The sequence below is a fragment of the Hydrogenophaga sp. BPS33 genome, from assembly GCF_009859475.1.
Classification (GTDB): Bacteria; Pseudomonadota; Gammaproteobacteria; order Burkholderiales; family Burkholderiaceae_C; genus Hydrogenophaga.
Genome location: NZ_CP044549.1, coordinates 5,556,324 through 5,613,230 on the forward strand (window position 1 = coordinate 5,556,324; position 56,907 = coordinate 5,613,230).

The window sequence follows — 56,907 nt, forward strand, 5'->3', positions numbered from 1 at the left end:
CTTTTCGGGCTGGCGTGCCACCGAAGACCAGTTGCGCGCGCTACAGCAGACGCTCGAACAAAGCGGCTGGCGCGCGCGTTTCAACGGCAACGAGTTGGCCCTGCGGCCCTCGGAACTCTGAACCGGGACGAAGAACACCGTGGCCACCACCTCATCCACCTCCCCCATCGCGCGGCTCACGCTGGCGCTGTCCACCGCGTTGTCGCGCCTGTCCGCACGCGAGCGCACCGCGGTCACCGTCGCCGCCTGGGTCATCGGCCTGGGCCTGCTGTGGTGGCTGGCCGTCGCGCCCGCCATCAGCGCGCTGCAACAAGCGCCGACACGCCATGCCAAGGCGGACGCGCAGCTCGCGCAAATGCAGCGCCTGGCTGCCACCGCCGAAGCCGTGCGCGGCCAGAGCAGCACGCAGCCACCCGGTCGCGACGAAGTCCTGCGCGCGCTCGAAACCGCCACCCATGCCCTGGGCGACACGGCGCAGCTGTCCGTGCTGGGCGACCGTGCCACGGTCACCCTGCGCAACACGCCGCCCGCGGCGCTGGCCCAGTGGTTGTCGCAAGTGCGCATCAATGCCCGCCTGCTGCCACTGGAGAGCCAGATCACCCGCGAACCGGGCAGCCCCGGATGGAGCGGCACGCTGTTGCTGACCGGCCCAGGTCTGGGCGGCACGCCATGAACGGCAACTGGCCTGTGCGCCTGGCATGGATCGGCGGCCTGATCGGCCTGTGCGTGGCCTTGATCGCCTTCGCACCCGCGCGCTGGCTGGCCAGCGGCGTGACCTCGGCCACCAACGGCCAGTTGCAGTTGCTCAACGCGCGCGGCACGGTGTGGAACGGTCAGGCCGACGTGGTGTTCACCGGCGGCGAAGGCAGCCGCACCCAGACCGCGCTGCCACAGGGCATGTTGTGGCAACTGGCGCCCACACTGGTGTCGGGGCGGCCGGCGGCGGCGCTGCGGCTCGAAGCGCCCTGCTGCACGCCCGCACCCATGGACCTCACCTTCGTTCCCCGTCTGGGCGGGGCCGAACTGCGCATCGCCAAATCCACCAGCCTGTGGCCGGCCGAATTGCTCGCCGGGCTGGGCACGCCCTGGAACACCCTGCGCGTGGAAGGCCAGCTCGCGCTGCAGACCGAGGGCATGACGCTGCGCTGGGACCAAGGCCGCACCAGCCTGCAGGGCGAGGCCACCGTCGAAGCCCTCGAAGTGGCGTCCCGCCTGTCGACCCTGCGCCCGCTGGGCAGCTACCGCATGACCATGCGCGCCGAGGCCGACGGCAACACCACCACACTGGACCTGCACACCCTCGGCGGTGCGCTCAAGCTCGAAGGCGCCGGCAGCTGGGTCGGCGGGCGGCTGCGCTTCCAGGGCACCGCCGAGGCCGAAGCCGGGGCCGAGACCGCACTGGGCAACCTGCTCAACATCATGGGCCGACGGCAAGGCTCGCGCTCGCTGCTCAGTTTCGGCTGACGCGGCATGCCCATTCACCACACTTCGGGATACGATCCGATCATGAAACCGACCCCCCTCCGAGCCGCCCCCGGCCGCATCGCCCACGGTGGTGCGCTCACGGCCCTGGCGCTCGCGCTGTGCCTGGCATCGGGAAACGGCATTTCTCAAACCAGCGCGCGCGCGGCCAGTGAGCCGGTCGTGCTCAACTTCGTGGGCGCCGAGATCGAATCGGTGGCCCGCACCATGGCCACCATCACCGGGCGCAACGTCGTGGTCGATCCACGCGTCAAGGGCACGGTCAATCTGTCCACCGAACGGCCGGTCTCGCCCACGGCCGCGCTCAACCAGTTCGCGGCCGTGCTGCGCCTGCAGGGCTTTTCGATCGTCGACACCGGCGGCCTCTACAAGATCGTCCCTGAGGCCGACGCGAAGCTGCAAGGCAATGTGGTGAGCGCCGGCCCGGTGTCGAGCCTGCCGGCTTCCAACACCGTCGTCACACAGATCTTCCGGCTCAACCACGAATCGGCCAACAACCTCATTCCGGTGCTGCGCCCTCTGATCGGGCCGAACAACACCATCAACGTCAACCCCGGCAACAACTCGCTGGTCATCACCGACTACGCGGACAACCTGCAGCGCATCGGCCGCATCATTGCCGCGCTCGACGTGGCGGGCGCGACCGACGTGGAAGTCATTCCGCTGCAGCATGCGGTGGCCGCCGATCTGGCGGCGCTGGTCACGCGCCTGGTCGACCCGTCCACCGCGGGCGGCGGTGGGGCGGCGCAGGCCGACCCCTCGTACAAGACCACGATCGTGGCCGAACCGCGCAGCAACAGCCTGGTGCTGCGCGCGGCCAACCCGGCACGCGTGGCACTGGTGCGCGCATTGGTGATCAAGCTGGACCAGCCCTCGTCGCAGAACGTGAGCGGCAACATCCACGTGGTGTATCTGAAGAACGCCGATGCGGTTTCGCTCGCCACCACGCTGCGCGCGGCGATCGCCAGCGAATCCTCGGGCAGCGGTGGGCTCTCGGGCATCACCGGGGCGAGCGGGGGCGGCAGTGCCAGCATCGGCCGCTCAACGCTTTCCGTCACGCCCACCAGCGGCCTCAATGGCGGCGCCAGCAACGCGTCCACGGCCGCGGTGTCGCCCAGCGCGGCACCCTCGACCGGCGGCCAGATCCAGGCCGACCCCGCGACCAACTCGCTCATCATCACCGCGTCCGAGCCGCAATACCGCCAGTTGCGCGCCGTGATCGACCAGCTCGATTCGCGCCGCGCGCAGGTGTACGTGGAAAGCCTGATCGCCGAAGTCAATGCCGAGAAGGCGGCCGAGTTCGGGATCCAGTGGCAGGGCGCGCTGGGCAGCAACGGCGACCGCGTCATCGGCCTGCTCGGGACCAACTTCGGCACCGCCGGGCGCAACATCATCGAACTCGCGCAAGGCAACGCCACGCCCGCCACCGGCGCCAACTTCGGCCTCGCGCGCCGCACCAACGGCGTGTATGTGCTGGGCTTCCTGGCGCGCTTCCTGCAGGAAAACGGCGACGGCAACATCCTCTCCACACCGAACCTGCTCACGCTGGACAACGAGGAAGCCAAGATCGTGATCGGCCAGAACGTGCCGTTCGTGACCGGCCAGTTCACCAACACCGGCGCCAACGAAGGCTCTGTCAACCCGTTCCAGACCATCGAGCGCAAGGACGTGGGCCTCACGCTGCGCGTGAAGCCGCAGATCAGCGAGAACGGCACCATCAAGATGACCATCTACCAGGAGGTCAGCAACGTCGTGCCGTCGTCCATCAACTCCTCCACCGGCTTGATCACCAACAAGCGCACCATCGAATCGACCGTGCTGGTCGACGACGGCGCGGTCGTGGTTCTGGGCGGCCTGCTGCAGGACGAGTACGCCGGCAACCAGGAGAAGGTGCCCGGCCTGGGCGACGTGCCTTTCTTCGGCGGCCTTTTCCGCAGCGAAACGCGTTCGCGCCGCAAGACCAACCTGATGGTCTTTCTGCGCCCCGTGGTGATGCGTGACGCGCGCGAAACCAGCACCCTCGCGCTGGACCGCTACGAACTCATGCGCTCGGTGCAGAAAGACTCGCAGCCACGCCAAAGCAGCGTGCTGGGCGTGAACGAAGCACCGGTGATGCCGCCCCAGGCGCCGCCGGGCACTTTCCCACCGAACCGCGAAGGCCTGCCGCCCGTGCGTTCGCTGGCCGACCCGCTCACCACCCCGCCGGTGAACCCGCCACCCCAGCAGCCACCGCAAGCACTGCCGCCGTTGCAACCGACCCCGCAACAGTGAGGCCACGGCCGTGAAGTACCCGTTGCCCTACGCCTTTGCCCGCGAGCACCAGTGGCTCGTCGAGGACGATGGCGCCACGCTGACCCTCCTGGGCAGCAGCACGCCCGCGCCCGACTCGGGCACGCAGACGCGACGCCTCTCGGCGCTCTCGGAAATCCTGCGCCAGCACCCAGTGAACGACATTCACTGGGAAAACGGCGACGTGCTCAAACAGCGCATCAGCGCGGCCTACGCGCAAGGCGAATCCAGTGCGGCTGCCGTGGTGAGCGAGGTGCAGAGCGATGCCGACCTGAGCCGCATGATGCAGGAGCTGCCGGCGATCGAAGACTTGCTGGAAACGGCCGACGATGCGCCCATCATCCGCATGCTCAACGCCTTGCTCACGCAGGCCGCGCGCGATGGTGCGAGCGACATCCACATCGAACCCTACGAGCGCCATTCGAGCGTGCGCTTCCGCGTCGACGGCACCTTGCGCGAGGTGGTGCAACCCAACCGCGCGCTGCACGCCGCGCTGATCTCGCGCCTGAAGATCATGGCCGAGCTCGACATCTCCGAAAAACGCCTGCCGCAGGATGGCCGCATCTCGCTGCGCATCGGCACCCGCGCGGTGGACGTGCGCGTCTCCACGCTGCCCAGCGCACATGGCGAGCGCGCGGTGCTGCGCCTGCTCGACAAGAGCGAGAGCAAGCTGAACCTGGAAGCCGTGGGCATGCAGGGCGATGTGCTGGGGCGTTTCCGCAAGCTCATCGGCCAGCCGCACGGCATCATCCTCGTGACCGGCCCGACCGGCTCGGGCAAGACCACCACGCTGTACGCCGCGTTGCAGCGCCTGGACGCCAGCGCGCTCAACATCATGACGGTGGAAGACCCGATCGAATACGAGCTGCCGGGCGTGGGCCAAACCCAGGTGAACGCACGCATCGAACTCACCTTCGCCAAGGCCTTGCGCGCCATCCTGCGCCAGGACCCGGACGTGATCATGATCGGCGAAATCCGCGATTTCGAAACCGCGCAGATCGCCATCCAGGCCTCGCTCACCGGCCACCTGGTGCTGGCCACGCTGCACACCAACGACGCGCCCAGCGCCGTGACCCGCCTCACCGACATGGGCGTCGAGCCCTTCCTGTTGAGCTCCTCGCTGCTGGGCGTGCTCGCGCAGCGGCTGGTGCGCAAGCTCTGCCTGCACTGCCGCCGCCAGGACGACAAGGGCCTGTGGCACCCGGTGGGCTGCGAGTATTGCAACCAGAGCGGCTACAAGGGCCGCACCGGCATCTACGAGCTGATGGTCGCCGACGAGCAGATCCGCGCCCTGATCCACAACCGGGCCGCCGAAAGCAAGATCTTCGTGGCCGCCGAGGCCGCCGGCCTGCGCTCCATGCGCGCCGATGGACAGCGCCTGATCGAAGAAGGTGTGACGTCGCCCGAAGAGGTCATGTCCGTGACCCGCGACTGAACCGCCTGGCGTCGACGTCCACACGACCCCCATGCCTGCATATACCTTCGAAGCCCTGGACGCGCAGGGCGCCACCCAGAAAGGCCTGATCGACGCCGACACCGCGCGCGCGGCGCGCAGCATGTTGCGCGCGCGCCAGCTGGTGCCGCTGTTGGTCGAGCCCGCCATGGGTTCGGCCAGTGGCGCCATGTCCAAGGGGCTGAACATCACACTCTGGGGCGGGCGCGTGTTCAACGCCACGGCGCTCGCGGTCTGGACGCGCCAACTCGCCGGCCTGGTCGCCGCCGGCTTGCCGCTGGAGCGCGCGTTGTCGGCGCTCACCGAAGAAGCCGAGGACGAGAAACAGCGCAACCTCATGGCCTCGCTGCGCTCCGAAGTGAATGCCGGCGCACCTTTTGCCCGCGCGCTGTCGCAGCATCCGCGCGAGTTCTCGCCGATCTACACCGGCGTGATCGCGGCCGGCGAACAAAGCGGCCTGCTCGGCACGGTGCTCGAACGCCTGGCCGACGATCTCGAAGCGCGCGAAGCGCTCAAGAACAAGATCATCGCGGCCTCGCTGTACCCCGCCATCGTCACGCTGGTGGCCATCGTCATCGTGGTGTTCCTGGTGTCGTACGTGGTGCCGCAGGTGGCCAACGTGTTCGCGGGCAGCAAGCGCGCCCTGCCCTTCCTCACGGTGGTGATGCTCGGCCTGAGCGATTTCGTGCGCACCTACGGTTGGCTCATGCTGGGTGCTCTGGCGCTGGGCGTGGGTGGCGTGGTGTTCGCGCGCCGCAGCGAAACCATCCGCCTGAGCATGGACGCGACCTGGCTGCGCCTGCCGCTGGTGGGCCGCCTGGCGCGCGGCTACAACGCGGCGCGCTTCGCGGCCACGCTGGCCATGCTGGCGGCCGCGGGCGTGCCGATCCTGCGCGCACTGCAGACCGCGGCCGACACCTTGTCCAACCAGGCCATGCGCGTCGACGCGCTCGACGCGCTGGTGCTGGTGCGCGAGGGCGCGCCGCTGGCCTCCGCGCTCGGCAGCAAGAAGCGCTTTCCGCCGCTGGTCTCGATGTTCGCGCGCCTGGGCGAGCAGACCGGGCAACTGCCCGCCATGCTGGAGCGCGCCGCCAAGCAGCTCGGCGACGAGGTTCAGCGCCGCGCCATGCACATGGCCACCATTCTGGAACCCTTGCTGATCGTGGGCATGGGCCTGGTGGTGATGCTGATCGTGCTGGCCGTTCTGATGCCGATCATCCAACTGAACCAACTCGTGACCTGACCAACATGGGTGTTTCCCTCGACGGCAAACTCGTCGTCGCCATTTCTTCCCGCGCGCTGTTCGACTTCGAAGAAGAGAACCGCCTGTTCGAAACCGGCGACGACCGCGCCTACATGCAACTGCAGCTGGACCGGCTGGAGCAGCCTGCCGCGCCCGGGGTGGCGTTTTCGCTGGTGCACAAGCTGCTCGCGTTCAACGATGCCGAGGCGCAGCGCGTGGAAGTGGTGATCCTCTCGCGCAACGACCCGGTCTCGGGCATGCGCGTGTTCCGCTCCGCCAAGCACTACGGCCTGCCGATCCAGCGCGGCAGCTTCACGCGCGGCCAGCCGCCGTGGCGCTACCTGCGCCCCTTGCGCGCCAATCTGTTTCTCTCCACCCACCTGGCCGACGTGCGCGCCGCGCTCGAAGCGGGCGTGCCCGCCGCGCAGGTGTACCCGCAGTCGGTACACGCCAGCAGCGAGCACCCCAACGAGGTGCGCATCGCCTTCGACGGCGACGCCGTGCTGTTCTCCGACGAGGCCGAGCGCGTGTTCCAGACGCAAGGCCTTTCGGCCTTCCAGGCACACGAGGCCGACAAAGCCACCATGCCCTTGGAAGGCGGGCCGTTCAAACCGCTGCTCGAAGCCCTGCACCGCCTGCAAAGCGAAGGCACACCGCTCATGCGCGTGCGCACCGCCCTCGTCACCGCGCGCAGCGCACCGGCGCACGAGCGCGCCATCCGCACGCTGATGAACTGGAACATCGAGGTGGACGAGGCCATGTTCCTCGGTGGCTTGCCCAAGGGCGAATTCCTGCGCGAGTTCGAACCCGACTTCTTCTTCGACGACCAGACCGGTCACATCGAGTCGGCCGCGCGGCATGTGCCTGCGGGCCATGTGGCCAGCGGCGTGAGCAACGCCGGCTGACGAATCCGCATAGCAGCGTTGCCAGCCGCGCCATGGCTCCGACTGGCGGTGCCTCCTACACTCGGTCCGAAGCGCGGTCGATAAGGTGATCCATCGCGCGTGCCCTTGTGCCGTGCCAACTGGAGAAGACGTGAACGATCCGACCCAACTGAACTACCACCTTTCTGGCCGCTGACCGATGCACCAGTTCAGCTGCATCGACGGCGCGGCGCTGGACACCGCTACCGCCTACCGCCTGCTGGTGGGCTGCGTGGTGCCGCGACCGGTCGCCTGGATCACCACCGTGGACAAGAAAGGCCGCGTCAATGCGGCGCCCTTCAGCTCGTTCAACTATGTGGCGACCAGCCCGCCGATGCTGGCGGTGAACATCGCGCGCCGCGCCGGCGATGGCGCCACCAAAGACACGGCACGCAACATTGCAGCCACGCGTGAGTTCGTCGTCAATGTCGCGACCGAGCACGACATGGAGGTGATGCACCACACGGGCCAGGAATTTCCTGCCGACGTCAGCGAGACAGATGCGCTTTCGATCGGCCTGCTGCCCAGCCGGCACATGCGCGCGCCGCGCATCGCCAGTTCGCCGGTGCAGATGGAATGCCGGCTCGACCAGGCCGTCGTGCTGGGTCGCGGCATCAACACGCTCTACATCGGCGAGGTGGTCGCGTTCCACCTTTCGGATGCGGTCTACGACGGCAACCGGGTCGACTCGGTGGCCATGCGGCCGATCGCACGCCTCGGCGGCCCCTTCTACGCAGGGCTCGGCGAGATCTTCCACCGGCCCATGCTGCAGCGTCCGCCTGGCGGTGAAGGCTGGCAGGGCTGAGTCCCATGCAACAGGCGTTGTCCGTCACGCAGTGCTGCGTCCTCCACATTCCCTCTGCAGCCATTTCGCCCACGATGCGCACCAGGTGCGTGGTCGCTGCCGTGACGGCGCGGTGATGCAGATGGCGCACCGCCTGGGCATGCGGCCCGGCGTGGGCTGCGCCATCGGGCCATGCAGGTATGCGGCCCGGATGCCAGCGCCAGCTGCATATCTGCTTTGTGGTGCTGAGGCTGGCATCACCCAGGGGGGCTGCCGAGAATCCATGGCGAGACAACCATGGAAACAAATCTCCCCACGCCCCATCTCCCCTGGCCTGGCCGGCACGTGGCCGTTCCCGGTGCGAGCCTGTGGACCGTGGACAGTGGCGGCACCGGCACCCCCCTGGTGCTGTTGCACGCCAACACCGGCACGGCACAGTCGTGGCAGGAACAGTTCGGGCCATTTTGTGCCGCAGGATACCGGGTCATCGCGTTCGACCGCCGCGGCTGGGGACGCAGCGAGACCGTGCCCGGCACTGGGGAGCAGCCGGGCAGTGTGGCGGAAGACCTCGACGCGCTGGCCGGCCAGCTCGGGCTGGCACGGTTTCACCTGCTCGGCATCGCCGGGGGTGGCTTCGTCGCGCTCGACTATGCGGCCTGGCGGCCCGAGCGGGTGCTCAGGCTCGCGATCTGTGCCAGCAACGGACGTTTCACCGAACCCGGGATGCAGGCCTTCTACGAGCGCATCGCCGTCCCAGGTCTGACTGGGCGACACGAGGTGCGTCCCTGGCTCGAAGTGGGCGCCGCCTATCGCGCGGAAAACCCCGAAGGCTTCGCACGGTTCTGCGCGATGGAACACAACGCGCAGCAAGCGGGCGCGCCTGCACAGCCCCTGCGCACACCCAACACCTTCTCCAAGATCGCCGCCATCCCTCACGACACGCTGGTGCTGATGGGCGGTGCGGACCTGCTGGCGCCGCCCGCGCTGATGCGCGCCTGGGCCCGCCACCTGCCGCGCACGACGATCGCCACCATTCCCGACGGCGGCCATTCACTGAACTGGGAGAGGCCGCGTGAATTCAATGACGCGGTGCTTCGGTTCCTGGCCTCCCCCCTTCCCACCACTTGAACGGAGACATCCATGACCAGGCCCTTCATCCCCCACGGCACGGACCCACTGCTGACCCGCCGCACCCTGCTGCAGCTCGGCGCCTGCCTGACGCTGCCCGGCGGCGCTGCCATGGCCCAGACGCGCGTGACCCGGCTGGTCGTGCCCTACACGCCGGGCGCATCGAACGACATCGTGGCGCGCCTGTTCGCCGATGCCATGGCCAGGCGCACCGGCAACACATGGATCGTGGAAAACAAGCCGGGTGCGGGTTCGATGCTGGGTACCGAATTCGTCGCCAAGGCAACGCCCGACGGCAGCACCCTGCTGCTGTGTTCGGCGGCCAACATGGGCGTGTTGCCCGCCACGCGCAAGACGATCCGCTACAACGTGCCGCAGGACTTCACCTTCCTGGCGCGTGTCGCGAGCTCGCCCTACGCGCTTACCGTGCGCTCCTCGGTGCCAGCGGCCAACTTCGCCGAGTTCGTCAAGCTCGCCAAGGCCCGTCCGGGTGGCATCCGCGTGGGCGCATCGGGCATAGGCGCCCTCGACTACATGGGCGCATCGATGCTGAATGCGGAGTTGGGCATCGATCTGCAGATCGTGCCCTACAAGGGCATGGCCGGCGTGCTGAACGACCTGAGGGCTGGGCAGATCGAGGCCGCGATCGTCAGTCCCGGCACGATCGAACCGCTGGCAAAGGAAGGCCACGTGCGGGTGCTGACCGTGCTGGACGACCGGCGCAGCGCCGTGTTGCCCGAGGTCCCGTCGTCTGTGGACATCGGGCAGCCCAGGCTGAAGGTGGTCAACTGGTGGGGCATCGCGGGGCCGGCGCGCATGCCGGCGGCCACCGCCGACGCCTTGCGGCAGGACATGGCGGCGGTGCTGGCCAACCCGGCATTCACCAGGTCGATCGACGACAAGGGCTACGACCCGGCCGCGCTGGTAGGCGAGCCGTTCACCCGCCACGTGGCGAGCGACCTCGCGGTCTGGAAGGGCGTTGCCTCGCAAGCCCGGATTTCGATCGACGAGTGATTCACGAAGGCCCTGCCGGCGGCTGATACCGGCGCTCGATCCCTCCGCTACGATGCGCCATACCCATCGGGCGCGGATGTTGCGTGCCCGGTCACCTCCGAGGGCCACCCATGACGACGACCACCACCACCGACGCCGAACCCGCCGCTCCCCGCCCTGCCCGCTTCTGGCCCATGCTCAAGAACGTCGGCGCCTTCGCCATGCCCTACTTCCAGTCCGAGGAGAAGTGGCGTGCGCGCGGCTTGCTGCTGGCCGTGGTGCTGCTCAACCTGGGCACGGTCTACATGCTGGTGCAGATCAACGAGTGGTACCGCGTGTTCTACGACGCGCTGCAGAACAAGGACCAGGCGGTGTTCTGGCAGCAGATCGGGCGCTTCGGCTGGCTCGCGCTGATCTACATCGTGCTCGCGGTCTACAAGTTCTACCTCACGCAGATCCTGCAACTGCGCTGGCGTGTCTGGCTCACCGACCACTACATGGGCCGCTGGCTCGCCCACAAGGCCTTCTACCGCATGGAGCTGGCGCGCTACACCTCCGATGAGCACGGCAACCCCGACAACCCGGACCAGCGCATCCAGGAAGACCTCAACCTCTTCACGAGCTACACCGTCACGCTCTCCATGGGCATGTTCAACGCCCTCATCACGCTGGTGAGCTTCGTCGGCATTCTCTGGACGCTCAGTGGATCGCTGACCTTCACCGTGCCCGGCTTCCTGGGCGGCGGGCAATGGGAGATCGTGGGCTACATGGTGTGGGCCGCGGTGCTGTACTGCCTGGTGGGCAGCGCCATCGCGCACTGGATCGGCCGCCCGCAGGTGCGCCTGAACTTCCAGCAGCAGATGTTCGAGGCCAACTTTCGCCACCACATGGTGCGGGTGCGCGAGTACAGCGAATCGATCGCGCTGGACGGCGGCGAAGGTGTGGAGCGCCGCCATCTCGACCTGCGGTTTCGCGACGTGATGGGCAACTACTTCAGCCTCATCCGCAACCAGAAGCAGCTCACCTGGTTCAGCAGCTTCTTCGCGCAGGCCGCCATCATCTTCCCCATGATCGTGGCCGCACCGCGCTACTTCAGCGGCGCGATCCAGCTCGGCCAGCTGATGCAGATCAACTCGGCCTTCGGCCGTGTGCAGGACTCGCTGTCCTGGCTGGTGGACAACTACATGGCGCTCGCGGTGTGGAAGGCCACCACCGACCGGCTCACCGGCTTCGAGAAGAGCCTGCAGTACCAGTCGGCCACGCGCGAGAAGCTGAGCACCACCGCGTCGGACGACCACATCCGCGCGCAACACCTCGACGTGGCCTTGCCCGATGGCAGCACGCTGCTGGCCGATGTGAACGTGGACGTGAAGCCCGGCGACACCGTGCTGCTGCACGGCCCCTCGGGCAGCGGCAAGTCCAGCCTGTTCCGCGCGTTCTCGGGCATCTGGCCGCACGCGCGCGGCCATGTGGCGCTGCCCAAGGACACCATGTTCATACCGCAGCGCCCGTATTTCCCCGACGGCCGTCTGCGCGACGCGCTGGCCTACCCCGATCCGGCCGACCGGTACACGGACGCCGAATTGCGCGAGGCGCTCGAAGCCGCCTTGCTGCCCGGCTTGAGCGACCAGCTCGACCGCGAAGATGCCTGGAGCCAGAAGCTCTCGGGCGGCGAACGCCAACGCCTGGCGATCGCGCGCGTGATGTTGAAGAATCCCGCCTGGGTACTGGCCGACGAGGCCACCAGCGCGCTCGACGAAGAAGCCGAGGCCACGATCTACCAGCGCCTGGTCGATCGCGTGAAGCAAGCGCACGGCGCGATCGTCTCGATCGCGCACCGCTCCACCTTGGCGGCACACCACCGCCAGCGCTGGGCCTTGCGCGCCAACACAGCGGAGCAAGGCGCACGCTACCGCCTGGATATCTCGACCGACTGATCGCAGCCCACACGGTTTTGCATTCCAGCGTAGAACAAGGCGGATTGCCGAAGACCGTGCAGTCGCACGGCAAGGTGGATGAGTGGCATCCTCTCGCGCGTGCCCCTCACCCCAACCCTCTCCCCAGAGGGGCGAGGGAGTGAAGGCACGGCCTCCGGAGGGAAGGGTCTGCATCCAGAGGCATTGAGGGACGGCCCCGCCGACCCAAGATGCCGCACTCTCTCCGGCGCGCGTGCCTACATCCAGAGGCATCAAGGGACGGCTTGTATGGTTGAGGTGTTGGGGTGGAGGGCCTGGAAGTACGGCTATCGGCTTGGACCGACTGGCGGAGATTGCCCCCACCCCGCCTTTCAGCGTCGATAAGGAACTGAGCGGCACCCAGTAGCGCCGATCTTGAAGCAAGCTAACGCGGCTGGCGGGAATTTCCACCCCAACACTTGCCATTCTTTCTCGCAGGAGGTTGCCATGCAAGAAGTCCATGTGTTCATCGGGGTAGATGTGGCCAAGGCCGAACTCGTCGTCGCCACGGCCTCCCAACCAGGATGCCGCAGCATCGCCAACGAGGTCGGCGCCATCAGCGCCTGGCTGCGTGAGCTACCAGACAACACCCTTGTGGCCATGGAGTCCACCGGGCGCTACCACCAACTGCTCGCCACCCTGGCACACGCAGCGGGTCTGCAGGTGTTCGTGCTCAACGCCCGCGATGTGTTCTTCTACGCCCGCGCCCTGGGCGCTCGGGCCAAGACCGATCGGCTCGATGCCCATGTGATCGCCCGTTACCTTCTTGAACATCATGAGCACCTGCACCCCTGGCAGGCTTGCTGCCCCGCGCTCGCTCAGGTCAACACCCTGCTCGCGCAGCGTTGGACGGTAGTGACCAAACGCACCGCGCTGCACCAGTCGCTACAGGGCTGTGATGCAGCCATCGCTGCCGAGCTAGGGGCCCTGGATGCGGCCTTCGCCACGCTGCTCAAGGCCATGGATGCGCGCATCGCAGCACTGTTCGCAAAGGATGCCCGCTTGGCAGAGCAACGGGCTTTACTGCAAAGCATCGTGGGCGTGGGCGCGCAAAGCAGTGCATTGCTGGCCAGCGTGCTGGCCCAGCTGGACTTTGCCAGCGCCGATGCCTTGGTGGCCTACAGTGGGCTGGACCCGCGTGCCTGTGATTCGGGCCGCAGTCGAGGCCACCGAAGGCTCTCAAAACGCGGACAACCGGCTCTACGACGCCAGATGTACCTCGCCGCCATGTCGGCCTGCCACACCAAGACATTTGAAGCCACGTACAAGGCTTTGCGCCAGCGCGGCCTGAAGACCACCGAAGCCCTCGTTGTACTGGCTCGCAAGCTCCTGCGTATCGCCTTTGCCGTCTGGCGCTCTGGCAAACCATTCGAGCCTCAGCGATATGCACCCAGCGCTTGACTTCTATCCATAGAACCTCCGCCGGCCCGAGATGCCGTCCTCCCTCGAAGCGCCGAAGGCGCGCTACAGAGGGGGGAAGCCGCGTCAGCGGCGCAGGGGGGAGCTCTCTACTTCACGGCGAAAGCGCGCGACGAGTTCGTCTTCCAGCGCCGAACTGGGAAAGTTCGGGTTGCGCAGGCGGTAGATCTTGTGCACCGGCGCGCGGCGGATCGGCCGAAAGCTCAGCTTGCCGCTGGGCCAGGCCCGCGCGGTGAGGTTGTCCACCACGGCAATGCCGCAACCCGCGGCCACCAGCGCGCAGGCCACCTGCCCCGAGCGCACCTCGATCTGCGAGCGCGCGGTCTGCAGTTGCTCGGCCAGCGCCGAGTCCACGAACGAGCCCTGCGGCGTGTCGGGCGCGAACGCGATCAAGGTCTCTCCCAGCACCTCGGCCAGGGACACATGGGCCGCCTGCTCGAACCGGTGTCCCTTGGGCATGACGCAGCTCAGCGTCCACCGCCCCACCACCTCGGACACCAGCGGCGGGTGATCGACCATCAGGTTGCTGAAACCGACATCGGCCTCGCCGCGCGCAAGCAGGCGCGTCATGTCGCGCTTCAAGTGCGATTCGATGTGGATCCTGGCCGCGGGGAAGGCCGCCACCATGCTGGCGATGGCCTCGGGCAGCAGCTCCAGCACAAGGCTCGGACTGGCCAGCACCCGCAAGGTCTGCCCACCGCCGGCGCGCAAGGCGCTGGCGCGCTCCTTGATGCGGTTCACGCCCAGGTACACCTGCTCCACTTCGGCAAATAGCGCGTGCGCTTCCGGCGTGGGCTGCAAACGCCCTCGGTTGCGCTCGAACAGGCGCACCCCCAATTGCAATTCGATGTGGCCCAGCATGCGGCTGATGCCCGGTTGCGACACGTGCAGCAGCCTGGCCGCATCGGTCACCGAACCGGCCAGCATGGTGGCGCGAAAGACCTCGATCTGTCGCAGGTTCATGTGCGTTCGCTCCTTTCAACAACATAACTCCATGTTATGCATCCAGGAAGCAATGGTATTGGATGGTTACGTCCAGACGTCTTAGCATGACCACAACCTCAACGGCCCTGGTTCCTGACCAGGCCTTTCAAGCACCCGGAGACAACGCATGAACCGATCCACCACATCCCCCTCCCACGTCCTGCGCCGCCGCGAACTGCTGATCGGCGCCGGCGCGCTCGCGGGCGGCTTTGCCGCATCGCCGCTGAGCGCGCTGGCCAATACCGCGTGGCCCACACGCCCGGTGCGCATCGTGGTGCCCTTCGCCCCCGGTGGCGGTGCCGACAGCTCGGCGCGCGTGCTGGCCGAGCTCTTCGGCACCACCCTGGGCCAACCCTTCATCGTCGACAACAAGCCCGGCGCGGGCAGCGCCATCGGCGTGAACCACGTGGCCCAGAGCAAGGACGGCCACACGCTGCTGATGGGCAGCAACAGCATGGTGATCAACTCGCTGCTCGTACCCAACATCGGCTACGACGTGAACAAGGATTTCGACGTGGTCGGCATGGTCTCCGACCAGCCCTTGGTGTTGGTGGTGCCGAGCAATTCGTCCCTCCAGACCTTGAACGACATCGTGCAGCAAGCCAAGGCCGACCCTGGCAAGCTCACCGCCGGCAACAGCGGCAACGGCACCTTGGCCCACCTCACCGCCGAGATGTTCTCGGGCGAGGCCGGCATTGAGTTCACCCATGTGCCGTACAAGGGCGAGAGCGCCATGATGCCGGACGTGCTCGCCGGCCTGGTGTCGCTGGGCTTCCTGAACCTGCCCAGCGTGTTGCCGCACATCCGCGCCGGCAAGCTGCGCGCGATCGCCGTGTCCTCGCCCAAGCCGGTAGCCGACCTGCCGGGCGTGCCCACGCTGCGCTCGCTCAACTACCCGAACCTCGAGATGCAAGGCTGGGCGGCGCTGTTCGCCCCCAAGGGCAGCATTCCCGCGGCCGGCCTGGCGCAACTGGAAACGATGCTCTCCAAGGCGCTGCAGTCCGATACGGTCAAGACCAAATTCGCGTCCATCGGCGTGGCACCCGTGCTCAAGACCCGCGCCCAGGCGGGCCAGTTCATGCGCGCCGAACTGGATCGCTACGCAGGCGTGATCAAGTCGCGCGGCATCAAGGCGAGCTAAGAGACGAAACCCCATGCAACACGCGATGACGCCGACACCCGATGTGCTGGTCTGTGGCGGTGGCCTGGCCGGCACCATGGCGGCCATTGCCGCCGCGCGCCAAGGCGCCAAGACCTTGCTGGTGGAGCGCTACGGCTTCCTCGGCGGCAACGCCACGGGCGGCGCGGTTGCGCAGTTCAACTGCTGGCAGACCGCGGCAGGCCGCCGCGTCATCGCCGGCCTGGCGCAGGAAGTGGTGGACCGCCTCGAAACCTATGGCGCCGCACGGCCGCACGACGTGTTCGTCATGTCCACCGGCCACCCCATGGACCGCGTGGAATACGCCACCGAAGTGCTCAAGCTCGTGCTCGACGACATGGTGACGGACGCCGGCGTCACCGCGCTGCTGCACACGCAGCTGCTGGATGTGAACGCACGCAACGATCGCATCGAAACGGTGCGGCTGCTGACCAAAGGCGGCATCGTCACCGTGGAGCCGCGCGTGGTGATCGACACCTCGGGCGACATGGACGTTCTGCACAAGGCCGGCGCGCGCTTCCTGGCGCTGGACGAAGGCGACAGCCTGCAGCCCGCGACCATGATGTTCCGCTTCGGCCCGATCGACTTCGCGCGTCTCGATGCGCTGTCGCCAGACGAGGTACAGGCCCTGGCGCGCGAGGGTTTCGAAGCAGGTGAGCTCGCGCGCGCGGCGCTGCACCTGGCGCGCGACCCGTTTTCGCAGGACGCATGGTTCAACATCAGCCGACTGGGCATCGACGCCACCGACACCTACGCGCTGAGCCGCGCGGAAATCGAAGGCCGTCGCCAAGCCTGGCGTGCCGCTCAATTCCTGCAGCGTGCCGTGCCCGGCTGCGAAGGTGGCCGGCTGCAGGCCTTCGCCACGCAGGTCGGCATTCGCGAGACGCGCCGCATCCATGGCGACCACGTGCTCACCGCCGAAGAGCTGGTGCAACCGCCACCGTTCGACGACACCATTGCGCTGGGCGCGTACCCGATCGACATCCACCCCGCCGTGGGGGGCGAACTGATCTACACGCCCATGGGCGACGACCATGCGTACCAGATCCCCTACCGCAGCCTGATCCCGCAGGGCTTGGCCAACGCGCTGGTGGCCGGGCGCGGCATCTCGGCCACGCACGCCGCGCTGGCCGCGATCCGTGTCATGACGATCTCCATGGCGGTCGGCCAAGCCGCTGGCACAGCGGCCGCCCAGGCTTGCGCGTCGGGCGGTGGTGATGTACGGCGGGTGGACGTGCCGGCATTGCAACGCCAGTTGCAGGCACAGGGCGCGTTGCTGGCGTAGGTGCCGCGGCCTGGGTGTTCACCAGCTCGCCGCGATCACGGGTGGCTGGATGCTGCCTCGCTGCTCATGCGGCGGCGTGTGCGAAATGTCACCGGGTGCGGGTGCCGAAAACTCGGCCATGGCGCGGCGCATCTGCTCGACCTGGCCATCGATCAGGGTTTGCATCTCCGACTTCGGTCCAGTCGCTGCGGCCAGCGGCGCATGCGAGAGCCACTGCTCGGCATCGCGCTCGCGTTGGGCTTGCATGCGCCGCGCGCCATCCGAACTCAAGCCCACGGTATCGCTGATGTGGCGCCACAGCGCCGACTTCGGCGACCAGGGTTCCGAGAGGTCCCAGGTCGGGTCACTCGAAGCGGCGGTGAGGGTCGCCGCGGGCGTGGCGGCTGCGGCCGGCGCGTCGAACCTTGCGGCAGGCGGTGCGGCCTCGTGCACTGGCGTGGGCAAGGGCTGGACATTCAGCTTGAAGAGACGCTCGCTGGCAGCGCCGCTGATGTCCTGCACCACCAGCCGCAGCGCCACCGTCCCCGCATCTCCTGGGCCGGGCTGTCCCTTCAACCGGCCCGTGACCGGGTCGAAGCGCAACCAGTCGGGCAAGTCGGGTGCGTCGGCGGCCTGCACCGAGTAGCTGTAGCGGTCCTGCGGGTCGTCGTCGTGCACGTGGTGCGGTGCCAGCGTCCAGTCCAGCGTCTCGCCTTCCTGCACCGTCACGTCGCCCACGGCGCTCGAGATGACCGGCGCGTCGTTGGTGTTGAGCACCCGCAAGGTCACGGTCTGGCTGGCGCTTTGCGTCGACGTCAGGCTGGCGGTGATGCGCAGTTCCAACGGACCCACATCCCCGTTGGCGGGCGTGCCGGACAGCACGCCCGTGGCCGGATCGAACCGCAACCAGGCGGGCAGGTCGCCGGACCCGTTGGCGCGGTTCACTGCGTAGCGCGGCTGGCGATCACCGCCGAACTCGAACGCCAACTCGGGCATCTGGAAAGACCAGGCCTCGTCTTCGCGCAGTTCGACCACGCCCATGGGCTCCCCGGCCACGACAGCGGAAGAGAAAGACGGCCGGGGCGGCGCGAGTTCGAGCACCAGCGAGAGGGGCCACACAGTGCCGTCTGCGAACTCGAAACGCTCGATGCCCACGCCGGGCGCCAGCGGGTCGTTGGCATCGGGCAGCACCACGTGCACGCCACCCAGGCCGCCCCAGCTGAAGGACAGCGCCTGCTTTTTCCCCGCATCGGTATCGACGACGCTCCAGTCGAAATGCAAGGCGCCCGCATCGATGCCTGCACCGAAACGCACGGTGTCCACCACGGGGGAGACGAGTTGTGCGCCGTGCATCTGCACGCCCGCCAAGGCGGCGGGATCCAGACCACCGGCTTCGAGCCACGTCGATGACGCGCCGGTGGCTTTGGCGATCAAGGCGCTCAGCTCTTCGGAGACGATGTTCAGGCTGTGGTTGCCGTCTCCGCCCAGCACGCGATGGGCCGGGATCTTCTGCGCCAGCGCCATCAGGGCGTTGACGTTGGGGGCCGTGAGCGGCATGGAACCGGTGAGCCAGCCAAAGTCCAGGAGGGGATCGAACGCGGGCATTTCCCAATTCCTGCGGCCAATGGCAGCGGCGTAGTCCATCTTCCAGGCCGGGCTGCCAGGGCCCAGCTGCAGCGCAGGAAGGTCGGCCGGCTTCTGTACCCAGGACGGGTTGGTGAAATCCGGCGACGGGCTGACAGACCCGGGCGCCATCAGCGCCAGGAACTCCGCCTCCAGCGCGGGGATGCGCACGTTCGGATGCGTCCAATGCAGGCGCACCTCGACCGTGGTCATGCCGCTGTCGACCAACACGTCCCAGCCGTCGTCCTGGGCGTCTACCCCATACACATCGGAACCCGCGCCCGCGTCCAGATAGTCGTGGCCCATGCCACCGTGCAGTTCGTCGTCGCCGTCGCCCGAGATGATGCGGTCGTTCCCCGCGCCGGCGTCGATCCAGTCGTGGCGGCCCAGCGAGCCGTCGGGCCATCCCGGTTGGCCCGACGCATTGAGCAGGTTCAGGTCATCGCGTTGGGCACCGTACGGGTCGCCGATCAACACATCGTCGCCTGCGCCCAGGCTCGCGGTAACAGAGCCGCTGCCGTAACCCAGGTTCAGCGTGTCGGCCCCGTCGCTGCCCGTGAAATCGTAGTGAAGCCGTGTCACCGTGGTGGTGTTGCGGTAGTAGTGATCGGCGTAGTTTTCTGTGACGGTGCGACGGGTGTAGACCTCTGTCCAATATATGTTGGACCGGACGGGCTCTTCCACGAAGATGCGGTCGTCCTGCGTGAACACCCTGGCACCTTCCTCCAGCTGGACGACGCCGCCGTAGTTGGACAGCAGCTCCGTGACGTCGTAAATGCGACCACCGAACTTCTCCAGGGCGGCGTGGTACGTCACCTCCGTCTTCTCGTACGTGCGCGTTCCCCGGACGATGTACAGATAGGTGCGATCCGCCTTCGTCTCCGTCGGATCTGGATGTACCGTCACCGGCTCGCCACCACCACTCTCGATGCGCCGCGTGGCCTTGTTGAACACGAACACCTTTTCCTCGAGCGTGCCCACGTCCTTGCTGGCCGAGCCGGTGTCGGAGAACACGAATGCATCAATCTTCTGCGGGCCGGCCTTCACGTCGAGCGCCTGCACGAACGCGGCCTTGCGCTGCTCCAGCGTCTGCGTGGCCACCGCCGCCTGAGCCACCACCCCCAGGTTGTGCTCGCTACCTTGCGCGTCCACCAGCGTCCACTGAGCGTCGGTCGCAAACACGCCTCGAATGTAGGCCGCCGCGCCCGAGGTCTCGTGCTGCACCATCAGGTCGATGCCCACACGCGCGTAGCGAAGGTCTTGCAGCGCCACGCCATTGCCGAGCACCAGCCGCGACGGTTGATCGCCATCGTCCTGGATGCGCTCCAGCCCCTGGCCGGCTTCGAACCGGTAGCTGTCCACGCCCGCTCCGCCCAGCAGCAGGTCCGCGCCCGCATCGCCGACCAGGGTGTCGTCTCCCGCACCGCCGGACAGCGTGTCCGCACCGGCACCCCCACGCATCACATCGGCCCCGGCATAGCCAAACAGCTTGTCGTGCCCCGCCGTGCCCTCAATCGGCGCGGTGTGGCCGCGCACGATGTCGGCGAACCAGCTGGCCGCGTGGCGGCGCTCGCCGCCGGCGAACTCGAACACCAGTTGCGCGACCGGGGCATCGGCGGGGATCAGCACCGCGTCGTCGCGGCTGTAGGACAGCTGCACATACGCCACCCCATCCACCTGCACCCGCGTGCCCACCACCGCCGAAGGCCGGATGCCCGCGCCAAAGCGCACGCGGTCCGCACCCTCCAGCCCCGCGATGCGGTCCACGCCATCGCCAAGCTGGAATTCGAAGACATCGTCGCCAGGGCCGCCATCAAGCCGGTCGTTGCCGCGGCCCCCCACCAGCGTGTCGTGGCCATTGCCACCAAGGATCTCGTCGTCCCCCGCCTGGCCGCGCAACACATCGTCACCGGCATAGCCGCTGATGAAGTCGCCACCCGACGTGCCGCTGAACGCGTTGTCCGTGTCGTCGCCACCGAGGATGCTGCCATCCGGCGAGACCATCTGGTCGATGAAGTCCTGCGGCATCCACACCGTGCCGTCGGCGAAGGCGTAGCTCGCCACCGCGCCTTCGAGCGCGCGGCGCACAGTGACCGAGCGGTCGGGCCCCACCACGAACCGCACGTCGGCCGAGGTGCCGATACGCTCCAGCGACACGTCCTGCGGCCGTATGTGCGCAGCAAAGCGCACCGTGTTACGACCCTGGGGGTCGATGATCTCGTCGTGGCCGAGGCTGAAGTCGACGAGGTACACGTCATCCCCCGCGCCGCCCAGCAACAGGTCGCTGCCGGCATGGCCACCGAGCGTGTCGTTGCCATCCCCCCCGCTCAGCAGGTCGTTCTGCGCGCCGCCGAGCAACACGTCGTCACCCTGGCCGCCCAAGGCCGAGGAGGCCTGGTCGCTGGTCACGATGTGGTCGCCCTGGTGGGTGCCGGTGATCTGCAGGCCCGGCATCTCGGCCACGAAGGACGCCAGGCTTCTTGTGGAGCCCGGTGCGTCCGGGCCGCCGATGGACACGTCGAAGCGATCGGCCAGCACCAGCGCGTCGGTGACCCGGATGGACAGCGACCCCACCGACACGATCAGGTCGTTGGGTGATGCCGCGCCGCCGCGGGTGACGGAGACGGAAGCCCAATCGGTCACGCCGTTCAGCTGGAGGCGGTTGCGCCCCTGCGAATCGCGGATCGTACTGGTGGTGGGCGTTTCAACGCTCCCGGTAGCGTAGACGTACACGTCGTCGCCCTCGCCCCCTTGCAGCGTGGCGCCATCTTGCATGTGCGCGAACCGATCGGCATAGCGCGTGCCCTGCACGCCGAGCGCCAACGCAGCAGCCTTCACGTCCACACCCTGCTGGCGCAGCAGGGTCTCCAGATTCGCGTCCACCCCGTTGGCAAAACGCAAAGTGGTGATGCAACTGCTGGCGCTGTCCGAAGACATGTCCAGCGCAATCGCATCGTCGGGCTGGCCCGCCTCCCCCCGCACCACCAGAACCAGTCGACCCATGGCGTTCAATTCGGCGCGCACATCGGCCAGGGTGATGCCCGCGCCGAGTTCCAGCACGCCGCCAGAGCCATAGCCGCGGACCACGTCGTGCCCGTCGCCCCTGTCAAAGCGCAGCGTGCTGCCTGTGCCGTTGAGCACAATCTCGTCGTCCCCCTTGCCCGCCGTCACGGTGTTGCGCGAGCCGTACACGAACAGCCTGTCGTTGTGGGCCGCGCCTGCCAGCGCGGCGTCGTCGCGGTACGCGCTTTGCACGGTGGCAACCTGTAGCCGGTCGCCCAGCAGGCGCGCCAGAGACAGCGCCTGGCCATCGGCGGTCTCGATGGTGAAGGTGGCCGCCGTGGCCGGCGTCTCGAACTCCACGCTGGCCCAGGTGCCGGGCAGCGCCCCGCGCCAGCGCAGCACCACGCTTTGGCCCTGCAGCGCCACGTCCAAGGCGCTGCGCGCGGCGTCCACCCGCAAGGTGTTGCGACCTTCGAGGTCGGCAATGAAGGTTCGGTTGCTCTGGGTTGCACCCTCCGCGTTCGTCACGTCCGACGTGCGCACGATGTAGGTGTCATCACCCTCATCGCCAAAGACCTGGTTGTGGCCATCGCCGGCATCCAGAAGGTCGTTGCCGCCATTGCCGAAGAGAACATCGTCGCCCTGGCCGCCAAAGAGCCGATCGTCCCCGTGGTACTGCGCGCCCAGGGTTTCGCTGTCGCCAACCAAACGGTCGTTGCCTTGGCCACCCACCAAGGTGTCGTCGCCGCCGTCGCCTTGCAAGCGGTCGTTGCCTTCTTCGCCGAAGAGCTGGTCGTCGCCATGCGCCTTGCCGTCGAGCGCATCGCCATCGCCCTGCAGCTCGTCGTCGCCCTTGCCACCGTGCAAGGTGTCGCCCTTGCCGCCACCCCACAGTCCATCGTTCCCGTCGCCGCCTTGCAAGTGATCCACGCCGTGAAAGGCGGTGTCGATCGCGTAGGCGCCTTGCTGGCTGCTGATGTCGTCCCCAAAAAGCAGATCGTCGCCGACGCCACCGGAGAGGCTGTCGTCTGCACCGCCACCCACCAGAAGGTCGTCGCCTTGGCCGCCGGAGAGCACATCTTGGCCGTGGTGGCTGCCGTGGAGCGGGCGTTTGGCGTCGCTGTCACCATAGAGTTCGTCGTCGCCATCACCACCGAGCAGATGGTCTGCGCCACCGCCGCCGATGACGGTGTCGTCCCCCGCTTCACCTTCGAGGATGTCGTTGCCGTGACGCGATGGGTCGGTGTGCTGCAACAGCCGACCAGCGCCGTCTTCCAGGCCATCGCCGAGGAGGTAGTCGTCTTCGGTGCCCCCCAGCAAGTGGTCGTCGCCACCCGCGCCCCAGAGCACGTCCTTGCCCTGGCCGCCCAACAGGGTATCGGCGCCATCGCTCCCAACCACCTGGTCGTTGCCGTCGCCCGCGTCGACGAAGTCCCCCCGGGCTTCACCCGCGCCGCTGTTGGTGGTGCTGTTGTTTCTTCCGCTGTCCAGGGTGTACCCGCCCACCGTATTCACCGCCGCCCAGGTGGGGCCACGGACGATGAGGCTTTCAGCGGGGTACCGATCGTATTGGTCGTCGTCTTTCACCCGCTGGCGCACGTGGATCGTCTGGCCGCTGTAGATGAAGTCACTGCCTGCCCCACCCAGGATGTGGTCCGCACCCGCACCGCCGCTGATGAGATCGTCCCCGTCCCCACCTTCGATGCGGTCCTCACCCTTGCCGCCGGTGAGCGCATCGTTGCCCCCCAGGCCCAGCATGCGCACGTTGTCCGACCGGCCAGCCGCGCTGATGACATCGGCAAACCCGCCCTCGGCCTTGCCACCTTGCAGCGTGCCGTCGGCCAGCCAGGTGGTGCTGCTCCAGTCGTAGTGGCCGTAGGAGGCATCGTCGGGAAGCACGTCGTCCTGGCGCGCTTCGACGCCCAGCTTGAGCCCGCGCTGGTCGCCTTTGTACAGCGCGCTGAACTCGGGCGATTTGCCATCGTCCACGTCGTCGCCCAGCGTCAGGCCCAGATCGCCATCGCGCCAGCCTTTGACGGTGATGCTGTCCTGGCTGTTGTTCTTGGCACTGATGTGCAGCGTGGTCTCGTCCAGGCGCACGATGCGGAATTTCGCGCTGCTGTCTTCCCAGGCGTTGCTGTTCTGCGCCAGTTGTTTGCCCACGCTCAAGGTCTGGCCATCGATCTCGATGCGGCCCAGGCCATCGGCGTCGAGCACCACGTCCTGGCCGTGGCCGCTCTGGAAGACGTAGGTGTCGTTGCCTTGTCCGCCGAGCAGCGTATCGTCGCCGAGGCCTCCGATCAGGGTGTCGATGCCGATGTTGCCTTCTAGGTGGTCGGCACCGCCTTCGCCGCTCAGAGCGTCGTCGCCTTGTCCGCCGAAGAGGCGGTCGTCTTTGTCGCCGCCCAACAAATCGGCATCCGAGGTGTTGCCACCGAACACCACCTTGCTTGCAGGCAACAGGGGCGTATTGCCCAACACCTGGAGCTGCTGTTGGTGAGCACGATCCTCGAACCGCGTGTTGCTCGCCGCGCCGAGTGCGCGCACCGATGCCACACCACCCAACAAGGCGATCTCTTCGGTGTGCGTCGATGCCAGTGCGCGGACGTACTCGCTGCGGGCTTGCAGATAGTCGTCACTGAAATGCAAGGTGGACGCGTCCGCGCCGGAAGCGATGGCGTTGTGGTCGGTCAGCCACCGTTCGTAGTCGGTGCGGTGCAAGGCATACAGCTCCATCGCAGCGGCAGATGTTGTGCTGGAGGCACCGGGGAGGCGGATAGCAAACGGCAGACCAAGTTGCAGCGACAGCATGGCGCCAAAGTCGTTGCGGGCTTCGCTCGCGCTCGGCGTGGTGGCGGAGATTTGAATGCCGCCTGGAACGCGATCGGTGACAGCAGCAATGCGCCCGGCGAAGGCGACGATGGCCTTGTCGTCTGCGTTGTTGGCCAGCGGCGTGGCCGAGGGGTTGAACACCTGGGCCAAGGCGTTGAGCAGCGCCACGGTTTCTCGGCCTTCGCGTGCGGAGCCGGCCACGTCGAACAGGCGACCGAGGTCGGGGAGCGCGATGCTGTTGTCGATGCGGTGCAGCAGCATGGAGGTGTAGACCGAACCGGTCGGGTCCAGGCGGGCTGCGCCTTCGCCGAAGGTGACGGATTCGAGGCGGTGCCAGAAGCCGTCGGGAAGGTACTCACCCATCCAATCAAAAACTGGGCGGGTGGTGTACGGGTTCAAGTACTTGGCACCGACTGCTCCCGCCACTGCGCCTGTACCGCCAGCAAACGCTACCCAGGCTGCGCCAGCTCCGAAGGCGCCGGCGACTGATGAGAGCACAGCGCCAAAGGCTGCCCCTAACCCCATCGATAAAACCGCTTCACCTGCCTTGTTGCCATCACCGTCTTTGATCGCACCGGCAATGCCCACGATGTCGAACGCTGGTCCTGCAAAACGACCGATAGATCGCAAGCCATTGTTGACCCTCGCCTGAAAGGATGTAAGTCGGTCTGCCGCAGAAACGGCGTCATCGGCCAAGGCAAACGCAGCATTTGACATTTCGTCGGCAGCTGTGCGCCAAACCGCTTCAGCAAAGACGTCAGCTGCCGCCATAGCCATCTCTCGTTTTGCGATCGCAGATGCAATGGCGATCTGGTACTGCGATCTCACAGCAGTCAGATTTTTCTCTGCGCTTGCGCCTCCGCTTTCGAAAGCATCGACGATGCCACTGGCGAAGTTGGCCGCCCAACCCGCCAAGTCATCCCACATCCCCGCGAACTGTTCGTATGTCTGCTGTTGCATGGTCGTACTGGTGTTCATTTACATCCTCCTGATTGTTAAAAGTTGACTCGATTGACTTTTCTGGTGGTGGTGCATGCATGCCCTGCCCACAAGGTTAGAAAGAAGCTCAGCGGAATGCCCACAACCAACTGATTCATCGCGGTGAGAACGCCAAAAGTCCCTGATGTAGCTGCTTTGAGCAAGAAATAGGATCGGCTCATGCTGAGAGGGTCGAGGTAAGGCCACTTCCACAAAACCAATAACAAGAAGCAGACCACGCTCCACGCATAGAGCAACGCCAACCAGCGCTTGGCTCGACTCTCAAAGGTCTTCAAGTGGTACCCCCGAACTGCCACGGTGAAGTACAACAAGATCAGAAATGCGATCAGCAACGACATGCCGATGAACGTCTGTGCAAACACCGGATCGGGCGTGCGTGCTGTCGCCCGCATCGCATTCGGGATCAACTCAACGATCGGGAGCATGAGACGGTGCAATGGACCTAAATGCTCACCAGACGGGAGGAGCAGCCCGAGAAACGCCGTACCTATCGCGTGTCCAAGGTAAGCCTTCATGAGCGGTGGATGTCTGTACATGCGCGCGTTTGTCTTCGCTTGGACTTGCTCGCGAGCAGACTTCGTTGACCCAAAAAACATGCTGCGTTCCTCGTGCATGAACAACGCCTCACGGTACGTCTGTAGTTGTTCCGTGATTGCATAGACTTGCGAGGGCTGTGGCGACCATTGCGACAGCGCACATAGTCACCACCATCGATGGCAGTGTTCGAAGTGGCATGGAAGCCGCCCATCAAGCGTTCGCCTTTGGCCTCTTCTGCCGGGTGTTCAGGCCTGCCGGGCTGCTGCTCTTTGAAGCAGCCACGCACGGCGATGGCGCGCGCGAGACCGCCTATGTTCGCCATCTGAAGGCGCGCACGCATTCGGCGGCAAAAATTCAAGACATCCTTGATCGCTTGGATCACGTTTCCCTCCTTCCCATTTGCTTTTTCTTGTGGATGCCTCTCGGCAAACTTGAATGGCGCGTTGGACCCAGTGGTCATTCAGATCGAGGTTGCGCTTGAGAACAAGCCACCTCAAAACGCCAGCGCGTGACGATACGCGCAACTGAACTTGAACAACACCGGCCAAGATGCCTATGCGGGCACGCTGCGGACCAAATCGGCCCCGATGCCCAGTTCAAGCATGAATATCCTCCTCGTGCTCGCGAAACACGTTGATGGCTTGTGTGACGACCACCGTTCCCATGCCCGCGCCATTGAAGGTGTAGGTGGCCGCGACCGCGTCTGGGTACAGAAGGTTGAAGTTCGTGGCCAAGTGATCACCGAGGTTGTCCGCCAATTCGGTGGAGCGGAAGCTCAAGACTTGTTCGCCGGTCTTGCTGTTGTGGAACAGCGTGCCGCTGAAGCTTGTGGTTGTGCTGTTGGTGTGCTCCACCACCTGCCAACGATCTGCGATGAAAGCTTGGGCTTGGGTGTCTGCCGCGATCTGCAGATTGGAAAACCTCAAGTAGTCCGACATTCGAGAGCTCATCTCCACCTCCCTTCTCTGGTTTCAAAACCCGCAGCGAACAAGCCCGCCACGATAAGCGCGAATTCGGCGGCGAAATACCGCCCATGGGTATCGAAACAGCCACTATTTTTTGTGATCCATTCACCTTCATTCGCGGTGGTCTTGCGCCATCCGCGCGATGAACGCGGCAACTCACCGCTCACGCAAACTCTCGCTCGTGTGCTGCATCAACGGCGCCAAGAAATACTCGATCACGCGCCGCCGTCCGGTCTTCACTTCCACGGTCACGGCCATACCCGGGCTCAGGCCGACGTCGGTACCCTCGACCCGCAGGTGCGCCTTGGCCATGCGCACGCGGCTGACGTAGATGAGGCCGCGCCTCTCGTCGTTGATCGCGTCGTGCGACACGGTCGATACCGCCGCATCGATCGTTCCGTATTTGGTGAACGGGAAGGTCTCCACCTTCACTTCGGCGCGCTGCCCGGCGCGCACGAAGCCGATGTCCTTGTTCTCGAAGAAGGCTTCCACTTCGAGCGGATCGTCGCTGGGCACGATCAACATCAAGGGCTGGGCAGCGGTCACCACGCCGCCTTGCGTGTGCACCGCGAGTTGCTGCACGGTGCCGTCCACCGGCGCGGTGATGCGCATGAGGCGCCCGCGCACATCGGCTTTCTTCCATTCCTGCGCGAGCGCATCGAGCTGTTGCTGGCCTTCGGTGATGCTGTCAAGCGTGCCGCGCCGGGTTTCGGCGATCAAGGCCTGGCGCTGCCCGCGCACTTCGCCCAGCGACGCCTCGATTTCGCGCAGGCGGCTGCGTTGCGCCGCCAGATCGGCCTCTTGTTCGATGCGGTGTTGCTCGTGTTCCATGAAGCCGTGGCGCGACACGAAGTTCTGCGCCATCAGGTTCTGGTAATCCCGTGCGCGTTGCTGCGCCATGGGCACGGTCTGCTCCAGCTTGCGCACGATTTCCTGGGTGGAGCGCAGCTCGGCTTCGCGCCGCGCGGTGTCGGCCACGATGCGGCTCAGGCGTGCGGCGAACTCGGCGTACTGACCGGACAGCAGACGCTGCGCTTCGAGGTGGCGTGCACCGTCCACGCCCGCCGGGCGTTGCATCACAGGCTCGCGTCCGCCGGTACCCAGCGCAGCCAACAGGGCCTGTCCACGCGCCACTTGCAGTTCGGCCGCGCCGCGTTCGCCTTGGAGCCTGTCGGTGTCGGCTTGCGCGGTGGTGGCGTCGAGTTCGATCAGCAGGTCACCGGCCTTGACGTGTTGGCCATCGGTGACGTGAATGGCCTGGATGGACGCGGTCTCGAAGGACTGGACGGTCTTGGTGCGGTCGCTGGGCACGATCTTGCCTTGCGCCGTGGCCACCACGTCGATGCGACCGAAGACGGCCCACAACAGGGTCAGCAACAGGAAGCCGATGAGCAGCCACATGGCCACGCGCGGTGCGGGCGAGACGGGCGCGTCCTGCAGCGACAGGGCCGCGGGCATGAAGGCCACTTCATACCCCTGGCGCGGTGGGGTGCGGTGGTCGGCGCGCGCGCGCCAAGCCTGGCGCCAGGCGTGGCGGTAGCGCCGCAGCAGATCAGACAGGGCTTGCAGGCGGATGCGCAGTGCAATGGTGTTCATGCGGACCTCATGCCTGCTGCAAACGGTGCAACGCGGCATACGCGCCCGAAGGCTTGCGCAGCAGCTCGGCGTGCGTGCCCATCTCCACGATCTGGCCTCGGTCCATGACCACGATGCGGTTCGCCTCGCGCACGGCGCTCAGGCGGTGCGCAACGATGATCACGGTGCGCCCCTGCACGATCTCTTTCATGTTGTTCTGAACGATCCGTTCGCTCTCGTAGTCGAGCGCGCTGGTGGCTTCGTCGAAGATGAGGATGCGCGGGTCGCCGAGCAGCGCGCGCGCAATGGCGATGCGCTGGCGCTGCCCACCCGACAGCGTGGAGCCGTGCTCACCCACCAGCGTGTCGTAGCCCTCGGGCAGCTCGGTGATGAAGTCGTGCGCGCCGGCCATGCGCGCGGCGTCCATCACCTGCGCCAGCGGCGCGCCGGGTTCGGCCAGGGCAATGTTGTCGCGGATGCTGCGGGCGAACAGCACGTTGTCCTGCAGCACGACGCCGAGTTGGCGGCGCAGCGAGCTGGCGTTGACGAGCGAGAGGTCCATGCCGTCGACCAGCACGCGTCCGCGCTCGGGCAGGTGCATGCGTTGCACCAGGCGTGTGAGCGTGCTCTTGCCCGAGCCGGAGCGGCCCACCACGCCCACCACTTCGCCAGGGGCGATGTCGAGCGAAAGATTTTTCAGCACTTCGGGGCCGTCGGCGCGGTAGCGGAAGACCACGCTGTCGAGCGTGATACGGCCTTGGATCGGCGGCAAGGTGCATTTGGCGTCGGCCGCTTCGGCTGGGCTGTTGAGAATGTCGCCCAGGCGTTGCACCGACAGGCCGGTTTGCTGAAAGTCGGTCCACAACTGCGCCAGACGCATCACGGGTTGGGCCACCTGCCCGGCCAGCATGTTGAAGGCGATCAACTGGCCCCCGCTGAGCTGGCCTTCGATGACCAGCTTGGCACCGAAATACAGCGTGGCCACGGTCACCAGCTTGGAGATGAGGGTGACGCCGCCGTTGGCCAGGGTGCCGATGGTGGCGGTGCGAAAGCTCGCCGACACATAGCCTGCCAGTTGGTTGTCCCAGCGCGTCGTCCACTTTGGCTCCACGGCCATGCTCTTGACGGTGTCGATGTGGCTGATGGTTTCGACCAGGAAGGCCTGGTTCTCCGCGCCACGGCTGAACTTCTCGTTCAGGCGCGCGCGCAGCACCGGCGTGGTGACCGCCGTGAGGATGGCGTAACACGGCAGCGACAGCACCACGATCAAGGCAAGCCAGACGCTGTAATACGCCATGACCGCGAGGAACACCACGGAGAACAGCAAGTCGAGCACCACGGTGAGTGCGCTGCCCGTGAGGAAGGAACGCACGTTCTCCAGTTCGCGCACCCGCGCCACCGAATCGCCCACGCGCCGCGCATGGAAGTAGCCCAGTGGCAGCGCGAGCAGGTGCTGGAACAGGCGGGCGCCGAGCTCCACGTCGATGCGGCTGGTGGTGTGGGCGAAGACATAGCTGCGCAGCGCCGTGAGGGTGACCTCGAACAGGACGACCACCGCGAAGGCGACCGCGATCACGTCCAGGGTGGTGGTGCCCCGGTGCACCAGCACCTTGTCCATCACCACCTGGAAGAACAGCGGCGTGATGAGCGCGAAGACCTGCAGCACGAGGCTGACCGCCAGCACCTCCAGCAGCAGCTTGCGGTACTTCACGACCGCCGGAATGAACCAGGTGAAGTCGAACCGCGCCATCTCACCGGCCAGGGTGGACCGGGAGGTGAAGAGGATCGCTTCGCGGTCGGGCCATCGCGCGGCCAGTTCGTCCAGCGAAAGGAAGTCGGGCTTTTGCAGGGACGGGGCGTACACGATCGCACCGTTGTCGGTCACGTCCAGCAGCACATGGAAGTCGGGCTGGCCTTGCGCGTCGTGACCCACCAGGATGGCGGGCCTGGGGACTTGGCCCAGGCGCCCGGGATCGACGCTGACGCGACGGGCGTGCAACGACAGTTTGCGGGCCGCGAGCAGGATGCCCTGCACTTGCAAACCGCCCTCATGGGCGAATTCATGGGCGATCTGAGGACCATCGGCGGCCACGCCGTGGAACTGCGCGATCGTCAGCAGGCAGCACAGGCCAGCGTCCGGGGAGGGGGTTGCTTTTGGCGAAGGGCTCAGCGGCGCCTCCACCCCTAGGCGCAAGGCGTGCGGCCCTGCCAGGGTCATGTCGGTCATGGTTTCTCAGCGGTTGGTGAACGCCGTGGATGGCGTCGGCCGGCTCAGCGCGGGGTGCCTAGGGCAAGGTCTGGCCGGGATTCGAAGGCGCTGTTTTTAATACAAAAGAAACCAATATGTCCATCCAAATTTTTAGGATGTTTTCTTTTGAATTGATTTTTAAACCAACTCGGGTGATCCCCACCCCACAGCGGTTTACTCCAGCTCGCAGGAAAAACTGCTGGACTTGGAGAGAACGCCGCCATCCTTGTAGGCGTTCAAGGCGGCGCGGAGATCGCGTTTGATCTGCCACTGCAGCGCAACCATCTCGGCGGGCATTTCGATTTCGACGAGACGCGAACGGGACCAGCCATGCTGCCCGGCATCGCCGCCGGCTTCCAGCGCCTGGAGCTTGACCTGGGTGAGCGCTCCGCGCCAATAGAAGTCCCAGACGGACACCTCCGTGGTCGCGCCGGTGGAGGCTTTGAGCTTCGCATTGGCGCAGAACTGCCGCAGCCAGGAGTTGGCGTCGCGGTCGATGGTCCAGGCCGTGGCAGGCGATGGCGCGGCGCCGCCGGATCGGGGGCGCGCGGTGTTCAAGGAGGCGAGGTTGTAGCGCTCGAAGTCTTCACCGGAGATGTATTCGTTCAAGAAGGCCATTTGCGTCTCCTGCCCGGAGTCGAAAAACGCGCAACTCTACTACATTCTTGTGATGAAAAAATTCATTTGTTGAGCTTTTTTCTTATATATAGACTCAATTCGACGGTGACGCGTAAGCCGCCCAGCCTTTGGCGCGCAGCTCGCAGGCCGGGCAACCGCCACAGCCGTAGCCCCAGGGTTGGCGGTGGCGGCGGTCACCGAGGTAACAGGTGTGGGTGTGTTCGACGATCAGGTCCACCAGCGCGTTGCCGCCGCCCACGAGCAGCGCGTTTTCGCCCAGTTCGTGGGCCAGGCGCCAAGTGGCGGCCTTGTCGATCCACATCAAGGGGGTGTCGATGAGGAAGCGGTGGTCCATGCCGAGCGAGAGCGCGACCTGCAGCGCTTTCATGGTGTCGTCGCGGCAATCGGGGTAGCCGGAGTAGTCGGTTTCGCACACGCCGGTCACGATGACCTGGATGCCGCGCCGGTAGGCCAGGGCCGCGGCCAACGTGAGGAAGAGCAGGTTGCGCCCGGGCACGAAGGTGTTGGGCAGGCCGCTCTCCTCCATGCGAAAAGCCATGTCGCGCGTGAGCGAGGTTTCGCTGACCTTGCCCAGCACGCCGAGGTCGAGCACATGGTCTTCGCCCAGGCGTGGCGACCAGGCGGGGAAACGCTGGCGCAGTTCGCGCAGCACGTTGAGCCGGGCGTCCATTTCCACGTGGTGGCGCTGGCCGTAGTCGAAGCCGATGGTTTCCACGCGCGGGTAGCGCGAGAGGGCGTGGGCCAGGCAGGTGGTGGAGTCTTGTCCACCCGAGAACAGCACGAGGGCGCTGGTGTGGTGGGGGCTGGAGAGCGGCGCGTGGGTCATGGTGCTGCCTATCGTAGCGCCGCGATCCACGCGACACGTGCTATGTCAAACGTTCGGAGCGTCGGCCCGCGTGGTGCCGGCTCGTGGCCAGCATGCGGATGAGCGCGCGGTTGGCGTCTTCCAGGCTGATGTCGTGCCGATGGCAAACGGCCGGCAGGCGGTGCAGTTGCCCCGGCTCGCCCTGCGCGCGCGCCACGTCGAGCAAGGGAAAGTAAGGCCCGTCCTGGCGCAGCACGGCATCGAACACGCGGCCGGAGAGGGGCAGGCGCATCAACAGGTCGTTGAGCGGCTGGTGCAGCAAGCGGTCGAGCTGCGACAGCACGGACGTGGTGTAGACCTCGCCGCGCAGGTTGTCTTCCGCACCGGTGGCCAGCAGGTGTTGCGCCAGGCGCGAGCGCATCACCATGGCGTAGCGCACGGGGTGCAGGTCGCGGTCGGGCTCGCTGTGCGGCAACTGCTCGGCGAGCCAGCGGCCGAGTTCGCGAAAGCCCAGCATCATCAGCGCGTGCCGCAGCGAACCGATTTCGTGGCGGCCACCAAAGGCAGCGGAGTTGACGAGCAGCAGGATGCGGTAGACCAGCACCGGGTCTTGCCGCACCAGGCGCTCGAGGTGTTCGATGGAGCAGTCTTCGTCGCCGATCGCCATCAGGATCTGCTGGATCACGGCGGCGTCGTAGTTCATCGGCTGGTGGCGGTGGCTGTGCAGCACGTCGCCATCGGGCCAGCCCAGCACGCCCCAGGCGCCGGCGTCGTCCAGGCATTGGCGCGCCAGGATTTGCGTGGCCACGCCTTCGACGAGCTGGCCCACCAGACCGGGTGGCGCGGACTCGGCGCCCAGGCGCAACAGGTTGCGCATGTCGGTCAAGGCGAAGTTCTCGCCGCGCACGGCGGCCAGCTCGGTGCGGCGCAAGAGCTTGTGCCCGCGCCGCGCGGCGGCCTTCAGCCGACCCGCGGTCTCGGGGGTTTCGAACAAGCCGCCCGGCACTTCCAGCCAGGTGTTGTGCACCGGCGCGCAATCGAGCGCTTGCTGCAACAGGCGCGGGCTGTCTATGGACAGGATGAGCACGGGCGCGCTCTCGGGCCAGTCGTCGCCCAGCGCCTGCATGAGGTGGGCGGCGTCGATGGATTCGGGGTGCACGGCGCGCGCGCCCAGGCGCACCGCGGCGAGTTCGCGCGCGCGGTTCCACACCGGCTCGTAGCCGAGCGCGATGCTGTCGAGAACGGTGTTTCGGTTGGTCATCCGATGGCAGAGAACAGGGACAGGCGTTGCACCTGGGCATAGGACTTGATCGCGGCTTCAAAGCCAATGCGCTGGCTTTCGAGGTCGCTCAGGCCCTGGATCATGTCGAGCTCTTCGAGCCCGGCTTTCTCGGCCTTGAGGGCCACCGAACGGTCTTCCATCTGGGTGTTGAGCGAGTCGGCGCGGTTGAGCCACTCGCCTGCGCGGCCGCGCGCGGCGAGCACGCGGTCGTGTCCGGCGTCGACCTCGGTGATCGCGCGCGCCATGGCCTGGGCCTGGTGCGCGCTCTGGTTGGCACCGGTGTAGCGCAGCGCGTCGATCGCGCCTTGCACCACCGAGAAGATGTCGGTCGTGGTGGTCACCGGACGCAGTTCGACCACGTCGCCGGCGGTGGGCATGCCCCGCATTTCCAGCGACATGCCGTCGAACTCGATGCTCTTGTTGGCCACGTAGGGCTGGCCGGTGTGGCCGGGCACGGGCGTGCCGGTGGTGGTGTTGGTCACGGTGTACTGCATCACGCCACCGACCTCGGCGAAGGTGATGTCGTAGTTGTCGCCGGTGACCAGCGCGCCATCGGTGACCTTGCCCATGTCGGTGCTGACGCCACCGGTGTTGCTGTTGGGCAGGCCCACGGTGAAGCTGCCGTTGCCCTGGGGCACGCGCATCCAGATGGCGTCGCCATCGAGCGCGGAGGGCAAGGCGTTGTTGCCGGCCGCGGCCTGTCCGCGCTGGCCGTCGAACTGCACGCCATTGCCGCTGGGGCCGTACAGGTCGGCGAAGGGCACGGAAGAACCGCCCAGCCCGCCGTACAGCGTGCGACCCGAATTGTCGGTGCGGTTGGCCACGGCAATGAGTTGCTCGCGCAAGCCTTCCAGTTGTTTGGCCACGTCTTCGCGCTCGGCGTCGGTGAAGGTGGCATTGCCGGCGGTGACGAGCAGGTCGCGCACCTTTTGGATGAGTTCGCCCGACTCGGCCAGACCGCTTTCGGCCTGCTGCAGGCTGGCGCGCGAAGCCTCCAGCGCCCGCAAGTCGGACTGGGTGCGCGCAAGGCGGTTGGCGGCAGTCTCCGCGAGCGTGGCCGCCACCGGGTCGTCGCTCGCCTTGCGCACGCGCATGCCGGTGGTCACACGCTCTTGCTGCGCGGCCAGTTCGGCCTGGCGCCGGGTGAGCAGGGCGATGGTGTTGTCGTAGCTGTTGGCGGTAGAGACTCGCATGGGAATTCCTCGGGTTCAGGCGTGCTCAGCGGCCGACGATTTGAAGAAGGTTGTCGAACGTGCTCTGGGCGATCTGCAGAAACTTGGCCGATGCCTGGTAGGCCTGCTGGAACTGCAGCAGGCGCGCGGCTTCTTCGTCGAGGTTGACGCCGGCCACGTTCGCGCGCGCCGTCTCGGCGGTGGTGGCGACGTTGGCCGAGAAGCTGGCCGCGAATTCCGCGCCCTGCACGCGCGTGCCGATGTCGGCGAACAACGTGACGTAGCCGTCGGACAAGGACACACCGTCGAAAGTGGGCATGTCGCGCAAGGCGAGCATGCCGGTGGCGTTGCCGGCGTTCTGCGCCACCGAGCCGGGTGGCGCCGCGCCGATGCTGAAGGTATCGCCCGTGCCCGGGTTGCCGCGCAGCGTGAGGCTCCAGCCGTTGAGGGTGATGGATTCGCCGGGTTTGAAGTTGTAGCTCGGTGGCGGGCCCGGGTTGTCGGGCGCGGGATTGCCCGGGCCGAGGCCGGTGGCGGTGAAGCTGCCGTCGGCCAGGAAGGTGATGGTGACCGGGTCGGTGAGGTTGGCGGATGCCGATGAGGCGTACAGGCTTTCCACGCTCAGGCCGCCCGAGTTGCCGGCGCCGGGCGTGACCATCACCGGGCTTGCGGCGGCGAGTTTGTCGGGAGAACCGATGGCCACCTGCAGGTTGCGCGCGGCGGCCTCGTAGGGACGGATCAGGATGCGGTCGCCCGGCTGGCCCACGCCGCTGTCCAGGTTGAAGGTGAGCCCATCGACCTGCGCCGGCAAGGACGTGACCGGTGTGCTGGTGCCGTCGGACAGGCGCACCACGCTCATGCCGCCGGTCTCGAAGCGCAGTTCGTAGTCGGACGCCACGAGCGCCGTGGGGTCGGCCACCGTGGCGCTCACCTCGGCGCTGCCGTTGTTGCCTACCATCGGCAAACCCTTGGCGGCCGCGGGCGGCACGAAGAAATTGCCCCCGGGGTTGCCCTGCAGGTCCACGCCCAGCTGGTGCTGGCGGTTGACGGTGTAGGCCGTGGCCAGCGCCATGCGGCCGAGCTGGTTCTGCACGTCGACCAGATCGCTGTTCATGAAGCGCATGAGGCCGGCGAGTTCACCGCCGCCCAGGCTGCTCTCGGGCACGGCCGTTTTCACGCCGCCCTGCACGAAGGACAAGGCCAGGCGGGCGGTGTCGGTGCTGTCGCGTCCCACGGCCAGCTCGTTCGCGCGCGCGCCCAGCACCAGCGGCTGGCTGCCGGCCACGAACACGCTCACGGTGCCGTCGTCGGCCTGGATGCTGGTGGTCTGCACCTGCTTGTTGAGGTCGGCGAGGATCTTGTCGCGCTGGTCCAGCAGGTCGTTGGGCGTGTGCGCGCCGCCACCGCCGATTTCCGAGATCTTGCCGTTGATCTTGGCCAGGTCTTTCGCCAGCGCGTTGATGGTGCTGACCGAGCCCTCGGCCTGCGCCAAGGTGGTCTTTTGCAGCGAATCGAGTTGCCCCGCCGTGTTGCGCAGGCGCGAGGCCAGTTCTTCGCCCTTGGCGATGGCGACCGTGCGCGCGGTGAGGTTGCCGGGCGAGGAGGACACGTCGGTCCAGGCGTTGAGCATTTCGTTGAGCGCCGCACCCAGGCCTGCCGCGCCCGTGGGGAAGGCACTTTCGAGTTGCTGCAGGCGCGCGTAGCGCAGCGCATCTGCCGCGGCCACCGAGCCGGCCTTCTGCGCTTCGATCGTGAGGTATTGGTTGTGCGAGCGTTCGACGGTGGCGATTTCCATGCCCTTGCCGAAGAAGCCATTGCCCATCTGCTGGTAACCGGAGGTCTGCAGCAGCACGTTCTGCCGCGAGTAGCCCGGCGTGTTGACGTTGGCGATGTTGTTGCCGATGACCTGCAGGGCGGCCAGGTTGGCACTGAGGGCGCGAGAGCCGATGTTCAGGGCAGACATGTGGTGTTCTTCCTCAGCCCTGTGCGCGCTGCAGGCTCAGGGTGGTGTTGATCGCGCGGCTCAACTTGGCGGCGTATTGCGGGTCGGTGGCGTAGCCGGCCTTTTGCAAGCCGCTGGCAAAGCCTTGCACCGAATGCAGCTGGTCCATCACGCCGTCGTAGCGCGGGCTGTTGCCGATGAGGCGCGCGTAGTCGCGGAACGAGTCGGCGTACGAGTCGTAGGCGCGGAACTTGGCGGTGACCTTGCGCGGCTCGCCGTTGACGTACTCGGTGGTTGTGATCTCGGCCACCTTGCCCTTCCAGCTGTCGGTGGCCTTGATGCCGAACAGGTTGTGCGAAGGCGAGCCGTCGGCGTGGCGGATTTCGCTGCGGCCCCAGCCGGTTTCGTGGCCGGCCTGGCCGATCATGAAGCTGGCCGGAATGCCGGACTCGCGCGCCACCGCGGCGGCCGCCTGGCTGTGCTGTTCGACGAAGCCGGCCTGGCGCGGGCCGGCGCTGGCGCGGCCGACGGTGCTGCTGGTATCGCCCCCGCTCACGAAGGCGTTGGCGCGGGCCTCGGACGGGTTGCCGGCGGCCGCGATCTGGCGGCCGAGTTGGCGCTCGATGGCCTCGGACAGACCGCCCGGCAAGCCGGAGAGCTGCACGGCGAACTGCTGGTCGAGCAGGTCGGACCCGAGGTCGCTGCCCTCGTTGTCCATCAGGCCCGACTTCTGCGTGGCCTCGCGCATGCTCTTGATGAGCTCGCGCATGAAGAGCGATTCGAACTGCTTGGCGGCTTCCTTGATCGCGGCTTTGTCGTCCCCGCCCTTGCCCGCGCCCAGGCGCAGCGCGTTGAGCGCTGTCGGGTCGGCGGCCAGGCCGGTGGGAGCGAGACGGGGCGCGTTCATGGTCAGATCACTTCCAGCTCGGCATTGAGCGCCCCCGATGCCTTGATGGCCTGCAGGATCGCCAGCAGGTCCTGGGGCGTCGCGCCCAGCGTGTTCAGCACGCGCACCACCTCGGAGAGTTGCGGCGCGGTGTCCAGCTTGATGAGCGCGCCCTTGTCCTGGCTGATCTGGATGTTGGCCTTTTCGGCCACCACGGTCTCCCCGCGCGAGAGCGGATTGGGTTGGCTGATGACCGGCGTGGAGCTGATGCTCACCGACAGGTTGCCGTGCGCGACCGCGCAAGCACCCAAGGTGACGGCCTGGTTCATGACGATGGATCCGGTGCGCGAGTTGATGATCACGCGCGCGGTGGGAATGACGGCGTCGAGGCGGATGTCTTCCACCTTGGCCAGGAAGCTCACGCGATCGCTCGGATGGGCCGGCGCGCGCAGGCGCACCACACGGCCGTCCATGGCGCTGGCCGTGCCCGGGCCCATCACGCGGTTGATCGCATCGGTCACGCGGCTGGCGGTCTGGAAATCGTTCGAATTCAAGCCTAGGTCGATGGTCTCGCCCAGCGCGAACGGCGTGGCCACCGCGCGTTCGACCTGAGCACCACCGGGCACGCGGCCGGCGCTCAGGTGGTTGATCTGCACCTTGCTGCCACCGGCCGATGCGCCCGCGCCTCCCACCAGCAGGTTGCCTTGTGCGAGCGCGTAGATCTGGCCGTCCGCGCCCTTGAGCGGCGTGGTGACGAGCGTGCCGCCGCGCAGCGACTTGGCATTGCCGACGGAAGACACGGTCACGTCGATGGCCTGACCGGGCTGGGCAAAGGCCGGCAGTTGCGCGGTGACCATCACGGCCGCCACGTTCTTCAATTGCATGTTCGTGCCCGGGGGCAGCGTGAGGCCGAGTTGCTGCAGGTAGTTGTTCAGGCTCTGCGAGGTGTAGGGCATCTGCGTGGTCTGATCACCCGTGCCGTCCAGCCCCACCACCAGGCCATAACCCGTGAGCTGGTTGCTGCGCACGCCTTGCACGGCCGCGATTTCCTTGATGCGGATGGCCTGTGCCGAGGCCGCCGCGCAAGCCAGCACGCTGCACAAAACCATCAAGAATCGAAAGAAGCGGTCGATAGTCATTTCATGGGTCCAAGGGATCTGGGCCGATGATGCCCCGGCATCAGAACGGGAGAACGGTCAAAAAGAACCGTGCCAACCAGCCAATTGAAAGCGCTTCGTTTTGCTGGCCGCGTCCTCGCGACTCGATGCGCACATTGGCGACCTGCGCCGACGGCACCACATTGCCCGGCCGGATCTGGCGCGGGTCGACCGTGCCGGAGAAGCGCAGCACGTCCACGTTCTGGTTCACGCCGATCTGCTTCTCGCCGACCACCACCAGATGACCGTTGGGCAGCACTTCCTGCACCGTGGTGGTGATGGAGCCGGTGAAGTTGTTGGCGTTCTCGGTCTCGCCCCCCCCCTCGAAGTTGTTGGACGAATTCGCACCCAGGTTGAGCTTGCCCAGCACGGACGCGCCGGGGTTGAGCAAGGGCAATGCCGAGACGCCGGCCGACGCGCTGGCGTTGCGGTCCACCGACGAAGAGGATTTTTGCGTCGCGCTGATGCGTTCGACGATCTGCACCGTGAGGGTGTCGCCCGGCAGGCGCGCGCGCGGGTCTTCGAACGCCGGCCGGTAGCTCACCGCCTGGAACAGGCTGCCGGTGGGGGCTTGCGTGACGGCGGGAGCGGCCAGCAGGACGGGCTGCTGCTGCACGTACTGCACCGGCTGCGCGGGCGCGAGATCGACCTTGGGCGTGCGCTGCAAGGTTTCGCAGCCCGTGGCAAGAACAGCCAACGACAGAAGGAATGCCAAACGCATGGGATGTCCTTACAGCTGACTCAGACGCTGGAGCATCTGGTCAGAGGTTTGAATGGCCTTCGAATTCATTTCGTACGCGCGCTGGGTGCCGATCATCTCCACCAGTTCCTGCACCACGTTGACGTTGGAGCCTTCCGTGTAGCCCTGCATCAGGCTGCCCATGCCCACCGAATTGGGTGCGCCGTTGATGGGAGCGCCCGAGGCCACGCTCTCGGCAAACAGGTTCTGGCCCAGCGGCTCCAGGCCGGCGGGGTTGATGAAGCTGGCCAGTTCGATGTTGCCGATCGGCTGTGGCGTGGTGGTGCCCGGCATCTTCGCGGTGACCACACCATCGGCGGAAATGGTGATGCCCTGCGCGCCGGCCGGTATCGTGATGCCGGCCGTGAGCGGAAAGCCGCTGTTGGTGACGATGCGGCCTTGCGCATCGGCCTTGAAGCTGCCGTCGCGCGAGTAGGCGGTGGTGCCGTCGGGCATTTCGACCTGGAAAAAGCCGTTGCCGTTGATGGCGACATCGAGCGTGTTGTCCGACTGTTGCACCGTGCCCTGCGTGAAATTGCGCGCGGTCGCCACAGTGCGCACCCCCAGGCCCACCTGCAAGCCGGTGGGCAAGGTGGCCTGCTCGGCGGTGTTCGCGCCGACCTGGCGCAGGTTCTGGTACATCAGGTCTTCGAACACGGCGTTGGCGCGTTTGAAGCCGGTGGTGGCGACGTTGGCCAGGTTGTTGGAAATGACGTCCAGCTTCATCTGCTGGGCCTGCATCCCGGTCTTGGAAATCATCAAGGAATTGATCATGGTGTGCTCCGCGAAGGAAAGTGTTTAGCCGTTCATGCTCAGCAACTGAGATGCGGTCTTGTCGTTCGTCTCGCAGTTCTGCAGCATTCGCATCTGCACCTCGAACTGGCGGCCCACGGCGATCATTCCGATCATGGCTTCCATGGGGTTGACGTTGGAGCCTTCGAGCGAGCCGCTTTCCAGGCGGGCCACGTCGCTGGCGGGCAAGGCATCGCCCTGGGGCCCGCGGAACAGGCCGTCTTCGCTGCGGCGCAGCGGGTTGTCCTGATCGGGCGTGACCATCTTCAGCCGGCCCACAGTTTGCGGTGGCTGCTGGCCCACACGCGCGCTCACCGTGCCGTCGGTGGCGATGTTCACCTGTGCGCCTTCGGGAACCACGATCGGGCCACCGTCTCCCAGCATGGGCAGGCCCGCGGGGTTGACGAGCGTGCCATTGGGGTCGACTTCCAGCGCACCGGCGCGGGTGTAGGCCTCGGTGCCGTCCAATCCCTGCACCGCGAAATAGGCGTTGCCGCGCGCGGCCACATCGAGGAGGCGGCCCGTCTGGCTCACCGAGCCGGGCAGATCGGAATGGCCCGAGGTAGCCTCGAGCGCGAACACGCGCGTGCTCGCACCGTCGCCGCGCACCGGCACCGAGCGGAAAGCGTCCAGCTCGGCACGGAAACCCGGCGTGGACACATTGGCCAGGTTGTTGGCCAACACCTGCTGGCGGTACTGCGCGGCGTTCGCGCCCGTCATCGCGGTGTAGATCATCTTGTCCATGCACGGCTCCTTCGTTCAGTTCAAACGCGTGGCTTGATCAGCGCATGTTCAGCAAGGTGCTCAGGACCTGGTCCTGCGTCTTGATGGTCTGCGCATTGGCCTGGTAGTTGCGCTGCGCGCCCATCATGTTGACCAGCTCGGCGGTGATGTCGACGTTCGAATCTTCCAGCGCCCCCGAGCGCAGCGCGCCGAAGTTGCCGGTGCCGGGTTCGCCGTGCAGCGGTGCGCCCGAGGTGAAGGTGGCCGCCCAGTTGCCGCCCCCGGTGGGCTGCAGGCCCTGCGGGTTGCGGAAGTTGACCAGGGCGATCTGGCCGGCGGCGCGGGTCTCGCCGTTCGAATACTGGCCGGTGACCATGCCGTCTTCGCCGATCTTCAGGCCGAGGAACTGGCCGGGTGCGTAGCCGTCCTGGTCCAGATCGCTCACGGCGTAGTTGGTGCCGAACTGCGTGGCACCGCTGAAGTCGAGGTCGACGCTGAAGGTCACCGCGGGATCGTTGGGCGAGGTCAGGGTGAGCGGCGGGATGACGGAAGCCGGGTCGAGCGAACCGTCGGGCAGGAAGCTGACCGCGAACGGCGTGGACAGGGCCGGGTCGGCGCCGTTGACGCCGGTGTACACGTTCCACTGGTTGTTGCCGATCTTCTCGAAGCTCAGGGACACCGGCACTTCCAGGCCCTGCGGGTCGTAGGCGATCAGCGAGGTGCCGTAGGTGGACAGCGGCGTGGGCGGCGTCTGCGTGGCCGCCACCGGCGCGCGCGCGTCGAGGTTGAACTCCGCGACGATGTTGGCGGTTTGCCGCGCGGGAATCGGACCACCCGTGGGCAGGCGCAGCGGCTGCGTGTCGAAGCTCAGGCGCGTGCCATCGGGCGAGGTCGGGTAGCCCATGAGGTTGGCACCGTTGTTGGTGATGACGTTGCCATCGGCGTCGAGCTTGAACATGCCGGCGCGGCTGTAGGCCACGGAACCGTTGGGCATGGTCAGTTCGAAGAAGCCCGAGCCGTTGATGGCCACGTCCATGTCGTTGCCCGTGACGCTGATGTTGCCCTGGGTGAACTGCTGCGACACCGTCGTGAGCGCCACCCCGATGCCCGAGTTCACACCGCCGGCCGCGTTCAAGGCGCTGGCGTAAAGCTCGCCGAATTCGCCGCGCGAACTCTTCATGCCCACGGTGTTGGCGTTGGCGATGTTGTGGCCGATCACGTCGAGATTGCGGCTGGCGCTGTTCAGACCCGAGAGTCCTTGCTGGAATGCCATGGTGATGTCCTTTGGGAGGGGAAAGGGGTGTGGCGAAGAAGAGGTCAGGTGCTCACATGAACGCGAGCACGTCGTTGTAGGCGCGGGTGGTGCCGTCCTGCAGCAGCATGTAGATGGAGCCGCCGGAGAAACTCACCGAGTCGACCGAGATGCGCTGCAGCGACACCGTGTCCACGCCGGCGTTGCCGTCGAGCGCGCGCACCTTGAAACCCTTGACCTGGGACGGGTCCAGGCCTTCGGCGTCCCAGTCGAAGCCGTGCAGGCCGGGCCCAAGCGCGCCCATGTCGATGGTGTCGAGCACCTCGCCGTTGGTGCCCATGATGTCGACCTTCACATCCGTGGCCTTGGCGTCGAGCGAGAAGGCCGCCTTGCCCTGGCCGTTCTTGAACGTCAGCTGATCGCCCGGGAGCAGCGCTTCGCGGCCGATCAGCGTCGTGGCCTGCAACGCGGTTTGCGAGGAGAACTGTGCGGCCATGCTGCTGAGCGTGGCATTGAGTTCCTGGATGCCGCTGACCGTGTTGATCTGCGCCATCTGGGTCGTCATCTGCGCGTTGTCCATCGGGTTCAAGGGGTCCTGGTTGTTCAGCTGCGCCACCAGCAGCTTCAGAAAGCGGTCTTGCGAGGCCTTCGGGTCCATGCTGTTCTTGGCCGAAGAGCCCGTGGTGCTGCCCACGGCGGTGCCGAGGTTGCTGAGATCGAGAGGGGTCATGAACATGGTTCAGGTCTTTCCAGGGTCATTGCCCCATCTGCAGGGTCTTGAGCAACAGCGACTTGGCGGTGTTCATGACCTCGACGTTGTTCTGGTACGAGCGCGAGGCCGAGATCATGTTGACCATTTCCTCCACCGGGTTCACGTTGGCGTGCGTCACATAGCCTTCGGCATCGGCGCTGGGGTGCGCGGGGTTGTGCACGCGGCGCCCGGGCGCATCGCTCTCCACGATGTTCTGCACCTTCACGCCGGCGCTGCCGTCGTTGCCCATGGCCACGGTCTGGAACAGGATGTGGCGCGCCTTGTAGGCCTGGCCGTCCGGGCCGGCCACGGCATCCGCGTTGGCCAGGTTGCTGGCCACCACGTTGAGGCGCTGGGACTGCGCGCTGACCGCGCTGCCCGAGACGCCGAAGATGGAAAACATCGACATGGCAGATTCCTTTCAGCTCATTGGCCCGTGATCGCGCTCAACATGGTCTTCACGTGGCCATTGATGAAGCGCAGCGTGGACTCGTAGCGCACGCTGTTGTCCACGAAGTTGGCGCGCTCGCGGTCCAGGTCGACCGAGTTGCCGTCCTGGCTGGGTTGTGTCTGCACCGTGTAGGCCAGGTCGGGGCGGGCCGGGCCGGCGCCGGTAGTGCCCAGCTGCATGTGCTGCGCGCTGGTCTGTGCCACGCCCGCCGCGGCACCACTTTGCATGCCGGAGACATTGCGCAATGCCTCGGCAAAGTCGAAGTCGCGCGCGATGTAGCCCGGTGTGTCGGCGTTGGCAATGTTGCTGGCGATCACCTGCTGGCGCTGCGAGCGCAACAGCAAGGCATTGGCATGGAAGTCCAGCCGGCCGGTCATCTGTTCAAGCATGTGCAACTCCAACCTTGTGAAAGAGCCTGGCAGCGGGCCTCTTGAAAAGGCCCTGGCACCAGGGGTTGGAGGAATTATGAAAATCTTGAGGGTCGCCAATGGGCGGAACAAACGCTGCTTTTCAAGCCATTTCCCGGCTTTGTCCGGCCCGGCTCCGGCCTACAGTGCATCCCTGAGTCCATGGGCGCCAGGCGTCCATGCCCCATCCCCATCTTCACCTCCACCGGAGCTCGCCATGCGCCCCACGCTGTCGCACCACCTCCTGCAGATGCTGCGGCGCTGGCTGCGGGCCTGTGCCTGCGTGGTGTGGGCCATGCTGTCGGGCCTGGGCCTCGCGCACGCGGGCCAGGATGCGACCACCGAACTGGAGAAGACCGCGCGCGACTGGCTTCAGCCCGCCTTGGACGCAGCCCTGCCCAGCGACGGCAGCCTTCCTCTGCGCACCGAAGTGGAGATCGGCGAACTCGACCGCCGCCTGCGCCTGGCGCCCTGCGCCAAGGTGGAGCCGCACCTGCCGCGCGGCTCGCGGCTCTGGGGCCGCAGCCGCATCGGCCTGCGCTGCGTGGAAGGCGCGCGCTGGAACGTCTACCTGCCGGTGACCGTCAAGGCGTTCGGTCCGGCCTGGGTCATCAAGCGGCCAGTGGACGCGGGTGCCACCCTCACTCAAGACGACGCCGAACTGGCCGAAGTGGATTGGGCCGCCCAACCGGTGACGGTGCTGGCACGGCCCGAGCTGTGGGTGGGGCAACAAACCGCGTTCCCGCTCACACCCGGGCTGGCCATCCGCCAGAACATGGTGCGTCCGGCCAAGGCATTCGATGCCGGCGCGCAGGTCCGCGTCAACGGCGGCGGCAACGGTTTCAGCGTTTCCGTGACCGGCCAGGCACTGACCGTGGGCCTGGTCGGGCAATCCGCCCGCATCCGCCTGCCCAATGGCCGCGTGGTCGTGGGCGAGGTGCAGGAAGACCAGACCGTGGAGATGGCACTGTGACGGAATGCCTGCACACCGGCACAAAAGTTCTTAAAGTTCCTGGCCACAGGGTCGATAGTTCTCACACATCACCCTGACAACGGGGTTTGGAGCGTGAAATGAAAGTCGATTCTTCACCCGATTCCTATATAGGTTCCGTGGCGGGCGGCCCCCAGAAGGCAGCCGACAAACCGGTGGCCGGCGTCGAGCCGAGCGCGGCGCTCAAGCCGCAGCCGGCCGGCGTGACCGTGACGCTGTCGTCCTCCACCGTCTCGGCCATGGGCGCTGGTGCGAGCAGCGAGGTCTTCAACGCCGAAAAGGTCGAAGCCATGAAACAGGCGATTGCCAACGGAACGTTCCAGGTGAACGCCGAGGCCATCGCCGACAAGATGCTGTCCAACGCCGCCGAAATGCTCAACGGCGTGCGGGCCTGATCCACCCACCTGTCCATCGAAAACACGCCATGACGACTGCCGCAACGACCTCCTCCCATCCCTGGATCGAATCGTTGCAGGCAGAACTCGATGCGCTCCAGGCGGCCTTGCTGCGCGGCGACGCGCCCGGCGTGGAACAGGCCAGCGCGGCCATGCAGGCGGTGCTGCAGCAAGCGCCGAAAACGCCAGACTTCGCCAACCCCGACAGCGCCCTGCGCCGCGACACCCAGAACGCCGCACAACGTTTTGCCCAACTGCGCCAGGCGGTGCTGCGCACAAACGCCCAAAACGAGCGCGCCGTCGCAAGCCTGCTGCCGCAGCAGGACCCGCGACGCCAGCCCACGTACAGCCGGATGGTCAAACCTTCCACTCTGCGAGGCGCCGGCCGCGGCTTTCTGACCGCCTGAGGTTTCAAACTTCATACCAAGCCGGCATTGCCGGCTTTTTTGCGTCCAGCGGCACCTACCTTTCACGCCTTGAAAGGCGCACGCTGATACGCCATTAGTTGTCCTGATGCAGGTGGCCTTATCAGGGTTTACCCTTGAAAATACGGGTTTTCCCCAATCTGAAGACCATGAACACGCCAACCAACTCCTGGGCACCTCGACTGGCGCTTGCCCTTCGCCACTTCTTCCAACGTGCCGCCGCGGGCGCCTCCGACGGGCTCGAAGCGCACCTCAGCACCGCCACGAGCCTGCATGAACTGGAAAACATGCAACGCCAATGGGACCGCGCCCGCCGCGGGCAGCGCTTCTATGGCGCGCTTTGAAGCCGCGGCAGTCACGCCGACGCACCGACTAATCGCCTTCCTCAACTCGTTTTTCCGCGCCCCTCGCTTCGCCGCTGGTGCCCGCGTCAACCGCCTGCACAAAGGCACGCTGGACCGCATCGACGGCCGCGTCGTGGCACAGACCCGCGACGGCGTACTGGTCGAATGGCCGCGCCACGGCACGGGCTGGGAACGGCCGGGCGCGCTCTGTCAGCAAGGCTGAGTACCGTCAAGCGGAGCGCTTTTCGCGGCCCATTTCTGCGCTTGACGGAGCCCACAGGACATAGCATTGTTTTGTCCGACCTCCGAGGAGCCCCGATGCCTGCTCAGCTCGACCACCTGCTGGTGCCCTCCCGCGACAAGCTCGCCGCTGCGCGGCAGATTGCCGAACTGCTCGACGTGCCCTGGTCATCGACCGGCATCGGCGCCTTCGCGCCGGTCTACGTCAACGACGGCCTCACGCTCGACTTCGACGAGTGGCCGGAACCGGTGCCCCAGATCCATTTCGCCTTCCGTGTGAGCGATGGCGAGTTCGACGCGATCCTCGCACGCCTGCAGGCCGCAGGCATTCCGTACCGCAGCACGGTGCATGGGCCGGTGGATGCCCAGGTCGACACCGCCCACGGCGGGCGCATCGTCTACTGGAATCAGCCCGATGGGCACCAATGGGAGATGCTCACGGTGAGCTATGCCCGGCGGGCAAGCTGAGGCCGCGCAGCGGGCGTGCCAGCCCAAGATGCCACTGCCTCTCCGGCGCGCGTGACTCCATCCAGAGGCATCGAGGGACGGCTGCGCCGGCCCAAGATGCCGTCCCCTCTCGAAGCGCCGAAGGCGCGCCACAGAGGGGGGAGGCCGCGCAGCGGCGCAGGGGGGAGTCCCTTCCAGCTAATGCGCGCGCAGCTTGGCGCGCAACCGCGCGATGGACTGGCTGTGCAGCTGACAGATGCGCGACTCGGTCACGCCGAGCACAGCGGCGATTTCCTTCAGGTTCATGTCGTGCTCGTAATACATCGACATGATCTGCTGCTCGCGCTCGGGCAGCACCTTGATCGCCGCCACCAGCGCGGTGCGCATGCGGTGGTCCTGCAGCTTGGCCGACGGATCGGCCTCGCTGTCACCCATGTGCCGGTCGAGAAAGCCCTCCTCGTCGTCACCGCCATTGCCGCTGATGTCTTCCAGGTACACGAGCTGGGTGCCACGCACCTTGGCCAGCAGGTGCTGGTAGTCGGCCAGGCCCATGCCCATTTCCTCGGCGATCTCGCTTTCGCGTGGCACGCGGTGCAGCTTCTGCTGCAGGCGGTTGACGGCCTGTTCGATGTCTTTCTGGCTCTTGCGCGAACCGCGCGACATCCAGTCGCCATCGCGCAGCTCATCGATCATCGCGCCACGGATGCGCTGGCTAGCGAACGTTTCGAACTGCACGCCCTGCGAGGGTTCGAAGCGCGCGATGGCTTCGGTCAGGCCGATCATGCCGACCTGGATCAGGTCGTCCAGCTCCACGCTGGGCGGCAGCTTGGCGATCATATGGTGCGCCAGGCGGCGCACCAGCGGGCTGTACTTGCGCAGTTGATCGTCTCGGTCGAGGGTGCCTTTGGCGGTGTACATCGTCAGCTCCAGAGAGAAGGGGCGGCGGCGGGTGCGAACACACCGTGGACGCCGTGCGCAGGGTAGGCGCGCGCCGGCCTTGGGATGGCGCTTTCCTGCACGCGCAGGGCCCAGCTGTGGGCGGGCCAACAATCGAGCGCGAGGTGCAAATGGCGCTCGGCGGTATCGATCACGTTGTGCACCACCGTTTGCAACGCGGATGCAGCGGCCTGGGAGGCGGCCAGCGGTGCCAGTACCGGCAGCACGTCGGCGGCGGCCAGCAACTTGACCGCGCCGTACGCGTCGATGCTGGCTTGCGGCTGCTCGACCACCGGCACCAGCGTGCGCGCATTCAAGTCCTGCAAGAGACTGGCCAAGGCATGGGCTGGTGCGAACAGCAGCACCACGACACCGGCGGCGAACGGAGCGAGCAGGCGCGCAATCGCGCTGGAAGCACCAGCGGTGCGCGCCGTTTCCAGCAAGGCTTGCAAGCCGGCTGCGCCGGGCAACACCAGCCAGTCGGCAGCCTCGTCCACCGGACGCTCCAGGTTCGCGATGGAAGGGTCTTGCAGTGCGCGCATCAGGCCCTGGTCGTTGCTGCGGGATTCGTTGGCCGTGCCGTCGACAATGGCCACCGTGCGCCCCTCGGCGCTGAGGCTGGACGCCAGCGTGCACAGCCATTCGTAGCCGCGCTCGGGCTGCGCCGGACTGGCCACCGGCATCAGCACCGGCCCCGCCACGCTCGGCTCGGCCCGCAGGCCAGCGGCCTGGTCGAAGCCGGGTTCAAACATGCGAGGCCCCCAGGTGAATGCCGCGGCTGGACGCCTGTGCGAAGAAATAGCCCATGTCGGTCGTGGTGTTCGGGTCGAAGGCCGACTTGCCCTGGGTGCCCATGGACTGGCGCACCAGTGCGGCCGCATCGGGGTTCTTCCAGTCTTCGGGCACGCGCTGGCCGTTGGCCACACCGCGCAAAGTCACCTGGTGGCGCACCAGCGCATCCAGCGCCGGGCCGAGCTTGACGGCCTCGTCCACCTTGGAGAGCACCACGCCGTGCAAGGCCTTGGCCTTGAACGAGTTCAGCACTTCGTCCAGCGTGTCGCCTTGCGCGCCAGCGTTGAGCACCAGCGTCTTCTTGACCGAAGGGATGTCCAGCACGTCCAGCATGTCCTGGATGCGCTGGTCGCGCTGGCCCAGGCCGGCGGTGTCGATGATGACCAGGCGCTTGTTGGACAGCAGGTTGAGCAGGTCCTTGAGCGCGGCGCGGTCGTGCGCCAGATGGGCCACGACGCCGAGCATGCGGCCATAGGCGCGCAGCTGCTCGAAGCCGGAGACGCGGTAGGTGTCGAGCGTGACCATGCCGACGCTGCCGGCGCCGTATTGCTTGACGCACTGCGCGGCCAGCTTGGCGGCGGTGGTGGTCTTGCCGACACCGGTGGCGCCGATCAGGGAGACCACACCGCCTTCGTCGCACAAACCGGCGCCGGGTGCTGCGACCTTGAGGTTGCGGGTGATCACGTCCATCAACCAACGCACGGCTTCGGCCGCACCGGCCTCGCTCGGCACGCGCTCGAGCACGGCACGCGACATGGCGGGCGAAAAGCCGGCACGGATCATTTTGTGCATCAGGTTGGACTGGATCGGGTCCTGCTTGGACGAACCGATCCAGGCCAACGTGTTGAAACGCTCTTCGATCATTTCCTTGAGCGCCGAGAGTTCCACCGCCATGCGGTTGTCGCCGGTGCTGGAAAAACGCGTGGAGGGCTGCGAGTCCTCGAAGGCCGGGTGGCGTGTGGCGGCTGGCGAGCGGGTGTTGAGGAACTCGGGCTCGTTGAAGCGCTGCACCGGGATGGAGATCGGCTCGGACCTGGGGGCCATCACGGCTTGCTGCAAGGGGGTGACTTCCACCGGCGCGCGGCGCACCGGCTCGGCAACGGGTGGGACAGCAGGCGTGGCAGCGGGCGCGGTACCCGTGCCCGCCAGCGTTTCGCGGCGCTTGCGCAGCATGCGCTCGCGCACATAGTCCTGGAACGACAGCGTGCTCATGGCCATGGTTTCGGTGTCCTTGGCCACGGAGGCTGGCGCGCTGGCCGTGGCCGCCTGTTGGCGCTGCGCGGCGCGGGTGGCTGGCGCGGCGGTCTCGGCAGCATGTTCGGCCAGCGAAGCCAGACTCTCTTCGGCAGCGGCCATCACCTCAAATCCCTCGGCGCTCGAACGCGTGGAGAGGATGACGGCACTGTCGCCGAAGGCACGGCGGGCCTTGTTCATGGCTTCGCGCGAGGTCGGGGCGGTAAAACGCTGGATGTTCATGAGGCGAGCTCTCCGAGGATCGGTCCGATGCGGATCAGGTGGGTGTCAGGGATTTCGCTGTGCGCCAGCACCTGCAGGCGCGGCGCGGCGCGGCGCAGCAGGCGGGACATGGCGTTGCGGATGGCGTCAGGCACCAGCAGGCAGGCGGGCACGCCCTTTTCTTCCTGGTGGTTGGCGATGTCGGTGGCGGATTTGCTCAGCATCTCGGCCACGCCGGGATCGAGCGCGCCGTTGGGGCCGCCGGCGAGGGCCTGCATCAGCAGGCGCTCAAGACCCGGTTCAATGGCGATGACTTCGAGCTCCTTCACCGGGCCGTAGATCTGCTGCACGATGGCCGGCGAGAGCGCCATGCGCACGCGGCGGGCCAGTTCGACCGGGTCGGTGGTGTGGGCCGCGTGCTCGGCCAGCGATTCGATGATGGTGCGGATGTCGCGCACATGCACAGACTCTTCCAGCAGCAGCTGGAGAACTTTCTGGAAGGTGGCGACGGGAACCATTTTGGGCACGACTTCTTCGATCAGTTTGGGGGCCAGGCGGGTGACGTGTTCCACCAGATCCTGGGTCTCCGTCCGGCTCAGCAACTTGGCGGCCTGGACTTGCATCAAGTGTGAAAGATGCGTGGCCAGCACGGTCTCGGAATCAACCACGGTAAAACCGGCCATTTGCGCGTTCTCGCGTTGCTTTTCTTCGATCCAGTGCGCGGGCAGGCCAAAGGCCGGGTCGGTCGTGGGGGTGCCGATCAGGGGTGTGTTGATGCCACCGGGGTCGATGGCCAGGAACATGCCGGGGAACACCTCGCCCTCGCCCACCACCACGCCGCGCAGCGTGATGCGGTAGCCCGCCGGGCGCAGTTCGAGGTTGTCGCGCACGTGCACGGCGGGCGGCAGAAAACCGACCTCTTGCGCGAACTTCTTGCGCACGCCTTTGATGCGGGTGAGCAGGTCGCCCTGGCGGGTCTTGTCGACCATCGCGATCAAGCGGTAGCCCAGTTCCAGTCCGAGCAGGTCGACCGGCTGCAGGTCGTCCCAGGTGGCTTCTCCATCGCCTTGCTGCGCGGGCGCTTCGGGCTCGGGCGCCGGTTGGTTCTGTCGTCGCATCTGCCACCAGGCGAGGCCACCCGTGACCACGGAGAAGGACAGGAACACCCCGTGTGGCATGCCGGGCACGATGCCGAGCATGAACAGCACGGCCGAGGTGATGCCCAGAATCTTGGGCGAGGCGAACATCTGCTCGACCACCTGCACGCCCAGGTCTTCGTCCTTGCCCACGCGCGCGACCACCATGGCCGCGGCCACCGAGATCAGCAGCGAGGGAATTTGCGCCACCAGCGCGTCGCCCACGGCCAGCAGGATGTAGTTGTCCGCCGCCTGGCCGGCCGAGAGGCCGTGCTGCACCATGCCGATGATGAAGCCGCCAATGATGTTGATGAAGAGAATGAGAATGCCGGCGATCGCATCGCCGCGCACGAACTTGGACGCACCGTCCATGGAGCCGAAGAACTCGGCCTCGTCGCCCACTTCGGCGCGGCGGCGCTTGGCTTCCTTCTCGTCGATCAGGCCGGCGTTGAGATCGGCGTCGATCGCCATCTGCTTGCCGGGCATGGCGTCCAGGGTGAAGCGTGCCGACACCTCGGCAATACGCTCCGAGCCCTTGGTGATCACCACGAAGTTGATCACGACCAGGATGGCGAAGACGATGAAGCCGACGGCGAAGTTGCCGCCGATCAGGAAATGGCCAAAGGCCTCGATCACCGCACCGGCTGCACCCGGGCCGGTGTGGCCTTCGAGCAGCACCACGCGGGTGGAGGCCACGTTGAGCGAGAGCCGCAGCAGCGTGGTGAGCAGCAGCACGGTGGGGAACACCGAGAAGTCCAGCGGGCGCTTCATGTAGGCCGCGACCATCATCACCACCAGCGCGGTGGCGATGTTGAGGGTGAAGAAGGTGTCGAGCAGCCAGGGCGGCAGGGGCAGCACCATCATGGAGAGGATGGTGATCACCAGCATGGGGGCGGCCAGGCCGCCGGCCCAGCCGGCATTGCGCTGGAACCATTGCTGCAGTTGCTGCAAGTTCATACGGGAGCCTCCTGGGCGGCTTTCTTGAAGTGCGGATCGAGTTCGGGCGGCACGACCGGCACGGGCTGTTCGGCGGGCATGGTGCCCTGGCCTTTCAGGGCGGCCTTGAGCTGGTAGACGTAGGCCAGCACCTGCGCCACGGCGGTGTAGAGCGCGGACGGGATCTCATCGTCGATCTCGGCATGGGCGTAGAGCGCACGGGCCAGCATGGGCGACTGCAGCACCGGCACCTGGTTCGCCTTGGCAACGTCGCGGATCTTCATGGCCAGCAGGTCGGCGCCCTTGGCGATGACGCGCGGCGCGGACATGGTGGCGTCGTCGTAGCGGATGGCCACGGCGTAGTGGGTGGGGTTCATCACCACCAGGTCGGCCTTGGGCACGGCCGAGATGCTGTTGCGCTGGGCCATTTCGCGCGCGCGCTGGCGGCGCTTGCCTTTCATGAGCGGGTCGCCTTCGGACTGCTTGTGTTCGTCCTTGACTTCCTGCAGCGACATCTTCAGGCGTTGCGCATGCAGGAAGCGTTGCGCGGGAAAGTCGATCACGGCGACGATCGCGACCACCAGCAGCAGGCCACCCACGCCGAGCACGAGCCAATGCCCCAGCTGGCCCAGCGCGGATTCGAGGGGTTGCATGACGAGCGTGCCGAAGAGCTCGACGTGCGAGGCGATGAATTGCCAGGCCACCACGCCGACGATGGCGGAGATGGCGGCCAGCTTGATGGTGTCGAAGAGCTGCTGCTTGGAGAACAGGCGGCCGATGCCTTTGAGCGGGTTGATGCGGCTCAGGTCGGGCATGAGGGGTTTGGTGCTCAGAGCCCAGCCACCGGAGACGAAGGCGGTGAGCAGCGCGATGGCCAGCACGAGAACGCCCAGCGGCAGGTAGAGCATGAGGCCCTGCGCGAAACCGTCCACCAGGCGTTCGGTGGCGAGTTCGGGTTTGAGCAGGGTCTGGCGGTCGAAGCGCAGTTGGCCTTGCAGGGCGCTGCGCAGTTTTTCGAAGCCCATGGGTGCGAGTGCCATGAGCACGACCGCGCCGCCACCGAGAACGGCCAGGTTGGACAGGTCCCGGGATTTGGGCACCTGGCCATCGTCGCGCGCCTTTTTCAGGCGCTGCGCGGTGGCGGGTAGGTTCTTGTCCTGGCTGGATTCCATGGTGCGGGTTCACTCGATCGGTGCATCCGATTCTGGAATCCGCGGGGAAAAACTAAAGGGGGATAAGACGGGGTGAATCCCGTCTTTTCTCTTTCTGTGCGTTGCGCTTCGGGCCTGCACCTCGCGGGCGCGCGAACGCCGGTGCTCTGCTCCGCGGGTGTCCCCCGCCGCCGGGAGGGCGGCTCCTCCTTTACCCCGCTGCGCAGAACACCAGCATCCGCGCACTCATGGAGGCTTGGGCTTAGAAACCCAGTGAGGCCAACAGATCGTCCACCTGCTGCTGATCGTTCACCACATCGGTGCGCCCCTCGGGGTTGACCACGGGCCCTGCCAGCGCGGGCTCCGCGATCACATGGTCCTGCCCAGGTTGGCCGGAGGGGGCCGCCTGCAGCAGCAGACCCAGGAGTTGCTCTTCGATGGTGCCCGCGAGTTGCACCACGCGGCCGATCACCTGGCCGGTGAGGTCGTGGAAGTCCTGCGCCATCATGATGTCGGTCAGGCGCGCGTCGGACTTTTCGCTCAGGTCGACGATGTCGGTGGACCATTCCAGCAACTCGGGCATGGCGCGCGCCAGGCCCGGCACGCGCTTGATCGTGTCGGCCAACTGGCGGCCGCGCTCGGCGATCCGGGCTTGTTCCGCCTTGCCTTCGTCCACGTGGTTGAGCACCTTCTCCGCCGCCTCGCCGGTGAGGCGGGCGATGTACGACAGGCGGCTCTGGGCGTCGGGCAATTGATCCACCGTGCCCTTGAGCTTGTCGGTGTAGCCCAGCTCTTTCAGGGCCTCGTGCAGTTGCCGGGTGATCGAGCCGAGTTGGCGAAACATGTCCGGGTTGCCGGCGGCTTCGTCCTTGGGTTGTTGTTCTTCTTGCATGGTGCGGACCTCACAAGCCAAGTTTCTTGAAGATATTGGCGAGCTTGTCTTCCAGCGTGGCTTTGGTGAAGGGTTTGACGATGTAGCCCGCCGCGCCGTTCTGCGCGGCCATCACGATGTCTTCCTTGCGCGCCTCGGCCGTCACCATCAACACCGGCAGGTGCTTGAGCTTCTCGTCCTTCTTGATCTCGGCCAGCAGCTCGAAGCCGTTCATGTTGGGCATGTTGATGTCGGAGACGACGAAGTTGAAATTGCCGCTGCGCAATTTGTTCAGCGCAATCGCACCGTCTTCGGCTTCGTCTGCGTCGACGTGGCCGATCTCCTTGAGCAGGTTGCGCACGATGCGGCGCATGGTGGAGAAGTCGTCAACGATCAGGAATTTCATCGGGGTGGACATGCAAGGCCTCCGTGGGAGGAAAGGATCAGGGAATGGCGCGGCGATCGCATCAGCCACCGCTTTGTGTTGGGAATTTCGTCACTTCACCGGAAATCTGAAGCGCCGGCAGCGCAATGGCGCCCCCGGGCTTGGCCCCCACGGGCATGGGGCGCGCGGCCTCGGTGGGTGCGACCACGGCCGGCACGGCCTTGGCGGCGGGGTGCGCCTGGGCCGCCACCGGCGGTGGCGCCGCCTGTGGCAGCATGCGCTCTTCGGCTTCCTGGGTCATCACCACGATGCTGATGCGCCGGTTGATCGGGTCGGTGGGCGCGTCCGCGCGCAGCAGCCGGCTCGATGCCAGGCCTTCGACGCGGCGCAGCTTGTCGTCGGGCAGGCCGCCGGCCACGAGTTCGCGGCGCGAGGCGTTGGCGCGGTCGGCCGAGAGTTCCCAGTTGCTGTAGCCGCGGTCGCCATTGCCGTAGGGCGTGGCGTCGGTGTGGCCGGCCAGCGCGATGCGGTTCTCCACATCGCCCATGGCCGCTCCGATCTCGCGCAGGATGTCGCGCATGTAGGGCTTCACCAAAGCGCTGCCGGTGTCGAACATGGGCCGCTGCTGGTCGTCCACAATCTGGATGTGCAGGCCGTCGGGCGTCTTTTCGAGCTGGATCTGCGAGCCGTACTCCGAGAGCTTCGGGTTGCGCGCGATCACGGCGGAAATCTTGCGCTCCAGCGCCTCCATGCGCATCGCATCCTTGCGGGCCTGGTCGGCGCGCGCCATCTGGGCACCGATGAGCTTGGCCGCGCGTTCGGAATCGCCGCTGTCCATCTGGCCGAAGGACTTGCTCAGGTCGCGCCCGCCACCGGGCAGGATGCTGCTGCTGTTGCCGGTGCCCGGGCCGCCCATGAGCGAGACCTTCACTGGCGACTGGAAGTAACTCGCGATGCCCTGCAACTCGCCCTTGGCGGTAGAGCCCAGCAGCCACATCAGCAGGAAGAACGCCATCATGGCGGTCACGAAGTCGGCATAGGCGATCTTCCATGCACCACCGTGAGCGGCATGGCCGCTCTTCTTGATGCGCTTGACGATGATCGGTTGCAGCTTCTTTCCATCACCCGCCATGACGAGCTCCTATGTGACGAGAGAAGCAACCCCGCCCAGAGGCACCAAGGGTCCGGCTTGGCTGCCCCGAGGCACCACGCTCTCTCCGGCGAACGGGCCTGAACCCACAGGCATCAAGGGTCCGGCTGCGCCGGCCCGAGAGGCCGTCCCCCCTCGAAGCGCCGAAGGCGCGCCACGGAGGGGGGAAGCCGCGCAGCGGCGCAGGGGGGTGTTCCTCACTTCTTTTTGACATGCGCCTCCAGCTCGGTGAATGTCGGCCGCACGTCGACGAAGAGCACCTTGCGGCCGAACTCGATCGCGGTCAGCGGGGCATAGCCCTGCATGCTGGACAGCAGCGTGGTCTTCACGCAGAGCAGTTCCTTGCTGCCCTCCTCCACCTTTTGGTCGAGCAGGCCACCCAGCGGCTCGAACACGCCGTACGCCAGCAAAATGCCCAGAAAGGTACCGACCAGGGCCGAACCGATCATGGCGCCAAGCACCGCGGGCGGCTGCCCTACCGAGCCCATGGTGTTCACCACGCCCAGCACGGCCGCCACGATGCCGAACGCCGGCAGGCCGCCGGCGAGCCGCCCGATGGCCGCCACCGGGGCATGGGCTTCCTGGTGGTGGGTTTCGATTTCCGCGTCCATCAACGACTCGATCTCGTGCGCATTGAGGTTGCCCGATACCATCATGCGCAGGTAGTCGGTGATGAACTCGACCAGGTGGTGGTCGGCCGCGATGGCCGGGTACTTCTTGAACAGCGCCGATTCGTGCGGGTTCTCCACGTCCTGCTCGATCGCCATCAGGCCTTCCTTGCGCGCCTTCTGCAGGATGTCGAACATCAGGGCCAGCAGTTCCATGTAGCGCGCCTTGGTGTAGTGGCTACCTTTGAAGCACTGGGCCAACCCTTTGAACGAGGCCTTGACCACCTTCATCTGGTTGTTGATGAGGAAGGCCCCCAGCGCCGCGCCGAGGATGGTGGTCAGCTCGAAAGGCAAGGCCTTGAGCACCACGCCGATGTTGCCGCCGTGGAAGATGAACACCCCGAAGATGCAAAGCATCGAGACGACGAAACCGATGATGACAAACATGTTCTTGGGCCTGAAAGAGGACGCGGCGCACCCACGCACGCGCAACTTGGACGGATGTGTTTTCTATCGGTCAACTCTAGGGGCGATTGAGGGGAGCCATAAACGCGAAATGGACCCGCATCGGGGTCCATTTCAAGCGTTGAGGAGAAGTGTCTTCATCCAGAAATGCCGCGGAACAGGCTTTGCCAGGCCGCAGGCATTGCCCCCTGGGGGTGACGCCGAAGGCGGCGCAGGGGGAGCCCCATTCAGTGCAACCTCAGACCGCCTGAAGCACCGCCCTTGCCGGCACGTGCCGGCGGCTGGCACAGGCCGCAGACGAAGTGGCGGTTCTCATAGGGCTCG

51 protein-coding genes (2 of these 51 running past the window's edge) are annotated in these 56,907 nt (G+C 66.5%); 21 read left to right on the top strand and 30 right to left on the bottom strand.

The features are described from left to right. The 12 genes from gspL to F9K07_RS25775 form a co-directional block, all read left to right on the top strand. Positions 1–121, top strand: partial view of a type II secretion system protein GspL gene (gspL, locus tag F9K07_RS25720; protein ID WP_159596112.1) — the 3' portion only. 1,187 nt of this gene lie to the left of the window's left edge; the window shows 121 of its 1,308 coding nt (coding positions 1,188–1,308); its start codon lies beyond the left edge, outside the window; its stop codon occupies positions 119–121. A gap of 18 nt (positions 122–139) precedes the next feature. Beyond that, a complete protein-coding gene (gene gspM / locus F9K07_RS25725; RefSeq protein WP_236581521.1) occupies positions 140–673 on the top strand; it encodes a type II secretion system protein GspM in 534 nt (177 codons plus the stop codon). Further along, a complete protein-coding gene (gene gspN / locus F9K07_RS25730; RefSeq protein WP_159596113.1) occupies positions 670–1,464 on the top strand; it encodes a type II secretion system protein N in 795 nt (264 codons plus the stop codon). Before gspM ends, gspN begins: the two co-directional genes overlap by 4 nt. A 42-nt stretch (positions 1,465–1,506) precedes the next feature. Further along, entirely contained in the window at positions 1,507–3,753 is a 2,247-nt protein-coding gene (gene gspD / locus F9K07_RS25735) for a type II secretion system secretin GspD (RefSeq protein WP_159596114.1), read from the top strand. Between the two features lie 10 nt (positions 3,754–3,763). Next, positions 3,764–5,206: a type II secretion system ATPase GspE gene (gene gspE / locus F9K07_RS25740; protein ID WP_159596115.1), complete on the top strand. Its 1,443-nt coding sequence runs from the start codon at positions 3,764–3,766 to the stop codon at positions 5,204–5,206. Positions 5,207–5,237: 31 nt separating this feature from the next. Next, positions 5,238–6,467 (top strand): type II secretion system inner membrane protein GspF, encoded by a 1,230-nt coding sequence (gspF, locus tag F9K07_RS25745; RefSeq protein WP_159596116.1) that lies wholly within the window; start codon positions 5,238–5,240, stop codon positions 6,465–6,467. A 5-nt stretch (positions 6,468–6,472) separates the two neighbouring features. After that, positions 6,473–7,372 (top strand): 5'-nucleotidase, encoded by a 900-nt coding sequence (locus F9K07_RS25750; RefSeq protein WP_159596117.1) that lies wholly within the window; start codon positions 6,473–6,475, stop codon positions 7,370–7,372. A gap of 178 nt (positions 7,373–7,550) precedes the next feature. Further along, complete coding sequence (locus tag F9K07_RS25755) at positions 7,551–8,195, top strand: flavin reductase family protein (protein WP_159596118.1); 645 nt, start codon at positions 7,551–7,553, stop codon at positions 8,193–8,195. Between the two features lie 276 nt (positions 8,196–8,471). Then, positions 8,472–9,302 (top strand): alpha/beta fold hydrolase, encoded by an 831-nt coding sequence (locus F9K07_RS25760; protein ID WP_159596119.1) that lies wholly within the window; start codon positions 8,472–8,474, stop codon positions 9,300–9,302. 12 nt (positions 9,303–9,314) lie between these two features. After that, positions 9,315–10,316 (top strand): Bug family tripartite tricarboxylate transporter substrate binding protein, encoded by a 1,002-nt coding sequence (locus tag F9K07_RS25765; protein ID WP_159596120.1) that lies wholly within the window; start codon positions 9,315–9,317, stop codon positions 10,314–10,316. A gap of 110 nt (positions 10,317–10,426) precedes the next feature. Beyond that, the gene (locus F9K07_RS25770; protein WP_442907353.1) at positions 10,427–12,232 is read left to right on the top strand and encodes an ABC transporter ATP-binding protein/permease; all 1,806 of its coding nucleotides are present in this window, start codon (positions 10,427–10,429) and stop codon (positions 12,230–12,232) included. A 465-nt stretch (positions 12,233–12,697) separates the two neighbouring features. Continuing rightward, positions 12,698–13,651: an IS110 family transposase gene (locus F9K07_RS25775; RefSeq protein WP_159593437.1), complete on the top strand. Its 954-nt coding sequence runs from the start codon at positions 12,698–12,700 to the stop codon at positions 13,649–13,651. A gap of 84 nt (positions 13,652–13,735) precedes the next feature. On the opposite strand, the gene F9K07_RS25780 is transcribed toward F9K07_RS25775, so the two are convergent. Beyond that, positions 13,736–14,632 carry a LysR family transcriptional regulator gene (locus tag F9K07_RS25780; RefSeq protein WP_159596121.1) on the bottom strand — a complete coding sequence of 299 codons (897 nt, stop codon included), beginning with the start codon at positions 14,630–14,632 and terminating at the stop codon, positions 13,736–13,738. A 148-nt stretch (positions 14,633–14,780) separates the two neighbouring features. On the opposite strand from F9K07_RS25780, the gene F9K07_RS25785 reads away from it, so the two are divergent. Then, a complete protein-coding gene (locus F9K07_RS25785) occupies positions 14,781–15,794 on the top strand; it encodes a Bug family tripartite tricarboxylate transporter substrate binding protein (RefSeq protein ID WP_159596122.1) in 1,014 nt (337 codons plus the stop codon). Positions 15,795–15,807: 13 nt separating this feature from the next. After that, positions 15,808–17,097, top strand: coding sequence for an FAD-dependent oxidoreductase (locus tag F9K07_RS25790; protein WP_159596123.1), 1,290 nt, complete (start codon positions 15,808–15,810; stop codon positions 17,095–17,097). A gap of 18 nt (positions 17,098–17,115) precedes the next feature. On the opposite strand, the gene F9K07_RS31960 is transcribed toward F9K07_RS25790, so the two are convergent. Together F9K07_RS31960 and F9K07_RS25800 are read right to left on the bottom strand one after the other, a co-directional pair. Next, positions 17,116–24,897, bottom strand: a complete 7,782-nt coding sequence (locus tag F9K07_RS31960; protein WP_159596124.1) for a putative Ig domain-containing protein — start codon at positions 24,895–24,897, stop codon at positions 17,116–17,118. A gap of 632 nt (positions 24,898–25,529) precedes the next feature. Beyond that, the gene (locus F9K07_RS25800) at positions 25,530–26,147 is read right to left on the bottom strand and encodes a hypothetical protein (RefSeq protein ID WP_236581524.1); all 618 of its coding nucleotides are present in this window, start codon (positions 26,145–26,147) and stop codon (positions 25,530–25,532) included. A gap of 119 nt (positions 26,148–26,266) precedes the next feature. On the opposite strand from F9K07_RS25800, the gene F9K07_RS25805 reads away from it, so the two are divergent. Then, positions 26,267–26,551, top strand: coding sequence for a hypothetical protein (locus F9K07_RS25805; RefSeq protein WP_159596126.1), 285 nt, complete (start codon positions 26,267–26,269; stop codon positions 26,549–26,551). Positions 26,552–26,666: 115 nt separating this feature from the next. Here F9K07_RS25805 and F9K07_RS25810 read toward each other — a convergent pair whose 3' ends face one another. The 17 genes from F9K07_RS25810 to flgB form a co-directional block, all read right to left on the bottom strand. Next, the gene (locus tag F9K07_RS25810; protein ID WP_159596127.1) at positions 26,667–27,020 is read right to left on the bottom strand and encodes a hypothetical protein; all 354 of its coding nucleotides are present in this window, start codon (positions 27,018–27,020) and stop codon (positions 26,667–26,669) included. 171 nt (positions 27,021–27,191) lie between these two features. Then, complete coding sequence (locus F9K07_RS25815; RefSeq protein ID WP_159596128.1) at positions 27,192–28,631, bottom strand: HlyD family type I secretion periplasmic adaptor subunit; 1,440 nt, start codon at positions 28,629–28,631, stop codon at positions 27,192–27,194. 7 nt (positions 28,632–28,638) lie between these two features. Next, entirely contained in the window at positions 28,639–30,828 is a 2,190-nt protein-coding gene (locus F9K07_RS25820; protein WP_159597113.1) for a type I secretion system permease/ATPase, read from the bottom strand. Positions 30,829–31,032: 204 nt separating this feature from the next. After that, the gene (locus tag F9K07_RS25825; RefSeq protein ID WP_159596129.1) at positions 31,033–31,476 is read right to left on the bottom strand and encodes a hypothetical protein; all 444 of its coding nucleotides are present in this window, start codon (positions 31,474–31,476) and stop codon (positions 31,033–31,035) included. Positions 31,477–31,570: 94 nt separating this feature from the next. Continuing rightward, the gene (queC, locus tag F9K07_RS25830) at positions 31,571–32,323 is read right to left on the bottom strand and encodes a 7-cyano-7-deazaguanine synthase QueC (RefSeq protein WP_159596130.1); all 753 of its coding nucleotides are present in this window, start codon (positions 32,321–32,323) and stop codon (positions 31,571–31,573) included. Positions 32,324–32,363: 40 nt separating this feature from the next. After that, a complete protein-coding gene (locus tag F9K07_RS25835; RefSeq protein WP_159596131.1) occupies positions 32,364–33,563 on the bottom strand; it encodes an HDOD domain-containing protein in 1,200 nt (399 codons plus the stop codon). Next, positions 33,560–34,777 carry a flagellar hook-associated protein FlgL gene (gene flgL / locus F9K07_RS25840; protein ID WP_159596132.1) on the bottom strand — a complete coding sequence of 406 codons (1,218 nt, stop codon included), beginning with the start codon at positions 34,775–34,777 and terminating at the stop codon, positions 33,560–33,562. Before flgL ends, F9K07_RS25835 begins: the two co-directional genes overlap by 4 nt. A 25-nt stretch (positions 34,778–34,802) precedes the next feature. Further along, on the bottom strand, positions 34,803–36,719 hold the full coding sequence (flgK, locus tag F9K07_RS25845; RefSeq protein WP_159596133.1) for a flagellar hook-associated protein FlgK: 1,917 nt from the start codon (positions 36,717–36,719) through the stop codon (positions 34,803–34,805). 13 nt (positions 36,720–36,732) lie between these two features. Further along, the gene (gene flgJ / locus F9K07_RS25850) at positions 36,733–37,605 is read right to left on the bottom strand and encodes a flagellar assembly peptidoglycan hydrolase FlgJ (protein WP_159596134.1); all 873 of its coding nucleotides are present in this window, start codon (positions 37,603–37,605) and stop codon (positions 36,733–36,735) included. A 2-nt stretch (positions 37,606–37,607) separates the two neighbouring features. After that, complete coding sequence (locus F9K07_RS25855; protein WP_159596135.1) at positions 37,608–38,723, bottom strand: flagellar basal body P-ring protein FlgI; 1,116 nt, start codon at positions 38,721–38,723, stop codon at positions 37,608–37,610. 40 nt (positions 38,724–38,763) lie between these two features. Then, a complete protein-coding gene (locus tag F9K07_RS25860) occupies positions 38,764–39,462 on the bottom strand; it encodes a flagellar basal body L-ring protein FlgH (RefSeq protein ID WP_159596136.1) in 699 nt (232 codons plus the stop codon). A gap of 9 nt (positions 39,463–39,471) precedes the next feature. Beyond that, positions 39,472–40,254 carry a flagellar basal-body rod protein FlgG gene (gene flgG, locus F9K07_RS25865; RefSeq protein ID WP_159596137.1) on the bottom strand — a complete coding sequence of 261 codons (783 nt, stop codon included), beginning with the start codon at positions 40,252–40,254 and terminating at the stop codon, positions 39,472–39,474. A 24-nt stretch (positions 40,255–40,278) separates the two neighbouring features. After that, entirely contained in the window at positions 40,279–41,016 is a 738-nt protein-coding gene (gene flgF / locus F9K07_RS25870; RefSeq protein WP_159596138.1) for a flagellar basal-body rod protein FlgF, read from the bottom strand. Positions 41,017–41,053: 37 nt separating this feature from the next. Continuing rightward, positions 41,054–42,268, bottom strand: a complete 1,215-nt coding sequence (gene flgE / locus F9K07_RS25875; protein WP_159596139.1) for a flagellar hook protein FlgE — start codon at positions 42,266–42,268, stop codon at positions 41,054–41,056. Positions 42,269–42,320: 52 nt separating this feature from the next. Beyond that, the gene (locus F9K07_RS25880; protein ID WP_159596140.1) at positions 42,321–42,983 is read right to left on the bottom strand and encodes a flagellar hook assembly protein FlgD; all 663 of its coding nucleotides are present in this window, start codon (positions 42,981–42,983) and stop codon (positions 42,321–42,323) included. Between the two features lie 19 nt (positions 42,984–43,002). Continuing rightward, positions 43,003–43,407, bottom strand: a complete 405-nt coding sequence (flgC, locus tag F9K07_RS25885; protein WP_159596141.1) for a flagellar basal body rod protein FlgC — start codon at positions 43,405–43,407, stop codon at positions 43,003–43,005. A 17-nt stretch (positions 43,408–43,424) separates the two neighbouring features. After that, on the bottom strand, positions 43,425–43,838 hold the full coding sequence (gene flgB, locus F9K07_RS25890; RefSeq protein WP_159596142.1) for a flagellar basal body rod protein FlgB: 414 nt from the start codon (positions 43,836–43,838) through the stop codon (positions 43,425–43,427). Between the two features lie 235 nt (positions 43,839–44,073). Between flgB and flgA the strand changes: the two genes are divergently transcribed. From flgA to F9K07_RS25920, 6 genes are all read left to right on the top strand, one after another. Then, positions 44,074–44,829 (top strand): flagellar basal body P-ring formation chaperone FlgA, encoded by a 756-nt coding sequence (flgA, locus tag F9K07_RS25895; RefSeq protein ID WP_236581534.1) that lies wholly within the window; start codon positions 44,074–44,076, stop codon positions 44,827–44,829. A 98-nt stretch (positions 44,830–44,927) separates the two neighbouring features. Continuing rightward, on the top strand, positions 44,928–45,242 hold the full coding sequence (gene flgM / locus F9K07_RS25900; protein WP_159596143.1) for a flagellar biosynthesis anti-sigma factor FlgM: 315 nt from the start codon (positions 44,928–44,930) through the stop codon (positions 45,240–45,242). Positions 45,243–45,271: 29 nt separating this feature from the next. After that, positions 45,272–45,649 (top strand): hypothetical protein, encoded by a 378-nt coding sequence (locus F9K07_RS25905; RefSeq protein WP_159596144.1) that lies wholly within the window; start codon positions 45,272–45,274, stop codon positions 45,647–45,649. A 167-nt stretch (positions 45,650–45,816) separates the two neighbouring features. After that, positions 45,817–46,011, top strand: a complete 195-nt coding sequence (locus F9K07_RS25910; protein ID WP_159596145.1) for a hypothetical protein — start codon at positions 45,817–45,819, stop codon at positions 46,009–46,011. Next, positions 45,998–46,234 (top strand): hypothetical protein, encoded by a 237-nt coding sequence (locus F9K07_RS25915; RefSeq protein WP_159596146.1) that lies wholly within the window; start codon positions 45,998–46,000, stop codon positions 46,232–46,234. The genes F9K07_RS25910 and F9K07_RS25915 overlap by 14 nt, the downstream gene beginning before the upstream one ends. A 95-nt stretch (positions 46,235–46,329) precedes the next feature. Then, the gene (locus F9K07_RS25920) at positions 46,330–46,719 is read left to right on the top strand and encodes a VOC family protein (protein WP_159596147.1); all 390 of its coding nucleotides are present in this window, start codon (positions 46,330–46,332) and stop codon (positions 46,717–46,719) included. Between the two features lie 177 nt (positions 46,720–46,896). Here the strand turns inward: F9K07_RS25920 and F9K07_RS25925 are convergent, their stop codons facing one another. From F9K07_RS25925 to flhC, 10 genes are all read right to left on the bottom strand, one after another. Further along, a complete protein-coding gene (locus tag F9K07_RS25925; RefSeq protein WP_159596148.1) occupies positions 46,897–47,616 on the bottom strand; it encodes an RNA polymerase sigma factor FliA in 720 nt (239 codons plus the stop codon). 2 nt (positions 47,617–47,618) lie between these two features. After that, positions 47,619–48,386: a hypothetical protein gene (locus F9K07_RS25930; RefSeq protein WP_159596149.1), complete on the bottom strand. Its 768-nt coding sequence runs from the start codon at positions 48,384–48,386 to the stop codon at positions 47,619–47,621. After that, complete coding sequence (gene flhF, locus F9K07_RS25935; protein ID WP_159596150.1) at positions 48,379–49,902, bottom strand: flagellar biosynthesis protein FlhF; 1,524 nt, start codon at positions 49,900–49,902, stop codon at positions 48,379–48,381. Before flhF ends, F9K07_RS25930 begins: the two co-directional genes overlap by 8 nt. Beyond that, complete coding sequence (gene flhA, locus F9K07_RS25940) at positions 49,899–51,974, bottom strand: flagellar biosynthesis protein FlhA (protein WP_159596151.1); 2,076 nt, start codon at positions 51,972–51,974, stop codon at positions 49,899–49,901. Before flhA ends, flhF begins: the two co-directional genes overlap by 4 nt. Next, positions 51,971–53,125 carry a flagellar biosynthesis protein FlhB gene (gene flhB / locus F9K07_RS25945; protein WP_159596152.1) on the bottom strand — a complete coding sequence of 385 codons (1,155 nt, stop codon included), beginning with the start codon at positions 53,123–53,125 and terminating at the stop codon, positions 51,971–51,973. The genes flhA and flhB overlap by 4 nt, the downstream gene beginning before the upstream one ends. 241 nt (positions 53,126–53,366) lie before the next feature. Next, positions 53,367–53,996: a protein phosphatase CheZ gene (locus F9K07_RS25950; protein WP_159596153.1), complete on the bottom strand. Its 630-nt coding sequence runs from the start codon at positions 53,994–53,996 to the stop codon at positions 53,367–53,369. A gap of 10 nt (positions 53,997–54,006) precedes the next feature. Continuing rightward, on the bottom strand, positions 54,007–54,393 hold the full coding sequence (cheY, locus tag F9K07_RS25955) for a chemotaxis response regulator CheY (RefSeq protein WP_159596154.1): 387 nt from the start codon (positions 54,391–54,393) through the stop codon (positions 54,007–54,009). Positions 54,394–54,442: 49 nt separating this feature from the next. Then, positions 54,443–55,492 (bottom strand): flagellar motor protein MotB, encoded by a 1,050-nt coding sequence (gene motB / locus F9K07_RS25960; RefSeq protein WP_159596155.1) that lies wholly within the window; start codon positions 55,490–55,492, stop codon positions 54,443–54,445. Positions 55,493–55,707: 215 nt separating this feature from the next. Then, positions 55,708–56,565: a flagellar motor stator protein MotA gene (motA, locus tag F9K07_RS25965; protein ID WP_159596156.1), complete on the bottom strand. Its 858-nt coding sequence runs from the start codon at positions 56,563–56,565 to the stop codon at positions 55,708–55,710. A gap of 245 nt (positions 56,566–56,810) precedes the next feature. Next, positions 56,811–56,907, bottom strand: the end of a protein-coding gene (gene flhC, locus F9K07_RS25970; RefSeq protein WP_159596157.1) for a flagellar transcriptional regulator FlhC. 440 nt of this gene lie beyond the right edge of the window; 97 of the gene's 537 nt are visible here — the last part of the coding sequence; its start codon lies beyond the right edge, outside the window; the stop codon is at positions 56,811–56,813.

What these genes read in the sequence shown, in the direction of transcription:
- gspD (WP_159596114.1), top strand. Translation starts at nt 1,507, where the DNA reads ATGAAACCGACCCCCCTCCGAGCCGCCCCCGGCCGCATCGCCCACGGT.
- F9K07_RS31960 (WP_159596124.1), bottom strand. Translation starts at nt 24,897, where the DNA reads ATGGGTGAGTACCTTCCCGACGGCTTCTGGCACCGCCTCGAATCCGTC.
- flgG (WP_159596137.1), bottom strand. Translation starts at nt 40,254, where the DNA reads ATGATCAATTCCTTGATGATTTCCAAGACCGGGATGCAGGCCCAGCAG.
- F9K07_RS25780 (WP_159596121.1), bottom strand. Translation starts at nt 14,632, where the DNA reads ATGAACCTGCGACAGATCGAGGTCTTTCGCGCCACCATGCTGGCCGGT.
- F9K07_RS25810 (WP_159596127.1), bottom strand. Translation starts at nt 27,020, where the DNA reads ATGAGCTCTCGAATGTCGGACTACTTGAGGTTTTCCAATCTGCAGATC.
- flgE (WP_159596139.1), bottom strand. Translation starts at nt 42,268, where the DNA reads ATGGCATTCCAGCAAGGACTCTCGGGTCTGAACAGCGCCAGCCGCAAT.
- flgF (WP_159596138.1), bottom strand. Translation starts at nt 41,016, where the DNA reads ATGGACAAGATGATCTACACCGCGATGACGGGCGCGAACGCCGCGCAG.
- gspN (WP_159596113.1), top strand. Translation starts at nt 670, where the DNA reads ATGAACGGCAACTGGCCTGTGCGCCTGGCATGGATCGGCGGCCTGATC.
- F9K07_RS25880 (WP_159596140.1), bottom strand. Translation starts at nt 42,983, where the DNA reads ATGTTCATGACCCCTCTCGATCTCAGCAACCTCGGCACCGCCGTGGGC.
- F9K07_RS25760 (WP_159596119.1), top strand. Translation starts at nt 8,472, where the DNA reads ATGGAAACAAATCTCCCCACGCCCCATCTCCCCTGGCCTGGCCGGCAC.
- motB (WP_159596155.1), bottom strand. Translation starts at nt 55,492, where the DNA reads ATGGCGGGTGATGGAAAGAAGCTGCAACCGATCATCGTCAAGCGCATC.
- flgA (WP_236581534.1), top strand. Translation starts at nt 44,074, where the DNA reads ATGCGCCCCACGCTGTCGCACCACCTCCTGCAGATGCTGCGGCGCTGG.
- flgC (WP_159596141.1), bottom strand. Translation starts at nt 43,407, where the DNA reads ATGTCGATGTTTTCCATCTTCGGCGTCTCGGGCAGCGCGGTCAGCGCG.
- flhA (WP_159596151.1), bottom strand. Translation starts at nt 51,974, where the DNA reads ATGAACTTGCAGCAACTGCAGCAATGGTTCCAGCGCAATGCCGGCTGG.
- queC (WP_159596130.1), bottom strand. Translation starts at nt 32,323, where the DNA reads ATGACCCACGCGCCGCTCTCCAGCCCCCACCACACCAGCGCCCTCGTG.
- F9K07_RS25835 (WP_159596131.1), bottom strand. Translation starts at nt 33,563, where the DNA reads ATGACCAACCGAAACACCGTTCTCGACAGCATCGCGCTCGGCTACGAG.
- F9K07_RS25860 (WP_159596136.1), bottom strand. Translation starts at nt 39,462, where the DNA reads ATGCGTTTGGCATTCCTTCTGTCGTTGGCTGTTCTTGCCACGGGCTGC.
- F9K07_RS25755 (WP_159596118.1), top strand. Translation starts at nt 7,551, where the DNA reads ATGCACCAGTTCAGCTGCATCGACGGCGCGGCGCTGGACACCGCTACC.
- cheY (WP_159596154.1), bottom strand. Translation starts at nt 54,393, where the DNA reads ATGTCCACCCCGATGAAATTCCTGATCGTTGACGACTTCTCCACCATG.
- F9K07_RS25925 (WP_159596148.1), bottom strand. Translation starts at nt 47,616, where the DNA reads ATGTACACCGCCAAAGGCACCCTCGACCGAGACGATCAACTGCGCAAG.
- F9K07_RS25855 (WP_159596135.1), bottom strand. Translation starts at nt 38,723, where the DNA reads ATGACTATCGACCGCTTCTTTCGATTCTTGATGGTTTTGTGCAGCGTG.
- F9K07_RS25910 (WP_159596145.1), top strand. Translation starts at nt 45,817, where the DNA reads ATGAACACGCCAACCAACTCCTGGGCACCTCGACTGGCGCTTGCCCTT.
- F9K07_RS25790 (WP_159596123.1), top strand. Translation starts at nt 15,808, where the DNA reads ATGCAACACGCGATGACGCCGACACCCGATGTGCTGGTCTGTGGCGGT.
- F9K07_RS25775 (WP_159593437.1), top strand. Translation starts at nt 12,698, where the DNA reads ATGCAAGAAGTCCATGTGTTCATCGGGGTAGATGTGGCCAAGGCCGAA.
- motA (WP_159596156.1), bottom strand. Translation starts at nt 56,565, where the DNA reads ATGTTTGTCATCATCGGTTTCGTCGTCTCGATGCTTTGCATCTTCGGG.
- flgB (WP_159596142.1), bottom strand. Translation starts at nt 43,838, where the DNA reads ATGCTTGAACAGATGACCGGCCGGCTGGACTTCCATGCCAATGCCTTG.
- flgL (WP_159596132.1), bottom strand. Translation starts at nt 34,777, where the DNA reads ATGCGAGTCTCTACCGCCAACAGCTACGACAACACCATCGCCCTGCTC.
- flgJ (WP_159596134.1), bottom strand. Translation starts at nt 37,605, where the DNA reads ATGAACGCGCCCCGTCTCGCTCCCACCGGCCTGGCCGCCGACCCGACA.
- F9K07_RS25820 (WP_159597113.1), bottom strand. Translation starts at nt 30,828, where the DNA reads ATGACCCTGGCAGGGCCGCACGCCTTGCGCCTAGGGGTGGAGGCGCCG.
- F9K07_RS25930 (WP_159596149.1), bottom strand. Translation starts at nt 48,386, where the DNA reads ATGTTTGAACCCGGCTTCGACCAGGCCGCTGGCCTGCGGGCCGAGCCG.
- F9K07_RS25770 (WP_442907353.1), top strand. Translation starts at nt 10,427, where the DNA reads ATGACGACGACCACCACCACCGACGCCGAACCCGCCGCTCCCCGCCCT.
- F9K07_RS25765 (WP_159596120.1), top strand. Translation starts at nt 9,315, where the DNA reads ATGACCAGGCCCTTCATCCCCCACGGCACGGACCCACTGCTGACCCGC.
- F9K07_RS25785 (WP_159596122.1), top strand. Translation starts at nt 14,781, where the DNA reads ATGAACCGATCCACCACATCCCCCTCCCACGTCCTGCGCCGCCGCGAA.
- F9K07_RS25915 (WP_159596146.1), top strand. Translation starts at nt 45,998, where the DNA reads ATGGCGCGCTTTGAAGCCGCGGCAGTCACGCCGACGCACCGACTAATC.
- F9K07_RS25950 (WP_159596153.1), bottom strand. Translation starts at nt 53,996, where the DNA reads ATGCAAGAAGAACAACAACCCAAGGACGAAGCCGCCGGCAACCCGGAC.
- flgK (WP_159596133.1), bottom strand. Translation starts at nt 36,719, where the DNA reads ATGTCTGCCCTGAACATCGGCTCTCGCGCCCTCAGTGCCAACCTGGCC.
- flhF (WP_159596150.1), bottom strand. Translation starts at nt 49,902, where the DNA reads ATGAACATCCAGCGTTTTACCGCCCCGACCTCGCGCGAAGCCATGAAC.
- F9K07_RS25920 (WP_159596147.1), top strand. Translation starts at nt 46,330, where the DNA reads ATGCCTGCTCAGCTCGACCACCTGCTGGTGCCCTCCCGCGACAAGCTC.
- flhB (WP_159596152.1), bottom strand. Translation starts at nt 53,125, where the DNA reads ATGGAATCCAGCCAGGACAAGAACCTACCCGCCACCGCGCAGCGCCTG.
- F9K07_RS25750 (WP_159596117.1), top strand. Translation starts at nt 6,473, where the DNA reads ATGGGTGTTTCCCTCGACGGCAAACTCGTCGTCGCCATTTCTTCCCGC.
- F9K07_RS25805 (WP_159596126.1), top strand. Translation starts at nt 26,267, where the DNA reads ATGGAAGCCGCCCATCAAGCGTTCGCCTTTGGCCTCTTCTGCCGGGTG.
- F9K07_RS25815 (WP_159596128.1), bottom strand. Translation starts at nt 28,631, where the DNA reads ATGAACACCATTGCACTGCGCATCCGCCTGCAAGCCCTGTCTGATCTG.
- flgM (WP_159596143.1), top strand. Translation starts at nt 44,928, where the DNA reads ATGAAAGTCGATTCTTCACCCGATTCCTATATAGGTTCCGTGGCGGGC.
- F9K07_RS25800 (WP_236581524.1), bottom strand. Translation starts at nt 26,147, where the DNA reads ATGCACGAGGAACGCAGCATGTTTTTTGGGTCAACGAAGTCTGCTCGC.
- gspF (WP_159596116.1), top strand. Translation starts at nt 5,238, where the DNA reads ATGCCTGCATATACCTTCGAAGCCCTGGACGCGCAGGGCGCCACCCAG.
- F9K07_RS25905 (WP_159596144.1), top strand. Translation starts at nt 45,272, where the DNA reads ATGACGACTGCCGCAACGACCTCCTCCCATCCCTGGATCGAATCGTTG.
- F9K07_RS25825 (WP_159596129.1), bottom strand. Translation starts at nt 31,476, where the DNA reads ATGGCCTTCTTGAACGAATACATCTCCGGTGAAGACTTCGAGCGCTAC.